This window comes from Dyella humicola (genome assembly GCF_026283945.1).
Classification (GTDB): domain Bacteria; phylum Pseudomonadota; class Gammaproteobacteria; order Xanthomonadales; family Rhodanobacteraceae; genus Dyella; species Dyella humicola.
In genome coordinates this window covers 401,791-449,823 of the sequence record NZ_JAPDPC010000002.1, presented here as the reverse complement: position 1 = coordinate 449,823, position 48,033 = coordinate 401,791, and the positions used below count along the sequence as shown (strand labels likewise).

Genomic DNA, 48,033 nt, shown 5'->3' with positions numbered 1-48,033 from the left:
AGGCGGCGGCGCGTGGCGCAGCGCCTGCCTGGCTGACAGGTCAAGCCGCGCGCCGCCGCCTGGCAACCGCTCAAGCGCAACCCTACGGGCCGAGTCTGTTTGCCCACAGGGCGGCGTCATCGCTCAGTCGTGTACGGACGTACACTTCCTCGCTCTTCCTTGCCCTGCGCGCAAACAGTTCCCGGCGCGAGGCACTTGGAATATGAAACCAGACTCTAACGACAGCCGGCATCCGCTGCTCGCAGGCATCCTGCTCGCCCTGATCGTTGCGGCCATGAACATCGGCCTGTGGTGGTGGAGCAACCTGCCGCATGGTCCCGAGGACTGGAAAGGTCCGATCGGCGGCTTTGCGCTGTCCGCCTTCCAGCGCTATCAGAACCCGCTGAAGAACGATTTCCCCAGCGAAGACGAGATTGCCGGCGATCTCAAGCTGATCAGCCAGTACTCCCCGCGCATCCGCACCTACTCGATGCTGCTGACCCCGCAGGTGTATCGCCTGGCCGAGCAGGAAGGGCTGCAGGTGATGGCCGGCGCCTGGATCGACCGCCGTCTGGACAACAACGAGAAGGAAATCGAGGCGCTGATTGCCCAGTCGCGTCGCTACCCCAACTCGATCAACCGGGTCATCGTCGGCAACGAAGTGTTGTTCCGCAACGATGTGTCACCCGAACAGCTGATGGCCTATGCCGACCGCGTGCGCGCGGCGGTGCACCAGCCGGTCACGATTGCCGAGCCCTGGCACATCTGGGCCAAGTACCCGGAACTGGCCCAGCACGTCGACTTCATCACCGTGCACCTGTTCCCGTACTGGAACGGTATTGCGGCGACGGCTACCGGCAGGGGGCTTGACCGCAATGATCCCCTTGGCCGCTACCCCGCGATCAAGGATGCGCTGGGCAGCTATGAAACGTTACAGAAGATGTTTCCCGGCAAGCTTATCGTGATCGGCGAAATCGGCTGGCCGTCGAACGGCGATCGCTTCAAGTACGCCGACCCGTCGGTGTCGAACCAGGCGATCTTCCTGCGCACCTGGTTCAACGAGGCGAAGAAACGCAACATCGATTACTACGTGATGGAAGCGTTCGACCAGCCCTGGAAGGAGAAGCTCTCAGGCCGCACCGAGGCCTATTGGGGCATGTTCAATGCCGACCGGCAGCTGAAGTTTCCGTTCACCGGCCCGGTGACCGAGGACACCGGCTGGCCGTGGAAGGCGCTGGCGGCGAGCCTGCTCGCCCTGCTGCCGATGATCTGGTTCGCGCGCCATTACAGCCGCTTCAAGCTGATGGGGCGGTTCTTCTTCTGTGCGCTGATCCAGCTGGCCTGCGGCCTGGTCGTGTGGTCGGCCACGCTGCCGTTCAACTTCTACCTGAGCTGGATCGACTGGACCATGCTGGTGCTGCTGTTCCCGGCCCAGATCGCGATCCTCAGCATCCTGCTGATCAACGGCTTCGAGTTCACCGAAGTGCTGTGGCGCCGCGACTGGATTCGCCACGCCGGCCTGCTCAGGCCCGACCCGGTGGAGAAGCAGCCGTTCGTGTCGATCCACCTGGCCTGCTACAACGAGCCGCCGGAGATGGTCATCATCACGCTCGACTCGCTGGCCGCGCTGGAATACGAGAACTACGAAGTCCTGGTGATCGACAACAACACCAAGGACCCGGCGATCTGGAAGCCGGTACAGGACTACTGCGAGAAGTTGGGCAGCAAGTTCCGCTTCTTCCACCTGGAGCCGTGGCCGGGCTTCAAGGCCGGTGCGCTGAACTTCGGCTTGAAGGAAACCGACCCGCGCGCCGACGTGGTGGCAGTGATCGACGCCGACTATGAAGTACGCAAGGACTGGCTGGCCGCGCTGACCGGCCACTTCCACAACCCGAAGGTGGCCGTGGTGCAGTGCCCGCAGGCGCACCGCGAGTTCGAGCACAACCGTTTCCGCCGCATGACCGCGTGGGAATACGACGGCTTCTTCCGCATCGGCATGCACCACCGCAACGAGCGCAATGCCATCATCCAGCACGGCACCATGACCATGGTGCGTCGTTCGGCGCTGGAAGGCACCGGCGGCTGGTCGGAATGGACCATCTGCGAGGACGCCGAGCTGGGCCTGCGCCTGATGCATGCCGGCTATGAGCTGGTCTACGTCGACGAGCTGATGGGCAAGGGCCTGACCCCGGCCGACTTCAAGGCATACAAGAGCCAGCGCTATCGCTGGGCCTTCGGCGCCATGCAGATTCTCAAGGGCCGTTGGGACTGGATGACCAAGAAGGGTCCGCTCTCCGGCGGCCAGCGCTTCCACTTCCTGACCGGCTGGTTCAGCTGGTTTGCCGATGCGCTGCACCTGATCTTCACCATGATGGCGATCTTCTGGACCGCCGGCATGGTGGCCTTCCCCAGCATCTTCAGCCTGCCGATGCAGCTGTTCCTGATCCCCGTGATCGGGTTCTTCTTTGCCAAGGCGATCTTCGGCATCGTGCTGTACCGCGCGCGTGTTCCCTGCAGCTGGTACGACACCTTGATGGCTTCGCTGGCCAGCATGGGCCTGTCCCACGCCATTGCCCGCGGCATCCTGCACGGCCTGACGCGCGAGAAGACCTCGTTCGTGGTCACGGCCAAGAGCCGGCGCCTGGGCGGCAGCAATTTCGCCGCCTTCGCCCCGGTGCGCGAAGAACTGCTGATGGCGGTCGCGCTGTTCCTGTGCATCGCCGGCATGGGCCTGCGCTTCGGCACGCATTACGTCGAGGGCGTGCTGTGGATGTTCATCATGGCTGCACAGTCCATCCCTTATGTCTCGGCCGTGGTGGGTGCGTGGATTGCGCACAAGGCCGGCGACAAGGCCGGCTGACACCCAGGTGACCCATGGAATGGTTCATGGGTCCACCAGTGACGGGTCAGCTAAGCTGCGGGCAGGCGTGTCAAAGCGCCTACCCAACGCTTCCAGGATGGAAACACCGAACGCATGGGCCGAATCCAACGCCTGACGCTGCTGCCGTTGCTGTTTTTCCCGCTGCTTGCGCATGCGGGCGTGCAGCTGGTGGTGGATGGCGTGGAAGACCCGCTCAAGTTCGCCGTCAGCTCGGGCGTGGATGTCGCCCAATACGCCAATCGCAATGTCACCGATGCGCAGATGCAGCGCCTTTATGGCCAGGCCGTCGAGCAGGCAAAGAGCGCGATGGAGCCCTACGGTTACTACGAGGCTGCGGTGGACGGCCGGCTCGAGTCACTGGGCGGTGGCAACTGGCGCGTCACCCTGCACGTGATCCCTGGTGCGCCGGTAACGGTGACCGCCGTCGAGCTTCAGCTCGATCCGAAAGCAGCGGAGATTCCGGGCATCCGTCGCGCCAAACGCGCCATCGAGAACCTCAAGGGCGAAACGCTCAACCACGGCGTGTATGACGCCGCCCGCGACGCGCTCAGCAGCGCACTGACCGCCGACGGCTTTCTGGACGCGCGACTGACCACCCGTCGCGTGGAAGTGCATCGCGGCGAGCGCAGCGCCATCGTCCGCCTGGCCTGGGAAGTCGGTCCCCGCTATCGCTTCGGCGACGTGCATTTCGAAGGATCGCAGTTCCGGCCAGGTTTCCTGCAGCGCTACGTGCCGTTCAAGCACGGCGACTATTTCTCGCAAAGCCAGCTGCTACAGCTGCAACAGGCCTTGAACGGCGCCGATTACTTTTCGGTAGTCAACGTGCAGCCCGATGTCGACGGCAAGAAGCATGGCGTGGTCGACGTCAAGGTGGACCTGGCGCCGGCCAAGCGCACCATCTACACCGGCGGCCCGTTCTTCGGCACCGACACCGGTTTCGGCGTACGCCTGGGCTACGAGCTGCGCTGGACCAACCGGCGCGGTCACAAATGGAAGAACGAGGTGGTGCTGGCGCAGAACCTGAAGACCGTCTCCACCCTGTATGTCGTGCCGCTGCCCGGACCGAATCAGCGCAGTTTCAACTACGGCGCCATCTATCGCGATTCGAATACCGACACGTCCCAGTCGCGCACACTGGAAATCATCGCGAACGAAACGCGCCAGTGGTACGGCTGGACCCGTAGCATCGGCATGCACGTGCTCGACGGCACCTTTACGGTGGGCAAGCGAGGCAATGAACCGGACAACACGCCCGGCCTGGATCATGGCCAGAGCACCCTGGTCTATCCCGAGATGTCGCTGTCACGCAAATCCGGCGACAACCCGATCTTCGTGCGCAATGGCTGGTCGCTGATCCTGACGGCCCGCAGCACCGTCGGCACCCTGCTGTCGGACGCCAGCTTCAGCCAGGTCACCGCCGACGCCAAATGGATCAACTCCTTCGCCGGCAACAATCGCCTGATCCTGCGCGGTTCGGCCGGTGCGACCTGGACCAATGATTTTTCCGACCTGCCACCGCAGCTGCGTTTCTTTGCCGGCGGCGACCGCTCGGTACGCGGCTATGGTTTTCAGAGCATCGGCCCGGAAAACAGCTACGGCCGCGTCATCGGCGGCAAGAATCTGTTGGTCGCCAGCACCGAAGTGGAACACTACTTCACCCGCACCTGGGGCATGGCGACCTTCGTCGATGCCGGCAACGCGTTCAGCGGCACCGATTACAAACCCGAAATCGGCGCAGGCCTCGGTGTCCGCTGGTTGTCACCGGTGGGTATGATCCGGGTTGACCTGGGCGTGCCCGTGCACAACTCGACGGATCACGGCGTGGAGCTTCACGTCGTGATTGGGCCGGATCTGTGAGAAAGACGCGATGACCGCCGCGACGTCCACACCTGCTCCTTCTGCTCCCGCACCGCAAGCGCGTCGTCGCTGGCTGCGCTGGACGGTGCTGTCGCTCGTCACGCTGCTGCTCCTGCTCGCGCTTTTCCTTGGCTGGCTGATCGGCACCGCCCCTGGTCTGCGTTTTGCCCTGGCGCGCGCCGAAGGCTTCACCCATGGCGCACTGACCGTGCAGTCGGCGCAAGGGCGATTGATCGGCCCCTTGGACCTGGTCGGCCTACGTTATGCGGACGGCAAGGGCCTCGATGTGAAGGTTGCAAAGGCGCATCTGGATTTGCGCGCACGCGCGCTATGGCACCAGCGCGTGCATGCGCTCGCGCTCGACGCCGACGGTGTGGATATCGCGTTGCCCAAGAGCAATCCGGAAAGCGAAAGCAGCTTCTCGCTGCAACCGCCGTTCGACATGGTGCTGGATCGCGCGCATGTCGGCGCCTTCCGACTGACCCAGCAGGGTCAGCTGCTGTTTGCTTCGAACAGTCTCGACCTGGTGGGCGCATGGACATCTGAAGGCATCGAGTTACGACAACTCGCCCTGCGTGCACCGGATGGTCATGCCGATCTTGATGGCACCCTGGTGGTGGCGGGCAACTATCGTGGCGACAGCAAGCTCCGTTTCGCGTGGCGCTTCGCCGGCACCGACTACGCCGGCGAGTTGCAGGCACATGGCGATGGCAAGCACGCCCATGCCGATGTGCAACTCAGCCAACCCATGGCAGCGCATCTGCAACTCGACCTGGCGCAAAGCGGCGACTACGCCTGGGCAGCGCGCCTGGACGCGCCGAGTTTCAACCCCAAGCCCCTGCTGGGTGAGAGCTCCCTGACTGCCTTGGCGGTGGCGCTTGAAGGCCACGGCGATCGCCGCAGCGGCAGCTTGACCGGTCAACTGGGGCTCAACGACTACCAGCTGCAACTGCGTCCGTTGGGCGTGCGTTTCAGCGACGACTTCAAGACGCTCACGCTGGATCAAGTCGACCTGGCATCGCCACAGTTCAAGGGCGATGTCACGGCGCGCGGTGTTGTGCAGCTCGGCGAACATCCGGTGTCGGCGAACTTGACCGTCGACTGGGCGGGACTGGAACTTCCCGAGGCCTTGGTCGGACAAGCGTTGTTGAGCCACGGCCAGTTACAGGCCAAGGGCAGCCTTGATCAGTTCCATGCCGAGGGCAAGCTGGCGCTAGGGCCACCTGGCAAGCTCGCCGATATCTCGCTCGGCCTCGACGGCACGCAGCAGTTGATCACCCTGCACTCGCTCACCGTCAAGCAGCCGCAAGGCCAGCTGGATGCCAAGGGCACGCTCACGCTGCAGCCCGCACAGGCCTGGCAGCTTGAGGCCACGGCGGACAAGTTCGATCCCGGTCACGTGCTGGCAAAGTGGCATGGCTCTCTCGATTTCGATATTGCCTCGCAAGGCACGCTGCCGAAGGACCGGCCGGACGTCACCCTGGACATCCGCAAGCTGGTCGGGCAACTGCGCGACCGCACCGTGCGCGGCGAAGGCAAACTGCATTTGCCCCCGGAGGGCGTGTTGAATGGCCAGCTGCATCTGGTCTCCGGCGTCAGCGATGTACGGATCGACGCGCGGCCGGGCAACAGCAACAACGTCACCATCACGCTAGCCATCGCTACCCTGGCGGACTGGTTGCCCGATGCGGCCGGTCGCGTCCAAGGCACGATCCGTGTACTCGGGAAATATCCCGGCTTAGCCGTCGATGCCAACCTGCAAGGCCAGGCGCTCAACTATGTGGGACAGCGGGTGGACAGCCTGCGGCTGCTCGCCAACGTGCCCGACATCCGCCGCCCCGGCGGCAGGCTCGACCTGCAAGCCACGGGCGTGAATGCGGGAGGCCTCGCCTTCACTCAGGTTAACGTGCGCGGTGACGGTACCGCGGAACGGCATAACCTCACGCTGAACGCCCACGGCGCGGCGTTGGCGACTGCCTTGTCCCTCAACGGCAGCCTGCGCGGTTCGGCCTGGAACGGCACGCTGTCCTCGCTCACCATCGATGTGCAGGGCCTCCCCCCCTGGCGCCTGCAGCAGTCCTCCCAGCTTTCGTACAACGACGGGGCGATGAGTGTCTCGGAGCTATGCCTTACTGCTGGCGAGCCGCTGCTGTGCGCCGCTGCCAAACAGGACAAGGCGGGCAACCTGGACGCCAGCTATCGCCTGCACGGCCTGCCCATCGCCCTGGTGTTGAGTGCGGTGAGCACCAGCAAGGTGCCGATGCGCGTGGAAGGCACGTTGCAGGGCAATGGCAGCATCCGGCGCACGAGCGCTGGCGCACTCAATGGCACGGCATCGATCACGTCCGCGCGAGGCGCGATCGCCTACGCCGATCGCGCCGACCAGCCCTTGCTGACCTACGACAATCTCGCACTGAACGCACAGCTGAGCCCGTCCAACCAGCACATCGATCTGCATGCGGGGCTCACCAACAACGGACGTCTGGATGGCCAGGTCACCATCAGCGGTGCCCAGCAGGCGCTTGCCGGTCGCGTCTCCATGCACATGACCAACCTGGCGCTGCTGGAAATTTTCACCAACGCGGTGGTCAAGCCCAAGGGCACCATCAGTGGCGATTTCACCCTGGGCGGCACCGTGGCCCAGCCAGCGATCAACGGGCAGGCGACGGCGAGTGAACTGGCCGCCGAGATTCCCGCCATGGGTCTGAAGCTCAGCCAGGGTCGGATCGTCGTCAGCACACGCGACGCGCGGCACTTCCAGATCGACGGCACGCTGCATTCCGGCAGCGGCAACGTCGCACTTCAAGGGTCCGCCGCCATCGGCGCCGACACGCAAGCGGTACTGTCGGTGAAGGGCAGCAACTTCACGGCTGTCGATATTCCCTCGGCCAAGATCGTGGTCTCGCCCGATCTCGCCCTCCGCCATGGCGCCGAAGGGCTGGACATCAGCGGCTCCATCACGCTCGACAGTGCCGACGTGGATCTTTCCAAATTGCCGGGCGCGGGGGCGACCCGGGCTTCACCCGACGTGGTCGTGGTGGACGATCCGCATCGTGAGGAACAGGCGGCCCGCTTGCCGATCACCACGACGGTCACGGTCAATCTTGGAAAGAAGACCCATCTCGTCGGCATGGGGCTGGACGGCCACCTGCAGGGTCAGGTGGTCGTGAGCGAGCGCCCTGGCCGCAGTGCCCTCGGCCAGGGCCAGATCGACGTCAGCGGCACCTATCGGGCCTATGGGCAGAACCTGGAAATCTCACGCGGCCAGCTGCTGTTCGCCAGCACGCCGATCGACAACCCCGGCCTGAATATCCGCGCTATTCGCCGCCTCAATCCCAACGCGACCATTGATGATGGCCAGCAGGTGGGCCTGATCGTGACCGGCACCGCGCAACGCCCTGTGCTCAACGTCTTCTCGCAGCCGGTCATGCAGCAATCGGACGCCCTCGCCTACCTGATTACCGGCCGCCCGCTGTCCCAGGTCAGGGGCAATGAAGGCAACACGGTGAACGCGGCCGCCCAGGCGTTGGGCTCGGCCGCGGGCAACCTGCTGGCCAAGAGCATCGGCGCGCGTTTGGGCATCGACGATGTGGGCGTCACCAACAACGATGCACTGGGCGGCGGCTCCGCCTTCACGGTAGGCAAGTACCTCTCGCCCCGGCTGTACTTCAGCTATGGCGTCGGGCTGTTCGATCCCGGTCAGGTGATCACGCTGCGCTACCACATCAGCGGTCGCTGGAATTTCGAGGCGCTTACCGCCACCGAATTCAGTCGCGCGAGCATCAACTACCGTTTCGAACGTTGAGCGGCGCTCAACGGCACGCACCGGTCAAACCTTTGCGCGTGAAACGACGGAGCGCTCAAGCTCAGGGTTCTGCTTGCCGCAGGCGCAACAGTTCCTCGGTCAGCCAATCGGCGGACAATTGCTCCTTGCCGTCGCAATTCACCTTGTAAGGCTTGCCGCTGAAACTGCTCGTGCTGGCTGCGCGTGCAATGAACTCTTCGGCGGAGTTGATCTGGTCCCTGTGTTCCAGATATTCCAGCTTGCTCTGCAGGTGCGCTCTCGCCGCGACCCCGCTGTAGGAGCTTCCGTTGCGAATAAAGGTGCAATGGCTGTTACCGACAAAGGTCAGTAGTGCTGCCACTTCCCGTTGCCCCGTGGCATCCAGTGCGGCATACGCGCGCATGGCCGGCCAGCCGCAGCTGCCGATCGCCAACAAGGCCATGCCCAGCCGCTTGAACAGGTCCACGCCAACCTCAATCGCCATCGCCGCATGGGAGTCCCTCCCGAGCACCATTGCCGACGCCTCAGCGGAACTCCCTCGTCGCCCGCGATGTTACGTCAGCACGGCGTCAGCGACCGGTCCCGCTCGCGCGATAATCTTCCGATAGCCCAAAGGTCATACTCACGCGACCGGGCGGTGGGACTATCGTTGGCGTTTTACCTACCCAGGAGTATCGCCCCATGCGGCACTATCGTTGGATTCTCACGGCTGCGGCCCTGACCAGCACCTGCGCCCTGGCTGCGCCCCCCGCAGCGCCTGCGGCGGTACAGGCACCGGCACGCAGCCCCAGCGGCATCGATCTGGCCGGCATCGACCATGGCGTCAAGCCGGGCGACGACTTCGACAACTTCGCCAACGGCAACTGGAAGAAGACCGCGGTGATTCCGGCGGATCGCTCGAGCACGGGCATCTTCCTGCAAGTGTTCCAGAAGGCTGAACAGCGCACCGCCGACCTGATCCGCGACACCGCCAAGGGTAACCCGGCCGCGGGCAGCAACGAGCGCAAGATCGCCGACTACTACGCCGCCTTCATGGACGAGGCCGCCATTGAGAAGCGTGGCCTGACGCCGCTGCAGCCGCAGCTGAAGCAGATTGACGCCATCCACAACCAGACCGACCTCGCTCGCGTGCTGGGCAGTGGCTTGCGCGCCGACGTGGACCCAGTCAACGCCACCAACTTCCACACCGAAAACCTGTTCGGCCTGTTCGTCTCGCACGGCCTGGTGGATGCCAACCGCAACATCCCCTATCTACTGCAAGGTGGCCTGGGCATGCCCACGCGCGACTACTACCTCTCCAGCGACAAGGCGATGGTGGCCACTCGCGACAAGTACCAGGCCTATATCGCCGCCCTGCTCAAGCAGGCCGGCGTGGCCGATGCGGAGGCCAAGGCCAAGTCCATCCTCGACCTGGAAACCAAGATCGCCAAGGCGCATGCGGACATCGTCGACAGCCAGGACGTGCACAAGGCCAACAACCCGTGGCCGGCGGCATCGTTCAGCCAGAAGGCACCGGGCCTGGACTGGAACACCTACTTCAAGGCCGCCGGCCTGGACCAGGCGAAGGTCGTCAACGCGTGGCAACCGCAGGCCATCCAGGGGCTCTCCGCGCTGGTGGCCAGCGAGCCGCTGCAGACCTGGAAGGACTACCTCACCTTCCACGCCCTCAATGAAAGCGCCAGCCTGCTACCGAAGGCCTATGCCGACCTCAGCTTCGGCTTCAACAGCCAGACCCTGCAGGGCACGCCCAAGCAGCGTGATCGCTGGAAACGCGGCGTGGCCAGCACCAATGTCGCGCTCGGCGATGCGGTGGGCCAGATCTATGTGAAGAAGTACTTCCCGGCCTCGTCGAAGCAGGAGGTCGAACAGATGGTGAAGAACATCCTCGCCGCGTTCGACGAGCGTGTGGACCATCTCGACTGGATGACGCCCGCCACGCGCCAGAAGGCCAAGGCCAAGCTTGCCGCCATCAAGGTCAGCGTCGGCTATCCGGAAACGTGGCGTGACTACGGCACGCTGGACATCCACCCCGACGATGCCTTGGGCAACCAGCAGCGCGCGGATAAGTTCGAATACCAGCACCAACTCGCCAAGCTCGGCCAGCCCGTCGATCGCGGCGAATGGTGGATGACACCGCAGACGGTGAATGCGGTGAACCTGCCGCTGCAGAACGCGCTGAACTTCCCGGCGGCCATTCTCGAAGCGCCGTTCTTCGATCCCAAGGTGGACGCGGCAGCGAACTACGGTTCGATCGGCGCCGTGATAGGCCACGAGATCAGCCACAGCTTCGACAATCTCGGCGCCGAGTTCGACGCTCAAGGCAGCCTCGCCAACTGGTGGACGCCAGAAGACCTGGCCCACTTCAAGGCCGCAGGCCAGCAACTGGTCGAGCAGTTCAATGCGTATGAGGCCCTGCCGGGTCTGCACGTCAACGGCCAGCAGACGCTGGGCGAGAACATCGCTGACCTGTCCGGCCTGACCATTGCCTACGCTGCCTACCAGAAGTCACTCGGCGGCAAGCCCGCACCGGTCGTTGATGGCCTCACCGGCGACCAGCGTTTCTTCCTCGCCTTCGCCCAATCCTGGCGCGAGAAGGTTCGCGACGAAGCGATGCGCCAGCGCGTGATCGGCAACGAACACGCACCCGGCCGCTTCCGCGCGCAGACCGTGCGCAATATCGATGCGTGGTACGACGCGTTCGAGCCGAAGCCCGGCCAGACGCTGTACCTGGCACCGCAGGATCGCGTGCGGATCTGGTAACGCATCGACGCAAGTCGAAACAAAAAGCCGCGCCTCTCACGGGGCGCGGCTTTTTTTACTGAAGGTGCTGGGTGTCCGCTCAGAGGTTCTTCGTCATGAAGACGCTATAGGGATCCTCAACATAATCGTCGAACGGGCCGCATGGCTCAAAGCCGAACCGTGCATATAGCTCACGCGCCGGCGCGAATGCCACCGGTGCTCCCGTTTCCAGACTCAGACGCTGGTAGCCGCGTCGCTGCGCCTCTCCGAGGATGTGTCGCAACATGGCCGCCGCCACGCCCTTGCGCCTGTGATGCATCGACGTACGCATCGACTTGATCTCGCCATGCGCCGCATCCAGCTGCTTGATCGCACCACACCCCAAAAGCTCACGGTTATGCCACACCGTCCAGAACGTGATTTCCGGTCGCCGCAAAGCGTCGAGATCGAGTGCGTGAATACTTTCCGGTGGTGAGTGGAGCGCCATGTCCCGCAAATGCTCGTGCAAGAGAGCGGCGATCTCGGGCCCGTGCAGATCATCGATGCGAATTTCCAAGGCCGTGGGCATGGGAGCGCGTTCCCGCATTTATTTGATACCCGTAACAAGCCCAAGTAAGCGTAGTGCTGCCCTAACAGATGCCCAAGCCATCGATGCCGATGATGCCTTGGTTGTCGAAGCCGGCCCATTCGGCGAAACGTCGGCCGCGTTCGGCGTAGTCATGAAACTGGTCGAAGCTAGGGGCGCCCGGAGACAGCAGCACGATGCCACCTGCGGGCGTGAGTGCCTTGGCCATGGTCACCGCCGCGGCAAGGTCGCCCACTTCTTCGATGGTGGTCTCCACGCCGGCCTCATACAAAGCCTGGGCGATGCGGGGGCCGTTAGCGCCTTGCGCAACGATCGCGTGGGGCGCGCGGGCCTGCATGGCCACGCAGAAGTCGGACCAGTCGAGGCCGCGATCATGACCGCCGACAATGACCGTGATTTTCTGCCCGTCAAGGCTGGCGAGTGCGGCAAGCGTCGCCTGCGGCGTGGTGCTGATGGAATCGTTGATCCATACGAGGCCACCCCACTCACCCAATGGCTGCAGGCGGTGCGGCAGCGGCCGGAAGCCGGCCAATGATCCCGCAGCGGCCACGGCGTCCAATCCCATCGCTTCCAATGAAGCGAGTGCAGCACAGGCGTTCAACGCATTGTGTTCGCCCGGGGCGCGGAGTCTGGCGATTTCGAAAACCTGTTGCTTACCTCGACATATAAAGCCACCGGACACATGCCATCCCGCCACATCGCCGAACACGATGCGGTTCGGATGTCGCGCCGTGCGTTCCAGCAGGAACGGCTGAGTGGCATTGACCAGCAATTGCCTGGAGACATCGGCAAGCTTGAGCTTGTCGTCGATATAACGCTCACGCGAGCCGTGCCAGTCCAGATGTTCCTCGTACAGGCTGGTGATCACACCGAGCTCGACCGGGCCGGCCTCGCCAGTCTGAAAGCTCGACAGCTCGATCGCCCAGAGGTCGGCGGACTGATCAAGCAGCTCCAGCATCGGCATGCCGATATTGCCGGCCAGCGCCGTGCGCACGCCGAGTGAGCGCGCGAGATGCGCGATCAACGCCGTGGTCGTGCTTTTACCCTTGGTGCCGGTGACGGCGACGACGCGTGACGAGGCATGTTCGGCGAACCACATCGCGGTACCCGAAGTGACGCGGATACCTGCTTCGCCAGCGGCCAGCAGTGCAGGTTTGTAGGCGGAGACGCCAGGTGACTTCACGATCACGTCGAACGCGGCCAGCGCAATCGCATCCGGCTCGTTGCCATGCACGACCAGGGACGCATCGAATGCCCTCGCCGCCGACACTTCCGACTCGCTGCAGAAAAGCGTCAGCGGTAGTTGCGACAAGCGGGCGCGAATCGCCGTGATGGCGGCGCGTCCTTCGCGACCAAAGCCCCAGACCGCCACCCGCTGGCCGGCGAGATCGGCGATGCGCAAGGGCGTCCGCTGTTGCGTCACGCGAAGATCGCCAAGGCCGGCAGCAAGCGTGCCGGAATCCGGTGTTCACCCGACGGTTGCAGCCACGGCTCAAGCGCCAGCTCACTCACGTCGAGCTGCGGCAGAATCTCGCTACGGAAGCGATCGACCAGGGCATCTTCCTGCCATTCCGGACGCTGACTCAGCGCATACATCGCAGCGCGTGCTTCGGCGCCCTCGCCCACGCACTCGAACGGCTTGTGGTCCTGGTATTCCAGCAGCGCATCGAAACCGGCCGCGAGATTGTCGTCGTCCAGCAAATTGCGGCCAAAAATCGACAACAGTCGCGGCTTGGCCAGGAACGGTGCCAGCGCCAGAAACACGAAATGGCACTTCGGGCACTGACCGCACCAACGGTCGGCCGGCTTGGGACCGAGCAGCTTGAAGTTGCGGTTACAGCTGGAGAACACATCGAAGTACGGCGTGAGCTTGGCAAACGCACGCGTCACCGCCAGTTCGGAATACGGGCGCAGCAGCGAGCAATAGGTGAGATCGGCTGCTACATGCTGATGCAGCCAGTCGCCCAGCAGTTGTTCAAAGACATAGCCTTTGCTCCACTGGTGATTCACCTGCTGACCCTCGTATTCCAGCGTGGCCGCCGAAGCAGAGCGCTCGTTGGCGAACGCGATGCTGTCGTAGCCATACAGAATGGCCGCCACCGCCAGAATCGCGGAATTCACCGCCGTCACCGGAATATGCCCGTTCCACGCGCCAAGGCGGTTGAGCTCGAACAGGCCCGGCGCCAGCTCGCGCTGGATATTGAGCGTAGGCAACCCGGTCCGCTCGGCACAGGCGGCGATGAGCGGCGAGTTGCCCACCCATACCGCGGCCGCTTGGCCGCCAATGGACTTGATAGCTTCCACTGCTACGAGCGAATCCTTGCCGCCACCAATCGGCACCAGGGTACGCTGCGGCAGGCTCAAAGCCTTGGCAGCGGGCTGCGCTGCACCGCCGCGCGGGAACGCGATGCGGCCTCGCAGATCCAGTCCGTTGCGATAGGCAAACTCGGCCAGGCCATGCAGATACAGCGCGTCGAGCAGGTCGGCCGTAGCGTCATCCAGCGGGCTATCGGCCACTTCGATGCGCGGCGGCACACCGGCCTTGTAATAGCTCACGCCGGCAATCAGGTGCAGCATGCGCAGCGCCGCGTCGAACGCCGGCTGATGACTGGCCGGCAAGGCCGGCGCCTGGGGGAAGCGCACGCGCTCGATCAGCTCCTCGCCATGGTCAAAGGCATACACCAGCTCGGCCACGCCGTCGGCGTAGCTGCAGCGCACGAAGCGGAATACCTGGGTCAGGCGGGGTTGGATGTTGGTTGTCACGCTCAAGTCTCCGCGGGCATTACTCCCTCTCCCCTTCGGGGAGAGGGTTGGGGTGAGGGGCCGGGCTTGCCAAAGCCTCCAGGATCACCTCAAGTACGCTGTCCAAGTTCTTCAAGACATCATTGTTCCAGAAACGCAGCACGCGGTAGCCCATGTTTTGGAGCTTTCGCGTACGCGCCTCGTCATATGCCACTTGTTCGCCATGCTGTCCGCCGTCCAGTTCCACTATCAACGCCGCATCCAGACAGGCGAAATCCACGATGTACTGATCGATCTCATGCTGTCGGCGGAATTTCCAGCCTTGCAGGCGGCGATCGCGAATTCGGAACCAGAGCACCTGCTCAGCGTCAGTTACAGTGGTCCGCAATTTTCGCGCCCGGTCTACGTTGAGACGTTTCATCCTGAAGCGTCCTCTCTAAGCGTTCCCGCGAGCACCCGCCCCTCACCCCAGCCCTCTCCCCAGAGGGGAGAGGGCGTGAAAGGCGCGCTACTCGATAATGATTTCCTCAGCCTCGTCACGCATGTTGTAAGGCGACGACATCACCTTGCCGTACGCGCCGGCCTGGGCGATCAGCATCACGTCGCCCTCTTCCGGTTCGGGCAAACGACGGTCGGTGCCGAGCACGTCGCCGCTCTCGCAGATTGGACCCACCACCTGGAATAGCGAGGTAGCTGGCTCGTCGAGCCGGGAAAGGTTGACGATCTCGTGCCAGGCTTCGTACAGCGCCGGACGAATGAGGCTGTTCATGCCGGTATCCACGCCGAGATAGCGTACCGTGCCATGGCCCTTGCCCTTGGTCTGCGTCACACGGGTCAGCAGTACGCCCGCATCGGCCACCAGATAACGGCCGGGTTCCATCCACAGCTTGTAGTGCGGATAGGCCGCCTTCACCTCGCGCAGGACGCGATCAAGCGCCGCGGTATCCAGCCGCGCCTCGCCCGGATGCGACGGCACGCCCAGGCCGCCGCCGATATCCAGGAAGGTGACGCTGCCGATGCGCTCGGCCAGGCTGGCCAGCTGGCCGTAGACCTCGCCCCAGTGCGTGTCATCGAGAATGCCCGAGCCCAGGTGGGCATGCAGGCCGCGCACGATCACGCCGTGCGTGTCGGCCAGACGCAGGAACGCATCGACCTGTTCCACCGGCAAACCGAACTTGCTGCCGCTGCCGCCCGTGCGCACCTTCTCGTGATGACCCAGGCCACGGCCCAGATCGATACGCAGCACCACCTCGCGACCACGGAACAGCTCTCCCCACTGCTCGAGCTGATACAGCGAGTCGAGCGAAATGGTGGCGCGAGTAGTCAGTGCCCAGGCGTAATCCTCGCGCGGAGCGAAGTTCGGTGTGAACAGCAGCGGCGCCGTTTTGGGTACCACCGCCATGACGGCCTTCAACTCGCCTGGCGAGACACATTCAAAGCCGAAACCTTCTTCGGCCAAGGCCTTGAGGATGGCCGGATGCGTGTTCGCCTTCACCGCGTAATGCAGGCGATCGACCGCAGCCAGCGTCTTCAGATCGCGCGCCTGCTGGCGCACCGTGGGCAAGTGGTAGACGTAGCGCGGCGTCGCCTCGGCGCCGAGTTTCAGCAGCGCGTCGCGGCGATCCGTACGCCACCACGCCGCGGCGGGCGGCACGACGTCGCCGCTGCCATACAAAGCCTGCCAGCTGGGGCCGAACAATGCGCTGTCGTCAGTGCGCAAGGCGCCGGCCGTAATCAGCAACTCGTGCAGATGCGGCAGCAGTTCGTCCACCACGTTCTCATCCACCACGAAGGTGAGATTGAGGTTGTTGGAGGACTGCGAAATCATGTGCACGCGCAGCTGGCCGAACTCCGCCAGTACACCCGACAGTGTATGCAGCATGGAGCGCATGCCGCGGCCGACCAGCGTAATTGCCGCACACGGCGCAATCACTTTCACGCGGCAGACTTTGGCCAGATCGCTGGCAAGCGCGGCGAGCGCGTCGGAGTCGAGCAGGTTTTCGGTCGGGTCGAGCGACACGGTGACGTTGGTCTCGGCCGAACCGATCAGGTCCACCGACAGGCCGTGCTGCTTGAACTGCGCAAACACGTCGGCAAGAAAGCCAACCTGCTGCCACATGCCCACCGACTCCATCGAGACGAGGGTGATGCCCTTGCGCGCACTGATCGCCTTGACGCTGGGTGCGTGCTCGCGCACCTCGGGTCCGATCAGGGTGCCTTCGAGTTCGGGACGGTTGGTGTCCTTGATCAGCAGCGGCACCCGCGGTTCGCGCAACGGCGACAGGCAGCGCGGATGCAGCACCTTGGCGCCGGTGGAGGCGATTTCCTGCGCCTCCTCGTAATCGAGACGCTGCAGCAGGCGCGCACTCGGCACCTGGCGCGGGTTGGCGGTGAACATGCCGGCCACGTCGGTCCAGATTTCCACCCGCTGCGCTTTCAGCAAGGCGCCGAAATACGACGCCGAGGTATCCGAACCGCCACGACCGAGCAGCACGGTGCGGCCCTGCGCCTCGCGGGCGATGAAACCCTGGGTGATGAACACCTCGCCCAGCCGTGCCAGGCGCGCGTTCAAGGCGGGGTCGGGCTTGGCCTCGACCATGGCCGAAAGCAGCTTGGTGCGCTCGTTCTGGTTCGGCAGCGCTACCGCGGCCAGGCAGTCGCGCGCATCCAGCCATTGCGTGGGCAAGCCGCTATGGGTGAGAAAGGCTGAGCCAAGCGCGCTCGACATCAACTCGCCATGCCCCTGCACCAAGGCGGCCCATGCCAGCTCGCCGAGTGCCGCGGGACCGTCCTCCGCCAGCGACGCGAGTTCGGCCAATCGTGCACCCAGCGTGTCCGGAACCGCCAGCTGCATGTGATCGAGCAGCTCGTAATGACGCTGTGCGATCGCTTTGGCAGCCTCGATGCGTTTGCCCTTGTCTTCCTGTGCGCACAGTTGTTTGAGTGCGTCGGTGATGCCGGAGAGTGCCGAAACGACCACCAGCACACGTGCGCCTTCGGCACGACGACTGGCGACCAGTTCCAGAATGTTCTGCCAGCGCGGCAGGGTGGCGACACTGGTGCCGCCAAACTTCATCACGATCCAGGATGCGTCGGCAGGAAGCGACGCGGGGGCATTCGAGGTCACGGTTCTCTCAGTTGGGTTGCGGGAAAAATATTCGGCCAGTGTTGCGCCGCAGCAGGCGGAATGCAATGGCAGGACGCCTACAAGCGTTTGGACGGCTAAATGCGAGGCTTGCAGCTCCCTCTCCCCTGCGGGGAGAGGGTTGGGGTGAGGGGTTGGGGTGAGGGGTTGGGGTGAGGGGTCGGCCTGGCCTCGGTGGTAGATAGAGCGAATGCTCGCTCTAGACAAGCTTTCGCGAGCACCCGCCCCTCACCTCGGTCCTCTCCCCGAAGGGGAGAGGAAGCAGAGCCTCAGGCCACCACTACCGGAATCTTGCCAATGCGCGCCTGCCATTCCTTCGGCCCGGTCTGGTGCACCGACGTACCGGCGGAATCGACAGCCACGGTGACCGGCATATCCTGCACCTCGAACTCGTAGATCGCTTCCATACCCAGATCGGCAAAGCCGACCACGCGGGAAGCCTTGATCGCCTTGGACACGAGATACGCCGCGCCACCCACGGCCATCAGGTACACCGACTGGTGCTGCTTGATCGCCTCGATGGCCGCCGGGCCGCGTTCGGCCTTGCCGACCATGCCGAGCAGGCCGGTCTGCGCCAGCACCTGCTCGGTGAATTTATCCATGCGCGTGGCCGTGGTCGGACCGGCGGGACCCACCACTTCGTCACGCACCGGATCGACCGGACCGACGTAGTAGATGAAGCGGCCCTTGAAATCCACCGGTAGCGGCTCGCCCTTGTTGAGCATGTCGACCATGCGCTTGTGCGCGGCATCGCGACCGGTGAGCAGCTTGCCGTTGAGCAGCAGCACTTCGCCCGGCTTGAAGGTGGCGACCTCTTCCTTGGTAATCGTGTCGAGATCGACGCGGCGCGCATTGGTCGGGTTGTAGGTGAGCTGCGGCCAATCCTTCAGCGACGGCGGATCGAGCATCACCGGACCAGAACCGTCCAGGGTGAAGTGCGCGTGGCGTGTGGCAGCGCAATTCGGGATCAAGGCCACCGGCAGGTTGGCAGCGTGGGTCGGATAATCCTTCACCTTGATGTCGAGCACGGTGGTGAGGCCACCCAGGCCTTGTGCGCCGATACCCAGCGCATTGACCTTCTCGTACAGCTCCAGGCGCAGTTCCTCGGCGCGATTGCTCGGGCCGCGCGCGATCAGGTCCTGGATGTCGATCGGCTCCATCAGCGCCTCCTTGGCCAGCAGCATCGCCTTCTCGGCGGTGCCACCGATGCCGATGCCGAGCATGCCCGGTGGGCACCAGCCGGCGCCCATGGTCGGCACGGTCTTGATCACCCAGTCGACGATGGAGTCGGAGGGGTTGAGCATGGCGAACTTCGACTTCGCCTCCGAACCGCCGCCCTTGGCCGCGACGATCACATCGACGGTGTCGCCCGGCACGATCGAGACATTGATCACGGCCGGCGTGTTGTCCTTGGTATTCGTGCGCTTGCCGGCCGGATCGGCCAGCACGCTGGCGCGCAGCTTGTTGTCCGGGTCGTTATAGGCACGGCGTACGCCTTCGTTGACCATGTCTTCCAGCGACAGGGTGGCGTCCCAGCGCACATTCATGCCGACCTTGAGGAAGACGGTGACGATGCCGGTGTCCTGGCACAGCGGGCGATGGCCTTCGGCGGCCATGCGCGAATTGATCAGGATCTGCGCCATCGCGTCCTTCGCGGCCGGAGACTCCTCGCGCTCGTAGGCGGCGGCGAGATTGGTGATGTAGTCGACGGGATGGTAGTAGCTGATGTACTGCAGGGCGTCGGCGACGGACTGGATCAGATCGTCTTGCTTGATGGTGGTCATGGCGGTTGCTTCGACTCCGGGGAATACCGCGTCGAAAACGGCCGTTTGCGACGCACAATCCCACTATTGTGCCGCAAGTTGATCGAAGGGCCGAACGTTCCGCCCTCCAACGTCCAGGCGCGCATGGCCGCCCCAGCCAGCAGGAAATCGTCGGCCGAAAGATATAGGCGCAATATCATGCGATGCGCTTTTCAAGCGCGGCGCGGTTTCGGCAATATTTTGCGAAATATCAGCTACTTCCATGACGCCTTCGATAAGCGTAGGTTCGGCTAGCCGGCGCGGATGATCTTCAGGGGGCCGCCCTGGCTGTTGGGGAAAGAGATTACGAACCACGACCAGCCGGGCGACGGAGTGTCACGTGCGTGACACCGCAGCGCCGCTCAGCGTGACCGTTTCTACCCTTGGAGAAAGCACATGCTCAAGAACTTGCATCGCAAGTCGCTCGCGACCTCGCTGGCGCTGCTGCTCTGTGGCTTCACCACTGCATCCTTCGCCGCTGGCGCCTCGTCGCCTGCCGACCTTGGGGCCAGCAACGCCAATCAGAAGGTCAATGTCACGCTCGTGCTGGGACTGCACAATCAGGCGGCGCTGGAAAAATATATCTACAGCACGGTCACGCAAGGTGACCCTTCCTATCACCGCTTCCTCACCACCGACCAATTCGCGGATCGCTACGGCGCAACCGCCGACGAAATTTCCAAGGTGCAAGCCTTTATCAAGCAGCAGGGGCTAACCCAGGTCCAACTGTTGCCGAATCATCTGGCGATCCAGGTGAGCGGAACGATCGGCCAGTTCAACAAGGCGTTCCAGACGTCCGTTCACGACTTCCGCGCCAGTGATGGCTCGACCTTCCATCGCCCGAGCAAGGCATTGACGATGCCAGCCGCGCTTTCCAGCACCCTGGTGCTGGCTTCTGGCCTGAACAGCGAGCCGCATTTTCGCTCACACCGCGTAACGGCCCTGGAGCCGCCGGCGGCCACCAGCCATGCCAATGCGTTGGCCAAGAGCGCAACAGCCGCACCCGCAGTCACGCCCTGCACGGGCAACCCGACGGCGACCTGCACGCCCGGCGAATTCACCGTGGGCGATGTCGCCAACCGTTACAACGTCAACCCGCTGTACAAGGCTGGCATCAACGGCAAGGGTTCGACCATCGGCATCGCCACCCTGGCTGACTTCGTCGTTGACGACGCGTATGCCTATTGGAGCGACATCGGCCTGCCGGTGAAGCCCAACCGCATCACCAAGGTAGCTGTCGACGGCGGTGGCCCGCTGAGTGGGCCCGATGGCTCGGGCGAGACATCGCTTGACGTCGAGCAGTCCGGTGGCCTGGCGCCGTGGGCCAATATCATCGTCTACCACGCGCCCAACACCGATGCCGGCTTCTTCGACATCTTCAATCAGGCGGTGTCGGACAACAAGGTCGACAGCCTGTCGGTGAGCTGGGGCGAGCCCGAGATCTTCTACATCCTGCAGTTGGACGCCAACGTCGCCTACATGCAGTCCCTGCATCAGGTGTTCCTGGAAGCGGCCGTACAAGGCATCACGATGTTCGCCACCTCGGGCGACTCCGGCGCGTTCGACACGGTGCGCAGTTTCGGAGGCCTGCCCTCTGACCCGGTGCCACCGCCGCTCACTGCAGATTCCCCGGGAGCGGATCCCTTCATCACCACGGCCGGCGGCACCACCGTGCCCTTCACCTACAGCTTCCGCGGTGGCCCGAAGGCATCGATCACCAAGGAAAGTGTCTGGGGCTGGGACTACATCGCCAACTACTTCCAGACCAATCTCGGCATCAATCTCCTCCCTGCGGTGTTCTCGGTCGGTGGCGGTGGCGGCGTCAGCGTGTTCTGGCCAACGCCGCTCTACCAGCAGTTCACCTCGGGCATCCGCAAGACCGAGAAGAACCAGACTTGGCTTGAGCCTGATTTGGGCATCAACTACACGCTGCCGGCGAACTTCCGCGGCCGCAACGAGCCCGATCTCTCGTTGAACGCCGACCCTGAAACCGGCTACAGCTTCGTTTCCTCGACGGACGGCGCGGGCTTGCTGACGTTCGAAGGCGGCACCAGCTTCGTGGCGCCCCAGCTCAACGGCATCGCCGCCCTGCTGAGGCAATCGACGCACGGCCGCACCGGCTTCTGGAACCCGCAGATCTACCCGCTGCAGAATATCTTTGGCTATGGCCCGTTCTCGGCCTTCAACGATATCAAGGCAGGAGACAACTGGTTCTATAACGGTGTCGGCGGCTATGAGCCGGGCGCAGGTATCGGCACGCTCAACGTGACCAACCTGGCCTTGTTCCTCAGCGTGTTCTGACCTTTCGTTGGGCAGAACCATCCGAAAGCCGGTGCCGCGAGGTGCCGGCTTTCGCTTTTTTGCATTTCCCAAAAGTCAGGGCTTGCTGAGGCCGGACTCAACCGCCATGCTCGCTGGCACCTCCCAGCGTGCAAGGTTCCATGAGCGATTCATCGACGTCCGGTGGCTACGTTCGCCGCCTCCGCCCATGGGATGCGGCCATGATCGTGGTCGGCGGCATCATCGGCGGCGGCATCTTCCTCAACCCGTACGTCGTGGCGATGCGCACGTCGTCGGGCTTGTCGCTGCTGCTCATGTGGGTGGGTGCGGGCCTGCTCACCCTGATCGGTGCGCTTTGTTATGCCGAACTGGGCGCGCGGCGCCCGCATGCGGGCGGCAGCTACGTGTACCTGCGCGAGGCATTCGGGCCGCTGGCCGGTTTTCTGTTCGGCTGGAGCATGCTGCTGGTGATCTATTCGGGATCATCGGCCGCGGTGGCCACGATCTTTGCCAGCTACGCGGCGGCCCTGTTCGGCCTGCCCGCCAGTGCCACCACGAGCCTGGCCATCGGCGCGTTGGTTTTCGTAGCGCTGATCAATCTCTTTGGCCTGCGCCTGGGCGCGCAGATCCAGAACTCATTCACCTTGCTCAAGTTGCTGGCCGTGGCCGTGCTGGTGGTATGCGGGTTGTTCCTGGCCGGCGTGAACGGCCACGGCATGCTGGACACCGACCCGCAGACGGCTGACGTAGGCTTCATGGGCGCGGCACTGCCGGTGTTGTTCGCCTATTCCGGCTTCACTTATCTCAACAATCTGGCCGGCGAAGTCAGTGAGCCGCAGCGCACCCTGCCGCGTGCCCTGGTGATCGGCATGTTGCTGGTGATTGCGGCCTATGCGCTGGTCAACCTGGCGTATCTTGCCGTGCTCGGCCACGCCGGCCTCGCCGCCAGCCGGGCGCCGGCGGCCGACGTCATGCAGCGCGTATTCGGCACGGCGGGCGCCAAGCTGATCGCCGTGGGCGTGGCAATTTCTGCGCTGGGCTTCTGCAATATCACCCTGGTGGCCGGAGCCCGCGTGCTGCAGGTGATGGGCGAGGATGGCTTGTTCTTCCGCAGCGTGGCCCGACTGCATCCCAGGCACCGTACGCCGAATGTCGCGCTTTTGCTGCTCTCGGGCTGGGCCATCGTGCTGGTGTGGTCCGGCAGCTACGGTCAGTTGCTCGACTACGCCACGTTTGGTGACTGGCTTGCCTGCGCGGTGGGCGTGGGCACGCTGTTCTGGTATCGCAAACACGAGGGGGCCAAGGTCAGTTTCCGCGTGCCGGGCTATCCGCTGCTGCCGCTGATCTTTATCGCGACGATTGGCCTGGTTATGGTGCAGAGCCTGCGCGCCAGCCCCATGAACACGGGCATCGGCCTGCTCATCATGGTCGCCGGCGTGCCGGTGTACCTGGTGTGGCGACGCCTGTTCAGCCGGGTTACCTCCTAAGCACTGCGCTGCGATGCGACAATGCGCGGATAGAGAAGGAGAGTCTCACCGATGGCGCAAGCGCAAGACCAGATCCTGACGCCCCACCCGACCAACGCCATCGTGCCCGAGAAGGTGCGCGAAGGTATCGATCTGGAGATCAACGGCAGGACGTACCGTCACACCGGCGATGCGCAGATGCCGCTGCTTTGGTATCTACGGGACATCCTGCGGCTCACTGGCACCAAGTACAGCGGTGATCATGGCGAAGGTGGCCACGACCTGGTGCTGGTAGACGGCAAGCTGGCTTCCGCTACCCGCCTTGTTGTCGCCGACCTGGCTGGAAAGCCGATCACCACGGTGGAAGGCCTGGCCGCCGCCGACGGCAAGCTGCATCCGCTGCAACAGGCCTTTGTGGACGAAGACGCCATCGGCTGCGGTTACTGCACCCCGGGCTGGCTCATGGCCTCGGTCGACCTGCTCAATCGCCATTCGCAGCCTAGCGACAACGAGATCGACCAGTTGCCCAATCTTTGCCGCTGCGGCTGCCAGACCCGTGTGCGCCTTGCCATCAAGCGCGTCGCTTCCAGCGGGAGCCACGCATGATCGGTAACTCGAACGACGGCACGCGGCTTTCGCGTCGCCGCTTCCTGCAGGTACTCGCCGGTACGGCCGGCGCGCTCGTGGTCGGTATTCGTCTTGCCAATGCCACCGACGCACCCGTGCCGCCGGCCTTGCTTGGCGACACCTTGTACGGTCTTGGCCCGTTCGTACGCATCGATGCCGACGGCAACGTGATCATCGGCGCACGCGATCCGGACACCGGCACGGGCACCACCACGTCGCTTCCGCGCATCATCGCCGATGAGCTCGACGCCGACTGGACGCGCGTCAGCGTGGTGCCGCTGGGTCTGGGCGTCGAAGACGACAATGGCAAGCCGCACTGGACCTATGGGCACCAGACCAGCGGACTCGGCAATTCGATTCCCTCTGCCTGGGCCGACTTGCGCCAGGTCGGTGCGCTCGCCCGCTGGCTGCTGCTGCAGGCGGCAGCGCAACGCCTCGGCGTGCCGGCCGACCGGCTGCGCTGCGAGGCCGGCAATGTGATCGCTCCCGATGGACGTCGTTTCGGCTACGGCGCGCTGGCCGAGGCTGCCGCCAAGGTCACGCCGCCGACAACGCCGGTGCCACTGAAAACGCCGGATCGTTACACCTTGATCGGTCACCCCGCAGGCACCGTCGACGCACGTGCCGTTGTCACCGGCCAGGCTATCTACACGCTCGACAGCTATGCCGGCGATATGTTGACCGCCGTGCTCAGCCACTGCCCCTGGCCTGACGGCAGCCTGGACCACCTGGACACCACCGACACCCTGGCGGTGAAGGGTGTGGTCAAGGTCGTGCAGCTCAAGCCAGAGGCCGGCCAGCCGCCGGGTCACACGGTACGTTCGCCGGCCGTGGCGGTCCTGGCCGACAGCACCTGGGCGGCACTGGAGGGTCGCGCCAAGCTCAAACTCCAATGGAAGCCAGGCAGCCAGAGTGAAAGCAGTGCCTGGTTTGAGCAGCAGGCCGCCGATCTCGTCAACAACAAGGACGCGGCACCCACCACGCGCGTGCGCAACGATGGCGATGTCGACACCGCCAGCAAGAAAGCGGCGCACCGCATCGACGCAACCTACGTGCAGCCGTGGTTGGCACACGCCACCTCCGAGCCGATGAACTGCGTGGTGCACATCGACAAGGACAGCGCCACGCTGGTGGTGCCGACCCAATCGCCACAAGACGCATGGCACGTCGTGCAGCGGCTCACCGGTCTTTCGCCGGCGCAGATCCAGATCAGCGTGCCGCGTGTCGGCGGTGGTTACGGCCGCCGTTTCGATCACGACTACGTCGCCGAAGCGGTCATGCTCGCCAAGGCAGCGGAAAAGCCGGTCAAGTTGATGTGGACGCGCGATGAGGACATGAGCCAGGATTTCTATCGCTCCGCCTGCGTGCATAAACTCAACGCCACGCTGGATGGCAAGCGCCAGATCGTCAGTTGGAACCAGCGCATGGCGAGTGCTTCGGCATTCGCGCAACGTGGCGTGCCCGACAATCGCTTATGGACGTCCGAGGTGGATGCCCATCAGCTACCTGCCGGACTCGTGCCCCATCTACGCAGCGACTGGTACTCCCTGCCCTCGGTCATGCCGCGTGGGCTTGCCCGTGGCATGCCGCACCTGAGCAATGCATTCGCGGTCGAAAGTTTCGTCGACGAGATCGCGCATAGCCTGAAGGAAGACCCGCTGGTCACGCGCCTGCGCCTGATTGGCGAGCCGCGCCAGATCCCGCTGGGAGAAGGACAGACGCTCGACACCGGTCGTCTGATCAATGTGCTGAAGCTCGTTGCCGATCGTATCGAGTGGAAGAACTGGCTGCGCACCGTCAATGGGCTGGGCATCGCCTGCTGGTACGTCGACGGCGCCTATGTCGCCCATGCCGTCGAAGCGTCCCTGCAGGGTGACCGCCTCAATATCGAGCGTGCCGTCTGCGCGGTCGATGTGGGCCGCGTGATCAACCCGAAAGGACTCGAAGGCCAAGTGGCCGGCGCCACCCTCGATGCGCTGTCCACGGCGCTCAATCTGTCGGTGACCTACAAGGACAGCCAGGTCCAGCAGCGCAACTGGAAGGACTACCCGCTCGCCAGCATGGCGCAACTGCCGGACACCACGGAAGTAATCCTGGTACCCGGCGATGGCGAGCCGACGGGCGCCAGCTTCCTCGCCATGCCGACCGCGGCGCCCGCCCTCGCCAATGCCGTCTTCCGCGTGAGCGCGGTGCGCGTGCGCCGACTGCCGTTGATGAAAGAACTGCTGCGCATGCTTTGATTCGACATCGTGCCCGTCCCATCGGACGGGCACGTGCCTGTGCCCTAAGCGCGCCTCGCATGGGGGCGCCGGCCCGGTCGCGACGCTCCCATGCGCCAAACCGCCAGGTCGCCCCGGCCATCGCGCCGCATAGACGATTGACGCCACACAATGCTGCGCCGGCTGCTGAAGCGGCCCTGAGCCTGGAGTCGATGTCATGAAAGCGCTGCGTCTGTTGCCCATGCTTGCCAGCCTGGCGCTTTGCGCCTGTTCGACCGTGTCCGTCACCAATCAATGGAAGGACCCGGCCTGGCCCGGTCCGCCGGCATCGAGCGTGGTGGTCGTCGGCATCTCGAAAAGCGATCTCATCCGACGCAAGTTCGAGGACACGTTCTCGCAACAGCTGCAGGCGGCGGGCCTGAAGGCCTTCCCCAGCTATACGCAGATACCGCCCGGCAACGGCGGAGCCGTCAAGCTGACTGACCTGGTTCATTCCAGCGGCGCCGAGGTGGTCCTGGTCACGCGCATGCTGCGCGTTGAACAAAAGATCGATGTCACGCCGACGGGTCCTGCCTATGGCGGTTTCTACGGCTGGTACGGCGGCGCGTGGGCATCCACCGCGCAGGTGACGCAATACGATGTGGTCACGTTGGAAACCAGCGTTTGGGACGCCAAGACGCAGAAGCTTGTGTGGTCAGTCACCACCGAGGCCGTCAGTCAGGAAAAGATCGCCAAAGCGACGGAAGAGCTGGCGCAAGCGCTGATTCCGAAGTTGAGGACGGATGGGATTTTGCGCTGAGGTTTGGGTTGGCTGCGATGGCTGGCTGTGTCGTTATCGCGTAAACCATGGATGGTCATACCAGCGGCTCTCAACAGCCGAATGGCTGGTCACGCTGGGGTTCCGAACCAAACAGCACATCACTCCGAGGGACGTACCAACAGGGTCGTCCCATCCACCCCCACGACCTCGACCATGCTGCCCACTGGCAAATCCGGCCCACGGACCAACCACAAGCTATCGCCTACCCTCGCCTTGCCACGCCCGTTGACGATCGCCTCGGCCAACACATAGCGGTGCCCGATCTTCTGCTCACCACGGCGATTGAGCAAAGCATCGCCCGGTTCGTTGCGCATCAGCTTCGGGCGCAAGCCGTACCAGTAGGCTGCGCAGGAAAGAAACGCCAGCACAGCGAACACCAGTGCCTGGCCCAGCAGCGACAGGCCGGGCGCGGCCAGCATGACCAGTCCGGTGACGCCCGCGGCAATGCCGATCCACAGCATGAAATACCCCGGCATGATCACTTCAAGCGCAATCAACACCAGCGCAAGAATCCACCACCAGTAGTGCAAGGCCACCTGTTCCATGTCGTTTCGTCCTCGGCCTGCGGATGATTAGCCCACCGGTGGCGGCATGCGCCGGCCACCTTGGCCCTGCGGCGAATTTTGCTGCTGGCTGAGCGATTCCTTGGCCAGCTCGGCAATGCCGGCCAGCGAACCGAGGATGCCTGTCGCTTCCATCGGCAGCAAGAGCATTTTTTGATTCGGAGAGTTCGCCATTTCCTTCAGCGCCTCGACGTATTTGTTGGCGACAAAATAGTTAAGGGCATTGATGTTGCCGTTGGCGATCGCATCGGAGACCATCGCGGTCGCCTTGGCCTCGGCCTCGGCCGAACGCTCGCGCGCCTCGGCGGCGCGGAATGCCGCTTCCTTCTCACCCTCCGCAGCCAGAATCACCGACTGCTTCTCGCCCTCAGCCTTCAGGATGGCTGCCTGACGGAAACCCTCGGCTTCGAGAATGTTCGCGCGCTTCTCACGCTCGGCTTTCATCTGACGAGCCATCGAATCGATCAGGTCGCGCGGTGGCGCAATGTCCTTGATCTCGATGCGATTGACCTTGACGCCCCAGGGATGGGTCGCCTCGTCAACCACGTTGAGCAACTTGGCATTGATCGCATCGCGCTGGCTGAGCGATTCGTCCAGATCCATCGAGCCAAGTACGGTGCGGATATTGGTCATGATCAGGGCGAGCGCGGCCTGCTCCAGATTGGCTACCTCGTACGCGGCCTTGGCGGCGTCCAGCACCTGGTAGAACACCACACCGTCCACACGTACGACCGCGTTGTCCTTGGTGATCACATCCTGCGACGGAACGTCGAGCACTTGCTCCATCATGTTCATCTTGCGACCGATGCCGTACATGACCGGTATGAGGAAATGCAGGCCGGGGCTAAGCGTGCGCGTGTACATGCCGAAGCGCTCCACCGTCCACTCGTAGCCCTGCGGCACGATGCGCACCAGCTTGGCCAATACGATCACGACGACGATGACTACCACCAACGCGAACAGCTGACCCATCGCCCTACTCCTGCATCCATGAAAGATGCGCCGAGTATAGGTGAGCCGGCCCTTGGCGGTACGAGCGGTTACTTCGGCCCGAGCGGTAACAGAAGGCTGACACGCAAGCCGCCTTCCTCGCGATTGGCCAGTGCGATGCGCCCACCGTGCGCTTCCACGATCTCGCGCGCCAAGGCCAGCCCAAGACCGGTACCGGAGCGCTTGGTCGAATAGAACGGCAACAAGGCCTGCGCCAGCACCGTCTCGCTCATGCCCGGACCACGATCGGCCACTTCGATGCGCAGGTCGCGCGCAATCACCGTCAGAGACAAGCTGACTTGGTCATCGGCGCCTCCCGATTCGTGGGCGTTCTTAATCAGGTTGATCAGCACCTGCTCGATCTGGCCCGCATCGAACCAGCCCGCCTGCTCGGGGATGGGGCCGCTCAGCTTGAATTGACAGTGCAGCGAAAGCCCGTCGAGAAACGCCTTCCACGCAATCGCCACGGGTTGTGGCGCTGGCAACTTGGCAAAGCTGGCATAGCCTGCGATGAAGCCATGCAAGTGACGTGCGCGTTCGCCGATGGTGGCGAATACGCCGGGGAGGCGTGACGTATCGCCACGCCGCGCAAGCTCGGCACCCGAATGCGCGAGCGACGATATCGGCGCCAGCGAGTTGTTCAACTCGTGGCTGATCACGCGGATCACGCGCTTCCAGGTCGCCACTTCCTGTCGTGAGAGCTCTCGCGTCATGCGACGAAACAGCCGTAATCGATGTGGCCGCCCCTGCAGGCGAAAACTGCGCTGCGACAGATGGAAGGTTTCTTCGCCGCCATCCATCTCTACCGTGAGCAAGGCGTCCTCGCCGCCATCGACGGCACGGCGCAGGGCTTCAGGACCATCGCTCAAGAGCTCGACAAAGCTCAAGCCGTGCAGGGTCCGTCCTTCGTTGAACAGGTGACGAGCCGCGATATTGGCGTAGGTTACGCGGTCGCCGGCATCCGTCAGTACCAAGGCCACCGGCGTGTTCTGCACCACCGTATCCAGCAGCAGCTCGCGCTGGGCCAGGTTCTGGCGTTGCTCGCGCAAAGTCTGGCCCAGCGCGTTGTGCATGCGGATCAGCTCGCCGAGTTCGTCGCGACGATCCGCTGCGATCGAGAAGCTGAAGTCGCCATCGCGATAGCTCGCAACGGCACCTTCCAACGCGCGCAGCAGTTTGGTGACCGGCGACATCACACGGTGGCCGAGCCACAGCGCCAAAGGCAGCAGCAGGATGATCGAGATGATCAGGCCGCCGTAGAAACTGAAATGCGCTGGGGCGCCCAGGTCGAGGCCCAGATCCTTGTGCAACCAGACCAGCAGTTGCGGCAGCGGCCATTGCGTGACGCCGGCATAGACCAGCACGCCCGACAAGCCTGCCAGGCTCAGCAATAGGACCATGCGCGATTCAAGCGAACTCAAACCGCGCAGCATCGGGTGCTTCCTTTGAGTCGACTCGTCGTCAATGGCACGCGCCGCCTATCCCCATCGGCACGCAGTTCACATGGGGGCCGCGACCATTGTTGATGATCACGCGAATGGGCGACTGATCCGGTGGCGCGTTGTCCTTGGGATTGCGATCGCTGAACTTGAAGCGCCCAGCGTCGCTGGCGGCGGTGCTCAGCGCATCGCGATAAGTACCTGCGCTGGTGCTCGATGTTGATGGCGCACTCCAGGTGTCGCTTGCCTGTGTAACGGGCGGCTTGGCGTTCTGCGCCATCGCCGGGCTGGCGAGCACGGATGCCACAAGAAACAGGACGCTGCGATATCGCATGGCAGGCTCCATCGGTATCGATATCATCCTCGCCGGCGCCCTTGGCGGCAATCATGATTGATGACGCAACGCGCCATTCACCCCTGATCGACACCATCCTGGATCAAGCCTGCGCCTGGGCCAGGCCGTAACGCTCCATGCGCCGGTACAGCGCCTGGCGCGACAGACCCAGCGCCTGGGCGGCACGGCTGACGACGCCGCCGGCCTTCTCCAGCGCCGCTTCCACCGACTCCCGGCTGGGCTCGTCCAGATTGCGAACGACCGTGGCAGCAACCTGCGGCAAATTCAGTTGCTCCGGCACAATATGGCCATCGCTGACCAAGAGTGCGGCGCGTTCGATGGCGTTCTTCAACTCGCGCACGTTGCCGGGCCAGGGATAGGACAGCAAGGCCTCACGCGCGGCATCGCCCAACTCGGCGCGCCCATCGAGGAAGTGTTCGGCCAACGGCAGAATATCGTCGACGCGCTCGGCAAGCGGCGGCAGATTGACCTCGATGACATTGAGTCGGTAGTAGAGATCTTCGCGGAACGTGCCGGCGCGGATCATCGCCTTGAGATCGGCGTTGGTTGCGCTCAGCACACGCACCTTCACCTGACGCGTGCGCCCGGATCCGAGCCGCTCGAACTGCCCGGTTTCCAGCACGCGCAGCAGCTTCACCTGCCCCGGCAGCGGCAGATTGCCGATTTCATCGAGAAACAAGGTGCCGCCATCAGCCAACTCAAAACGTCCCTCGCGGGCCTTGTTGGCGCCGGTATAGGCGCCGGCGTCCGCGCCAAACAGTTCGGCTTCGATCAACTCGCCAGGCAAGGCACCGCAGTTCACCGCAATGAACGCGCCGCGCTTGGCCGCCGAGTTGGCATGCACGATCGCCGCAATGCGCTCCTTGCCGGCACCGTTGGGGCCGGTGATCAAGACCGGTACGTCCGAGCGCGCCACCTGGCAGGCCAGCTCCAGCGTGCGCGCCATCGCTTCAGAGGCGAAAACCAGTCCGTCGAGCTCGTAACGGCGTTGCAGATCCTCGCGGCGGCGGCGGCGCTCGTTGCGCGTGCGGTTCACCTCGCGGGTGGATTCCGACAGCTCCAGCAGGTTCTCCACCGTGGTCAGCAGCTTGGCGTCATCCCACGGTTTGGCGAGATAGTCCGAGGCGCCGGCCTTGACCAGTTCCACCGCCGTTTCAAGATGGGTCCATGCGGTGAGCAGGATTACCGGCAGGTCGGTATGACGCTGGCGGATGGCCCGGAACAGGGCAATGCCTTCCTCGCCGGACGTGGTGTCGGCGGTGAAGTTCATATCCTGAATGACCACGTCGACGCGTTCGCTTTCCAGCATGGCCAGCCCATGCTCGGGCGTCAGTGCGATCAGCGGACGGATTTCATGGAGGGAAAGCGCCAGCGACAGCGCCTCACCCACGGCCGGGTTGTCGTCAATGATCAGTACGGTTCGCATTCGTCTCTTGCACATGTAGACGTGGATGCAGCTCCACGCCAAAAGGTTGCCATCTTTCGCACGATCCGTCGCGGGTCGGTGGCGGCGGCCATCAACCGCCCGGCGAAACGGCGGGAGCTGGAGGGGCCGGTGGAGGTGGTGGCTCGGTTGGCAGCAAGCCATCGCGGGCCTGCCCGGACAACACCACGCCGTGCTCGACGCCATGGCGCCGCACCGTGAGCGGCATCGGCGACGCGCCGTGCTCGCGCAAGCGACTTAGCAACGCCGCCACATCGTGTACGGGTTGGCCGTCTGCCTCGATGATCACATCACCCTGGGCCAGCCCCCACAGGGAGGCCGGTGTCAGCGCAACCACGTTGACGCCGCCTTCGCTGGCGGTCACCAGGTGCAGGCGCTGGCCGTCGCTACGCCAGCGCAGACTGTTATCGGATTGATAGACGAAGCGGCTGTGGCTTGCAGCGGCCGGCACTGCGGGGGCAGCGAGAGGTGGCTGCGCAAGCGGTGGCTTGGGTGGGGGTGGTGGCGGAGTGGGCACCAGCTCATGCGCCTGGGTCGCCAGTACTACGGTTCGCTCGACGCCCGCCTGTCGCACCTTGAGCGGCATGGGCGAGGCATCGTGAGCGCGGAGGGTGTTCATCAGCTCGGCGACGTCATGAATCGGGTGGCCGTCGGCCTCGAGGATCAGCTCGCCCTCGCTCAGTCCCCAAAGCGATGCGGGCGTGACTCCAAGCACGTTTACGCCGCCATCTTTGGCCGTTGCGAGATGCAAGTAGCGACCCTCGCTATGCCAGCGCAAGGTGTTATCGGACCGATACGAAAACTCGGTACCCGCCCATGCGGTTGCGACGGGCGCCAGCAAAGCCGCGACCAACCACAGTGTCTTGATCGATCGTTGCATCGCCTTCCCCCTTCGAAAAGTGCGCGCCGCCTCATGCGGCGCGCACCTCAGTCTTACCGGATGCTCAACCGGTCACCGGATGAGCCGGCGCCTTGCCCGCCTTCACCGCGGCGATCCACGCATTGATGCGCGTTTCGAGCACGTCCAGGGGCAGCGCGCCGCCACCGAGCACTTCATCGTGGAAGGCGCGAATGTCGAACTTGTCGCCCAGTTCCTTCTTCGCGTGCTCGCGCAGCTCGACGATCTTCAGCTGGCCCATCTTGTAGGCCAGTGCCTGGCCCGGCCAGGTGATGTAACGGTCGGTCTCGGCCTGCACATCCGGCTCGTCTTCGCTGGAATGCTCGTGGAAGAAGTCGACCATCTGCTGGCGCGTCCAGTGCTTGCTGTGCACGCCGGTATCCAGCACGAGGCGGTCGGCACGCAGCAGTTCGTCGGACAGACGGCCGTAGTAGGACAGCGGGTCCTTGTAGAAACCCAGCTCCTTGCCCAGCTGCTCCGCATACAGTGCCCAGCCTTCGATATACGCGTTGTAGCCCGCCTGCTGGCGGAACGGCGGCAGCTTGGGCAGCGACTGCGCGATCGAGATCTGCATGTGATGGCCGGGAATGCCTTCGTGGTAGGCGGTCGACTCGATGGTCAGCACGCTGCGGTTGGCGTAGTCACCGGTGTTGACGAAGATCTGGCCCGGACGCGAACCATCCGGCGTGCCCTGGTGGTATTCGGCAGCGGCAGCTTCCTTCTCGCGGAACGGCTCGACCGGCACCACTTCCACCTTGGTCTTGGGCAGCAGGCCGAACAGCTTCGGCAGTTCCGGCTGCATGCCCGCCAGGTAGTTGCGGTAGCGGTTGAGAATGTCCTCACGCGAAGTGGCATGCGTCTTCGGGTTGGTCTTGAGCGCGGCGCGGAAGCTGGCCAGATCCTTGTAGCCCTGCGACTTGGCGATCTCGGTCATCTCGCCTTCGATGCGCTTCACTTCGGCGAGGCCGATCTCATGAATGCGCTCCGGGCTCTCCTTGGTCGTGGTCATCTGCTCGACGTCGAAGCGGTAGATCGCGTCGCCGTTCGGCAGCTGCCACACGCCAGGTTCAGAGCGACCATGCGGCGCGTAGTCCTTGGCGACGAATTCGCCCAGCTTCTGGTAGGCCGGGCGCACGTCGTGATCGATGGCGGCGAGAATGGCGTCATGCAGGCGCTTCTGGTCTGCCGGCGACACCGACTTGGGGAAGTGCTTGAGCGGTTCGGCGAAGACGCTGTCCATGCCAGCGGGCTTGCCGATGCTGTCGATCTGGGTGACCACCTTCTCCAGCAGGTACTTCGGCGGCATCATGCCGTCCTTCAAGCCCTGCTGCGCCACGCCGGTCACCTGCTCGAGCAAGGTCGGCACGGCCTTCAAGCGCTTCAGGTAGTCGTCGTATTCCTTGGTGCTGTTGAACGGGACGGAGCTGACGAAGCCGGCCAGCGCGAGGTGCGCGCCGTTCATCTGGTCCAGCGGCATCTCGTCGATCTTCAGCTCATGCGCCTTGAGCGCGTCCTGCAGCTGACGCACCATCAGCTGCTGGTTCAGCTTGTCGTCGTCGGAGAAACCGGTGGTGTCGATGGCCTGGAAGCGCTTCAGGAAATCCTGGTTCTTCGCATACTCGGCCTGGACGTGTGCCAGCGAGGCGTCGCTCCAGCGGTCGTTGTAGCGCAGGTCGCCAATGATGGTGGCGAACTCCGGCGCGTTTTCCAGGTTGTGCTGCCACTGCTCGGCCAGCAAGGCATTGAGCGCCTTCACGCGCGTCGCCACGTCCGCCTGTGTCGCCTGCGCCGGCGGCGCCGCGTGTACGCTGGCCACGCCCGCGGCCGACATCAACAAACCCGCCAAGACCATACGCGGTCCGATTTTCATGAGAACACCCTTCCGGTTGAAATAAACCCTATTCTCCATGGCCAGCGCCAGCACAACCCGTGCCGGACCGCATGGTTCGGCGACCGGTTTGCCCCTGTTCAAACTGAACGCGTCGCCACCACCGGCGGCACGGCCGCCGCGCGCATGGCTGGACCAAGCACGGCCAGCTGACCGAGCAGCCACAGCGAGACCGCGCCGAACGGCAGGTAATACAGCGGCAGGCGCGGCAGTTCGTAGAACTTCATCAGCACCAGATTCAGGGCAAACGCCAGCACCATGCCGATGACGATGCCACCGCTGACGATAAGGAAGTTCTCGGTCTGAAAATAGCCCAGGATGTCGCGCCGCGTCGCACCGACGGCACGACGGATGCCGATCTGCTTGCGGCGCTGCTGCACCCAGAAGCTGGCCAGGCCGACGATGCCCAGGGCGGTGACCAGCAGCAAGGCCAGGATCACTCCGATCAGCATGCCAGCCATGGCGCGATCCTGCCGAAAACGTCTGTCACGCAGTTCGACCAGGGTACGGCTGAATTCCTCGTCCAGCACGACATCGGGTGCGATCTTGCCGATCGCCGCACGCGCATCGCGCATGACTCGCGGCAATTGGGTCGGGTCGGCTTTCAGCAAGTAGGTGCCGGCAAGCCTCGGGCTCGACAGGCCTGGAGCGAATACGCTCCATTCGGCCGTACCCTGGGCGAACACCGTGGGATTGGGACGCACCAGATGGTCGAGCACGCCCACGACGCGGAAATGCAGGCGGTCGCACCAGAGCTCCTTGCCCAGCGGATCCAGCCCCGGCCACAGATGCGTCGCCAATGCACGCGTCACCAACACCGAGGCTTCGTCCGGCACGAAACCGCTGAACGCACGATATTCATCCGGCTGCGGCGCCCGACCCGCCACTACGTGCAGCCCCATGGCCTGGAATGCGCCGGGGCCACCCAGGTAGTAGTCGACCGTGGCATGGGTATGGCCAGGCTCCCGCCCGGTAGTCACGCCGGCGGTACCGACCTTCTCGCCAAACGGCGCGGTATTGACGAGGGTGGCCGACTGCACTCCGGCAATGCCTGCCAGGCCCGATTGCACGCGGGCGTTCAAGTCGACGGACTGTGTTTCCTCGAAACCGGTCAGCTTGATGATGGCGAGCGAAGCCTCGTCGACACCACTTTGCACATGCATGGCTCGCAAGCGTCCCGAAATGAGAAAACAGGCGTTGCACAGCACCGCACACGCCAGGGCAATCTCCAGCGCGATCAGTACGGTAGCCAAACGGTGTCGACGCAAGGCGGCAAGTATGGGGCGGATCTGCATGGCCGGGTTCCTTACAACGTCTTCAATTGCAGGCCGGGTGCCACCCGACTCGCGCGATAAGCTGGCAACACGCCGGCCAGCAGGCTTGCCATGATGGCCATCGTGAACGTGGTGAGGAACATCGCTGGATCGAGGTGTACCAAGTCGGCATAGGCCGCTGGCTGACGCCGTACCAGCCAGAGCCCAAGCAGGGTCAGCAGCCAGCCGCCCGCGCCACCGAGCAGACCGATCATGCCTGCCTCGACGAGGCATTGCGCAAACACCGCGCGTCGGCTGGCGCCCAGGGCACGACGCACGCCGATTTCGCCCGAGCGACGCAAAAACTTCGCCAGCAACAGCCCCACGGTGTTGAACAGGCACACCGCCAGAAAGGCGAATGCCAGCCAGGCCTGCAGACGCACGTCGCTGGGCACCACCTGGTTGTAGTCCAGCCACTGCATCAGGCTGGGCAGACGCGTGTCGTCCGCATGCGTGTAGCGGCCAAGTCCTTTCTGCTGTGCCGCGTAGTCGGCCAGGAACTGGGCATAACGGATGGCTTTGGCCGGACTGTCCAGTTGCACCCACATCGAGACCCAGGCGCAGGGCGCGTCCTGCAGATGCGCGAGATCGTCCGGGACACGCCAGCAGTTGAAGACGCCAAAGCTGCCATCACCCACCTCCATGCCGGTGAAGAAGGGGACCATGACATCTTCTGGCTTGCTGTAAAACGCGCCCGTGTTGCCGTTGCTGAAACGACCTCCGGCCACTTGATAGAACTGCGGTGAGGGCCGCCACGGCTTGAGCACACCGACGATACGAACGTCGTTGTCGCGCAAGCGCAGCGTGCGGCCCACGCTGTTGGCTCCCCCGAACAGTTTGTCATTGAGCTGGGCGGAGATCACCGCCACGCGCGTCCGCTGCTCGTCGTCTCCGGGTTGCCAGCTTCCGCCATACTGGAACGGCACATCGAACATCGGGAAGAAGTCAGCCGTGGTCGCGAGCATCTCGATCATCAGCGGCGGCTTGTGGGCGTCGACGGCACGCAACTTGATCTCGCCGCTGGTCACCAGGGTCTGGCGGTCAGCGCGCCGCGAACGCCACAGGTCCACGGCAGAGTGATAATCCATCACGTCGGATGGGTCCTTGCGTTCTCGTAGACTGGTATCCGGATCGACCTGCGGATAGAACAGCGTGCCGCTGCGAGTGGGCACAGGATCACCCGACAGCAGATGCATCACCGTCAAGGTGGTCATGCTGGCGCCGATGCCCACCGCAATCGCCAGCACCATCAGCGCAGTGAGCACACTGTTACGGCGCAGGCTGCGCCAGGCCAAGTCCAGGTAGTAGCCGAACATTCCCACCTCCCTTGGTCGCCGCCCGCGCGGGGCGGCGATCCGTGGTCAAACCGAGCGCGTCGCGACCACCGGTGGTACCGCCGCCGCGCGCATAGCCGGGCCAAGTACCGCCAACTGCCCTATCACCCACAACGACAGCGCGCCGACCGGGAAGTAGATCGCGGGCAGGCGAGGCAACTCGTAATGCAGCATCAGCATCAGGTTGATGCCGTAGGCGAGCACCATGCCCAGCGCGATACCGATGGTGGCGAGCAGGAAGTTCTCGGTCTGGAAGTAATGCAGGATGTTCCTGCGCGTTGCACCGAGTGCACGCCGCACACCGATCTGCCGCCGGCGCTGAGCCACCCAGAAGCTGCCCAGGCCTACGATGCCCAAGGCGGTGACCACCAGCAGGGCGACGCATACGCCTACCAGCAAGCCGGCCATGGCGCGATCATTCTGGAAGAAGTTGCCGCGCACTTCGTCCCACGGCCGCTGCTTCAGGATGACGCGATGCGGATTGATCGCTTTCATCTTTGCTACGGCGGCCTTCAGCACGGCGTCACGATTGTTCGGGTCGGTGCGGATGATGTAGAGACCCTGGGTGATGCGCATCGGCAGCACCATGGTGAACTCCGCGGTGGCACTGTCCGTGAAGGCAGGCCGCACCAGATGCTTCACCACGCCCACCACCGTCATCGGGTAATCGGCGTAGAAGATCACCTTGCCGAGCGGCTGCTGTCCGGGCCACAGGCGCTGCGCCAGGCTCTGGGTGATGACGGTGACCTTGGGAATGCCCTTCGCGTCCTTGACCGATGCGGCCCTCACCACATCGTCGAAATCCATATAGTCGTCAGGCTGCAGGTTGCGCCCTTCCACCAGTTGCGTGCCCAGCGTCTGCAGCACGTTCTCGCCCGTGTACGTCGTGGCATTGAGCGTCGACACGCGCTGGTTGCGGTCGAGCTTGATACCACCGTTCCAGGAGGAATTGCCGAACGGCACCTGGTTCGCCGACGACACCTGGAGAACGCCAGGGATCTGCCGCAATGCGGCGAGATCTTCCTCGGTACGTGCTTTCTGGTTCTTGTTCGGGCCGATGTCGGCAAACAGGATCTCAAGTAATTCGTGCTCGGCCACCCCGCTGCTCATATGCATGCGGTCGAGTCGCTGGTTGATGAGAAACACCGCGTTGCACACGATGGCGCAGGTCAACGCGATCTCGATGATCACCAGGAAGGCGGTGATCTTGTGACGGCGCAGGGTCGAAAGAATCGGCAGGATGTCCATGGCGTTGTCCTTACTGGCTCTTCAGTTGCAGCGCAGGAGTGATCTGGCAGGCGCGCCAGGCGGGCAGCAGGCCGGCCAACAGGCTCGATCCGACGGCCAACAGGAAGGTGATCAACAACATCGACATGTCCAGATGCGCGAGCGCCGCGTAGTCGGAAGGCTGCTTGCGCACCAGCCACAAGCCGAGAAACGCGAGCAGCAGGCCGCCCATGCCACCAGCAAGGCCGATGACACCCGACTCCACCAGCAGCTGGGCAAACACCTCTCGCTTGGACGCACCCAGCGCGCGACGCACGCCCAGTTCGCCCGAACGGCGCAGGAACTTGGCCAGCATCAGGCCAATCGTATTGACCAGGCAGACCAGCAGGAACCCGAATGCCAGCCAGGTTTGCAGGCGCACGTCGCCCGGCACGACCTTGTTGATGTCCAGCCACTCCATCAGGGTGGGCAGGCGCACATTGGGCGGCCTTTGAAAGCGCCCCATCGCCTTCTGCTCCTGCGAGTAATGCACGAGAAATTCCTTGTACGTGGCTGCATCGCTGACACCGCTCAACTGGACCCAGAACTGCAACCAGACGCAAGGAGCCGTCTCCATATGCTCTTCATCGCCACCGCCGGTACCCCAACAATCGGTCGAACCGTTGTGATCGAAGCGCAGCTCGCGCGCCGTGGTAAGCGGTAGGAACACATCTTCCGACGCGACATAGTTGCCCATGTTCATATCGTAGAAATGCGGATTGGGCCGCCAGCTGTCCAGCACACCGATGATGCGGAAGGCCGTATCGCCCATGCGCAAGGTCTGGCCGGTGCTGTCCTTGCCCGCGAACAACTTTTCGTTGAGCGTACGGGTAATGACCACCACGCGCGCCTTGTCATTGTCATCCGCCTCGCTCCAGCCGCGCCCGTAGAGGAACGGCACCTGGAACATGGCGAAGAAGTCGTTCGAGGTGTAGCGCGCATCGCTGTAGAACGGGTCCATGCCCGACTGCGCCGGCTGCACCGGTACCGCACCGCCGGTCATGAGCGCCTGACGCAGGCCTCGCTTGGCATGCAACAGATTCATGCCATCGATCCAGGTGACCTGTTGCATCGGCTCCTTCCCTGGCTCATAACCGTCCATGTCCTGCGGGTCGAGCTGCGGGTAGAACAGCGTCGCGCTCCTGCCAGGCATCGGGTCGCCCGACAGCACATGGAGCACGGTCAGCGTCGTCATGCTGGCGCCGATGCCGAGCGCAATGGCGAGCACCATCAACGCGGTGAGCATCTTGTTGCGCCTGAGGCTGCGCAGCGCCAAATCCAGGTAGTAGCCAAACATACGTTTCCCCTCGCTTGCTAACTTTCCGCGCGGTCACACCGACCGCGTAGCCTCTACCGGAGGCACCCGTGATGCACGCATCGCCGGCGCCAGCACGGCGCCCTGCCCCAACAACAACAGGATCACCACACCCGCCAGCACGTAGACCAGCGAAAGCCGATTCATCTCGAATCGCGTGACCAGCCACAAATTGATGGCAATCGCCAGCAGGACGCCAATCAGCGCACCAGCACTGCTGATCAGCAGGTTCTCGGTCATGAAGTAGTTGAGAATGTCGCGACGCGTGGCACCCAGGGCACGCCGTACGCCGATCTGCTTGCGCCGTTGCCCCACCCAGAAGCTGGTGAGACCCACGATGCCTGCCGCCGTGATGGCCAGTAGCACGACGCAGATCACACCCATCAGGATCGCCATGCCGCGATCGCGCTCGTAGGCACGGCTGCGCACCTGGGCAAAGCTGAGCACGCCGGCCTCGTCGTCCAGGACGCGCCTTGGGTTGTGCTCGAACAGCGCCTTGGGCGCGGTACGCATCGCCGCGTCCAGCTGGCCGGGGCGAGCCCGCACGATATAAAAGACGCCCAGCGACGTGGCGAGTCGCTTGGGCACGATCAGCGAGCGATAGGCAAAATCCGCGGCCCAACGATCGACGCTTTGGGCCTGCAGCATCTGCACCACACCCACGATTGTGGTGGGGCCACCCACCAGGTAAATGGTCTTGCCCACCGCATCGCCCTGGGGAAACAACTTGTCGGCAAGCGCTTTGGTCACCATGACCTGCGCCGGGCCCAACCGATCGCGCCAATCCATGCGACTGATTTCTTCCGCGCGGAAATTGCGGCCGGCGATCAGCTTCAACCCCAACGTGTCGACGAAATGGTCGTCCGCAAAATAGACGGTGGAACCGGTGGTGTCCTGCAGCTGATCGGGCTTGAGCTTGATGCCATCGTCCCAACCACCGCCGCGAAGAGGATAGGAGTTGCTAGAGGTGACGTCCTGCACGCTGGACAGCTCACGCAGCACGCGCAGGTCTTCGAGGATTTTCGCGTCCGCCTGATCGGTCGTGGACGAACCCACCCATTCGTTCTGGATAACAAAGATATCCGGTTCATCGATACCGGTGGGCTCGGACAGGTGTGCCAGCCGCTGATGAATGATGAACAACGCATTGCAGACGATGGCGAGCGTCAATGCGATCTGCATGGCGATGAGAAAGGTGCCGGCCTTGTGACGGCGCAGCGCGGAAAGAATCGGCTTGATTTGCATGGCTCGATCCTCGCCTCAGTTGGATTTCAGCTGCCAGGCGGGCTGTACTTGCGCCGCTCGCCAGGTGGGGTAGAACGCGGCCAGCACGGTGGCGGCGATGGCCACCAGCAAGGTCAGCAGCACCAGGGAAATATCCAGGTGGGCCAGGCGCGCGATTTGCGGCTCGAACACGAGGCCAACACCAAACATGCCCAGGCCGGTCAGCAGCAAGCCGAGCACGCCGCCGGCAAGGCCGACCATGCCGGCTTCGGCCAGGAACTGACGATAGATGTCTGCACGCGAGGCACCCAGCGCGCGGCGGACGCCTATCTCCGGTGCACGGCGCATGAATTTCGCCAGCAACAGGCCAATGGTATTGACCAGACAAATCACCAGGAAGCCAAGCGCAAGCGAGAGCGAAATTCGACTCTCCGGAGGCACCGCATGCTGATAATCCAGCCATTGGTTCACGTTGCGCAGTCGATTGTTCGGCGCCCAGTTGAAGCGACCGGCGCGGCGCTGGTCGTTCGCGTAGCCCTGCAGAAACTGCTTATAGGCATCCACTTTTTCCTGGCTGTCGAGCTCCACCCAGGGACTGATCCAGACGCATTCGCCACGCAACCAGCTGTCACGGTCTTCGCCGCGCTTGCCGTCACTGCCGCAGTTGTTGTTGCCGTAGGTATCGATCTTCTGGTCGATGGCATATGTAAACGGGATATACACCTGGGCCGGCGAGGCATAGGCGTTGTCGTTGAACATGTCGTAGAAGCGTGGCTTGGGATCCCAATCGCTGGTGACGCCCAGGATGCGGTATTCCTTGTCGTCCAGGATGATCCGCCGCCCCACGCTGTTCTCGCCGCCAAAAAGCTTCTGGTTGAGCGCGCGACTGATGACCACGACGGCGCCGCGTGCTTCGTCCTCGCTCGTCCCCCAGGCGTTGCCATACAGGAACGGCACGTCGAACATCGGGAAGAAGTCGCCATACGTGGCATAGCCAATCGCCTTGAAGGGCATCCTGTGCGCATCGCCCGGCATGACGGACATCGCCACCGGGAACAGCACCGTCTGGCGCTCAGCCTTGTGCGCGCGCATCAACGCCACGGCATCAGTGTAGGTAAGCGCGCTCGGCGGTTCGCCCTTGCGGTTGTATTGCGGGCCACGGTTGTCGATGAGCGGCACGAACAGCTGCGATGACTTGTGCGGAATCGGATCACCGGAGACGGCGCGAAAAACCGCAAACGTTATCATCGACGCGGCCACGCCGAAGCCGATCGACATGATCATCAAGGCCGTCAGCAGCGGGTTGCGGCGCAGGCTGAAGGCACCCAATCGCAAGTTGTGGATAAACATGCTGCTCATGACCACCTCGTTCCAAACCAGGCATCCGCCTTTGCCAGCCCATCCATGCAACACTCCCTTGAAAACGCCAACGCCTCAAACCGAGCGGGTCGCCTCAACCGGCGGCACGCGCGCAGCACGCATGGCCGGTGCAAGCACCGCGCCCTGACCCAGCAGCAGCAGCGCCACGACGCCTATCGCCACGTACAACAACGAGAGCCGCGCCATCTCGAACTGCGTCACCAGCCACAGGTTCATGCCCACGGCCAGCAGCGCGCCGATGACCACGCCGGCGATGCCGATAAGCAGGTTCTCGGTCATGAAATAGCTGAGGATGTCGCGTTGCGTGGCACCCAGCGCACGCCGCACGCCGATCTGCTTGCGCCGCTGTCCCACCCAGAAGCTGGTGAGGCCGACGATGCCTGCTGCGGTGATCGCCAGCAGCACCAGGCACACCACGCCCATCAGGATCGCCATGCCGCGATCGCTTTTGTAGGCCTGCGCACGGACCATGTCATACGTGCGCACGCCACGTTCCGAGGGAATCACGCGCATCCGGTTGAGCTTGAACAGCGTCTCCGGCACCGACTTGGTAATCGCCGCCAGTTGACCCGGCTTGCTGCGCACCATGTACGAGGTGTAGCCGCCGGTGAGCTGGTACGGCTCGAGCACGGCATTGTCAAGGAAGGCATCGGACCAGCTGCTGTTCCACGGCACTTCCAGCCGCTCGACGATGCCGATGATCGTGCTCGGCTTGGTGCCGTCGTCCACGAACAGCACCTTCCCCAGCCCTGACCCATCCGGGAACATCTTGTCGGCCAGCGCCTTGGTCACGATGATCTGCGATGCCGACACCACGCCCTGGGGATCGACTTCGGTAACTTCGTCGGCGCGGAAATTTCGCCCCGCGATCAGCTTCAGGCCCATCGTCGCCAAGGCATGATCGTCGACGAAATACTGCGTGGTATGTGCCTCGGATTTCTTGGCATCCGGATTGGTGCGTACGCCGGTCGACCAGCCGCCGCCGCGCAAGGGATACGAGTTGGTCGCGATGGCGTCCTCGACGCCGGGCAGCTGCCGGATCGCCTGCAGGTCCGCGCGTACCAGCGGACCGGTGCTCTTATCGTCCACGCCAACCCAGCCGTTCTGCAAGGTCAGGAGATTCGTCTCGATCAGGCCGGTGGGACGCGCGATGCGGTCCAGGCGTTGCTGGATGATGAACAGCGCATTGCAGACGATGGCGAGGGTCAGCGCGATCTGCAAGGCGATCAGAATCGTGCCTGCCTTATGACGCTTGAGTGCGGCGAGAATGGGCTTGATTTGCAGCATGGTCATCGCCTCAGTTGGATTTCAGCTGCCAGGCAGGCTGTACCTGCGCCGCACGCCAGGTGGGGTAGAACGCCGCGAGCACCGTCGCCAATACCGCCACCAACAGGGTCAGCGCGATCAACGACATATTTAGCGTGGCCAGTCGCGCGATGTCCGGGGCGAACACCAGGGTCACGCCGAACACACCGACGCCCGTCAGCAGCAGGCCCAGCAGGCCACCCGCCAGACCCACCGTGCCCGCCTCGATCAGGAACTGCGCATAGATCTCCTTGCGCGATGCGCCCAGCGCCCGGCGCACGCCGATTTCCGGTGCGCGCTTCATGAATTTCGCCAGCAGCAGGCCGACGGTGTTGACCAGGCAGATCAGCAGGAAGCCGAGCGACACCAGTAGCGATACCTTGGCTTCCTGCGGCACCACCTTCTCGTGCTCCAGCCATTGCGGGACGTTGTATAGCCGCACGTTGGGCGCCCAATGGAAGCGGCCGCTTCGCTGCTGTTCGGCGGCATAGCCGCGCAGATAGTCACGGTAGCTTGCAGCGTCGGCTTGCTCGGGCAGTTCAGCCCAATACTGGATCCACACACACTCGGAGCGGATCCACGCGTCCCAGCCTTCACCCGCGTGCTTGTTGCAGTTGTTGTTGCCGTTGGTGGCCATCTTCAGATCAATGGCCCGCGTGAACGGAATGAACAATTGGATGGGATCACCAAATCCCGAGGTGTTGACGGGATCGAAGAACAGCGGCTGTGGATCCCACGTGTCCATCACGCCGGTAATGCGGTAGCTGCGGCCGTCCAGGTTGATCTCGCGACCGACACTGTTGGCCCCATTGAACAGCTTGTCGTTGAGCTTGCGTCCAATCACCGCCGTCGCCGCATGCGCGTCGTCATCTGCCGGCTGCCAGCCGCCGCCGTACAGGAAGGGGATGTCGAACATGGCGAATGCATCCGCGTACACCGCGTAACTTTCTTCTCGCATCGGCAGCAGACTGGCATCGGCAGGAATCACCGAGGGCCCGACCGGATACAACGCGGTCTGGCGCTTGGCGCGGTGACCGCGCATCAAGCCCATGGCGTCGGTGTAGCTGATGGCTTCGGGCGGCTCGCCCTTGTTCTGCGCGGCATCTTCCGGCCCCCAGTTGTCGATCAAGGGCACGAACAGCTGGGACGATTTGTCGGGTATCGGGTTGTTCGAGGTGGCGCGAAACACCGAATACGTGGTCATCGAGGCGGCCACGCCAAAGCCGATCGCCATCACCATCAGCGCGGTCAGCAAGGGATTGCGGCGCAAGCTGCGCAGGCCAAGCTGGATATAGTAAGCAAACATCGTGTTCCGCCCTGGTGGTGATGACGGCCTCCCGTCGGTGCGGGAGGTCTCATGGGTGTCGTTTGATCAGGCCGGCGTGTTGGCGCGAGCCGCACTGACCGCATGATGGAAGCGCGGGTCCTCCGCCAGATCCACGACCTGGCCATCGATGATGTGCACGTTGCGCTGCGCGCGGGCGGCCAGTTCCGGATCGTGCGTCACCATGACGATGGTGGCGCCTTCGCGATGGATCTCCTCGAGCAGCTCCAGCACGCTGCGCGCCATCTGGGTGTCGAGGTTGCCGGTCGGTTCGTCCGCCAGCAGCAGGCGCGGCGAGCCGGCGAGCGCGCGGGCGATGGCGACACGCTGCTGCTGACCACCGGAAAGCTCAGCCGGGTAATGCTTGGCGCGCGAGGCCAGGCCCACACGCTCGAGTGCATCCATGATGCGCTGCTTGCGCTCGGCCGCCTTCATGCCGCGATATCGCAGCGGCACTTCAACGTTGTCGAACACGTTGAGATCGGGAATCAGGTTGAACGCCTGGAAGATGAAGCCGATCTTCTCGTTGCGGATCTTCGAGCGAGCGTTGTCGTTGAGGTTACTCACCTCGACGCCATCCAGGTGGTACTCACCACCGGTGAAGGTTTCCAGCAGGCCGGCGATGGTGAGGAAGGTCGTCTTACCCGAGCCGGACGGCCCGGTCACAGCGACAAACTCGCCTTCTTTCACGTTGATGTTGAAGTCGCGCAGCGCGTAGGTCTCCACCACTTCGGTGCGGTAGACCTTGGACAGGTGAGTCATCTTGAGCATGTGTGCTTCCTCGGTGGTGGTTTTTGCCCCTCCCCCTGCTGGCAGGGGGAGGCTGGGAGGGGGTGAAGGCGTGCCGCATGGCCCAACCCCACCCCAGCCCTCCCCTGCGTACCCCGAAAAGGGGCTCCCTTCGATCGCAGGGGAGGGAGAATTCACTAGTTGCTGATGGCGATGCGCGCGGCACCCTTGAAGCTGTCGGTACCAGAAATCACGATGTTGTCGCCTTCCTTCAGGCCATCGAGAATTTCCACCTTGTCGATGCTGCTGGCACCCACGCGGATCGGGTGTTTCTCGGCAATGCCGTCGCGCACGACATAGGCATAGCTGCCGCCCGATTCGTCGACGAAGGAACCACGCTGCACGGTCAGCACGTTGTCGCGCTTGTCGAGCAGGATGCGCACGGACAGACGCTGGTTTTGACGCAGCTGCTTGGGCGTCTCGCCATCGAAGCGCAAGCGTGCCGCCACTTCGCCGTTGACGACTTCAGGCGAGATAGCGCTGACCAGGCCCTTCCAGGTGTTGCCGTTGCCGGTGATTTCACCGCCCATGCCGATGCCCAGATCGCGGGCAAAGCTTTCCGGCACCTTCATCTCCACTTCGAGCGCGGACAGGTCGATGACGCTGAGCAGCTGGGCGTCCTTGGCCACCGTGGCGCGTTCGGCAATGAACAGCTGACCGACCTGGCCATCCACCGGCGACTTCACGTTGAGGTCGTCCACTTGGCGTTGCAGGTCCTTCACCAGCAGCAGCTGCCGCTCATGCGCGAGCTTCTTGGACTGGATGTCGAACTCGAGGCTGTTGCTGTCGGTGCCCAGGTCAGCCTTGGCATGGCTCATGGTGATCTTGGCCTTTTGCAGCTCGTCCTTGGCTTTGTCCACGTTCATGCTCGGCACGGCGCCCAGGCCGAAGGCTTTCTCATAACGAGCCAAGTCGCGCTCCGCGCCCTGCTGGTCGATCTGCGCGTTGTCGTAGGCCTTCTGCAGTTCGCCGCGCTTCTTGCGCGCATCGATCTGCGCACGCAGATAGTCCACCTGCATCGCATCGGCCGCGCTCTGCTCCTGCGCCAGCTTGTTGGCGAGTTCGGGGCTGTCGATGGCGGCGAGCACTTGGCCCTTCTTCACGGCATCGCCAGCGTGCACCTTTAACGTCACCGCGCCGCCGTAGGTGGCGTAGAGCGTCGGGCTGACTGCCGCCACGACCTTGCCTTCGGCGGCGATATCGCGCACGAAAGGACCACGCTGCACCGTGGCGAAAGCGAGGCGCGAACCGCTCACCGAGGCATCGGCCGAGAACAGGCGACCGATGCGCGGGGCAAACAGCGCTATCAGCACCAGCACGGCCACGCCGCCGCCGATCCACAGCAGGCGACGTTTGCGATTGGGTTTGACCTCGACCAGTCGGTCTTGAGCGGAGGTGTCGCGAATCATCGATGTGTCCCTGGCCGCGGACAGTGCGGCCCCTGGACCTATGTCAGCAAGCGTCGTGCCAACCTGAAATCGATGTTTTATTTGTGTATTTTCAAGATGTTATTACGTGCCATCCGGACCGGACAGCTGTCCGCGGACAGATCGACGGACAGACGGACAAACGCCCGCGGCCGCCTCACCCCAACGCCGGCTCAAGCTCGACGGCAGACGCCCTGGCCACCCCGCTCGCGATCCCCCTTCCCAAGGCGGACACCTGCGCAAGCGGCACGGTCTCGAGGAGCTGGAGCGCACCCACGCGACGACGGCGAAAATGGACCAGCGTGGCGCTGGCCGCTCGGCACACCAGTCGTTCCGGACGTAGCGGTGCCACGGGTAGCAGCCGGCTCTCGGCCAACAAGGCATCCCAGGCGAGATAGTCCGTGTCCGGCAGCAGGTGCAGCCTCGCACAGGGGCGACCTTGTGCATCCATGCAGTCGATCCATTCCCGTGGCCCTTCTGCGCCAATCATGCAGGCAGCCATGAGTTCCCGCGTATCGAACAGCGGCGCCAGCTCGCGCCGCGCCACCAACCAGCCGGTGAAAACCGGCAGATCCGGCTGTGCCGGACGCGGCGCTGGCAGATACAGCACGCTGCCCAGCAGCGGCAGTCGGGATGCCAGTTCGGCCCCCGACATCGGTACCGAATAGCGGGTGAGGGATTCGGCGTCGGCCGCAGGGCACATCGCGGCGAAGGCGTGAGTGAGCCAGCCAAGCATTGTCATTGCTCCTTGCAGGGAGGCGACCCGGCTGGCGTTCCGCGGGAACGGCGTGGCGATAGGCCTGGAGTGGAGCGCCGGCGGTGGAGCCGGCATGGGGAGAGGACATCCTTGCC

34 protein-coding genes are annotated in these 48,033 nt (G+C 63.8%); 9 read left to right on the top strand and 25 right to left on the bottom strand.

Translation table 11 applies throughout. The features are described from left to right. Positions 1–202 precede the first annotated feature (202 nt). The 3 genes from OUZ30_RS16660 (at position 203) to OUZ30_RS16650 (ending at position 8,522) form a co-directional block, all read left to right on the top strand. Entirely contained in the window at positions 203–2,839 is a 2,637-nt protein-coding gene (locus tag OUZ30_RS16660) for a glycosyltransferase family 2 protein (protein ID WP_266183550.1), read from the top strand. Positions 2,840–2,953: 114 nt separating this feature from the next. Further along, positions 2,954–4,717, top strand: coding sequence for an autotransporter assembly complex protein TamA (locus tag OUZ30_RS16655; protein ID WP_266183549.1), 1,764 nt, complete (start codon positions 2,954–2,956; stop codon positions 4,715–4,717). Positions 4,718–4,727: 10 nt separating this feature from the next. Then, positions 4,728–8,522 carry a translocation/assembly module TamB domain-containing protein gene (locus OUZ30_RS16650; RefSeq protein WP_266183548.1) on the top strand — a complete coding sequence of 1,265 codons (3,795 nt, stop codon included), beginning with the start codon at positions 4,728–4,730 and terminating at the stop codon, positions 8,520–8,522. Between the two features lie 61 nt (positions 8,523–8,583). Here OUZ30_RS16650 and OUZ30_RS16645 read toward each other — a convergent pair whose 3' ends face one another. Continuing rightward, positions 8,584–9,015, bottom strand: a complete 432-nt coding sequence (locus OUZ30_RS16645) for a DUF5329 domain-containing protein (protein WP_266183547.1) — start codon at positions 9,013–9,015, stop codon at positions 8,584–8,586. Between the two features lie 167 nt (positions 9,016–9,182). Here OUZ30_RS16645 and OUZ30_RS16640 point away from each other — a divergent pair, with 167 nt between their 5' ends. Further along, positions 9,183–11,261: a M13 family metallopeptidase gene (locus OUZ30_RS16640; RefSeq protein WP_266183546.1), complete on the top strand. Its 2,079-nt coding sequence runs from the start codon at positions 9,183–9,185 to the stop codon at positions 11,259–11,261. 79 nt (positions 11,262–11,340) lie between these two features. Here the strand turns inward: OUZ30_RS16640 and OUZ30_RS16635 are convergent, their stop codons facing one another. The 6 genes from OUZ30_RS16635 to OUZ30_RS16610 all read right to left on the bottom strand — a co-directional run bounded on the left by OUZ30_RS16635 (position 11,341) and on the right by OUZ30_RS16610 (position 19,497). Further along, positions 11,341–11,808, bottom strand: a complete 468-nt coding sequence (locus OUZ30_RS16635) for a GNAT family N-acetyltransferase (RefSeq protein ID WP_266183545.1) — start codon at positions 11,806–11,808, stop codon at positions 11,341–11,343. Between the two features lie 61 nt (positions 11,809–11,869). Further along, entirely contained in the window at positions 11,870–13,228 is a 1,359-nt protein-coding gene (gene murD, locus OUZ30_RS16630) for a UDP-N-acetylmuramoyl-L-alanine--D-glutamate ligase (RefSeq protein ID WP_266183565.1), read from the bottom strand. A gap of 17 nt (positions 13,229–13,245) precedes the next feature. Continuing rightward, positions 13,246–14,589: a UDP-N-acetyl-alpha-D-muramoyl-L-alanyl-L-glutamate epimerase gene (murL, locus tag OUZ30_RS16625; RefSeq protein ID WP_266183544.1), complete on the bottom strand. Its 1,344-nt coding sequence runs from the start codon at positions 14,587–14,589 to the stop codon at positions 13,246–13,248. A 19-nt stretch (positions 14,590–14,608) separates the two neighbouring features. Next, entirely contained in the window at positions 14,609–14,989 is a 381-nt protein-coding gene (locus OUZ30_RS16620; protein WP_266183543.1) for an endonuclease domain-containing protein, read from the bottom strand. 87 nt (positions 14,990–15,076) lie between these two features. Next, complete coding sequence (locus OUZ30_RS16615; RefSeq protein WP_266183542.1) at positions 15,077–17,695, bottom strand: bifunctional aspartate kinase/diaminopimelate decarboxylase; 2,619 nt, start codon at positions 17,693–17,695, stop codon at positions 15,077–15,079. A gap of 287 nt (positions 17,696–17,982) precedes the next feature. Then, on the bottom strand, positions 17,983–19,497 hold the full coding sequence (locus tag OUZ30_RS16610; protein ID WP_266183541.1) for a fumarate hydratase: 1,515 nt from the start codon (positions 19,495–19,497) through the stop codon (positions 17,983–17,985). Positions 19,498–19,911: 414 nt separating this feature from the next. On the opposite strand from OUZ30_RS16610, the gene OUZ30_RS16605 reads away from it, so the two are divergent. From OUZ30_RS16605 to OUZ30_RS16585, 5 genes are all read left to right on the top strand, one after another. After that, on the top strand, positions 19,912–21,816 hold the full coding sequence (locus tag OUZ30_RS16605; protein WP_266183540.1) for a S53 family peptidase: 1,905 nt from the start codon (positions 19,912–19,914) through the stop codon (positions 21,814–21,816). Between the two features lie 140 nt (positions 21,817–21,956). Further along, a complete protein-coding gene (locus OUZ30_RS16600) occupies positions 21,957–23,282 on the top strand; it encodes an APC family permease (RefSeq protein WP_266183539.1) in 1,326 nt (441 codons plus the stop codon). A gap of 51 nt (positions 23,283–23,333) precedes the next feature. Then, entirely contained in the window at positions 23,334–23,867 is a 534-nt protein-coding gene (locus tag OUZ30_RS16595) for a (2Fe-2S)-binding protein (protein WP_266183538.1), read from the top strand. Then, on the top strand, positions 23,864–26,128 hold the full coding sequence (locus OUZ30_RS16590) for a xanthine dehydrogenase family protein molybdopterin-binding subunit (protein WP_266183537.1): 2,265 nt from the start codon (positions 23,864–23,866) through the stop codon (positions 26,126–26,128). The genes OUZ30_RS16595 and OUZ30_RS16590 overlap by 4 nt, the downstream gene beginning before the upstream one ends. Positions 26,129–26,324: 196 nt before the next feature. Then, a complete protein-coding gene (locus tag OUZ30_RS16585; RefSeq protein ID WP_266183536.1) occupies positions 26,325–26,906 on the top strand; it encodes a DUF4136 domain-containing protein in 582 nt (193 codons plus the stop codon). 119 nt (positions 26,907–27,025) lie between these two features. On the opposite strand, the gene OUZ30_RS16580 is transcribed toward OUZ30_RS16585, so the two are convergent. The 18 genes from OUZ30_RS16580 to OUZ30_RS16495 form a co-directional block, all read right to left on the bottom strand. Then, complete coding sequence (locus OUZ30_RS16580; RefSeq protein WP_266183535.1) at positions 27,026–27,472, bottom strand: NfeD family protein; 447 nt, start codon at positions 27,470–27,472, stop codon at positions 27,026–27,028. 27 nt (positions 27,473–27,499) lie between these two features. Beyond that, positions 27,500–28,462, bottom strand: coding sequence for an SPFH domain-containing protein (locus tag OUZ30_RS16575; protein WP_266183534.1), 963 nt, complete (start codon positions 28,460–28,462; stop codon positions 27,500–27,502). A 68-nt stretch (positions 28,463–28,530) separates the two neighbouring features. Beyond that, positions 28,531–29,913, bottom strand: coding sequence for a sensor histidine kinase (locus OUZ30_RS16570; protein ID WP_266183533.1), 1,383 nt, complete (start codon positions 29,911–29,913; stop codon positions 28,531–28,533). Positions 29,914–29,941: 28 nt separating this feature from the next. Next, entirely contained in the window at positions 29,942–30,253 is a 312-nt protein-coding gene (locus OUZ30_RS16565; RefSeq protein ID WP_266183532.1) for a hypothetical protein, read from the bottom strand. Between the two features lie 103 nt (positions 30,254–30,356). Next, positions 30,357–31,700, bottom strand: a complete 1,344-nt coding sequence (locus OUZ30_RS16560) for a sigma-54-dependent transcriptional regulator (RefSeq protein WP_266183531.1) — start codon at positions 31,698–31,700, stop codon at positions 30,357–30,359. Between the two features lie 91 nt (positions 31,701–31,791). Beyond that, the gene (locus OUZ30_RS16555; RefSeq protein WP_266183530.1) at positions 31,792–32,598 is read right to left on the bottom strand and encodes a PDZ domain-containing protein; all 807 of its coding nucleotides are present in this window, start codon (positions 32,596–32,598) and stop codon (positions 31,792–31,794) included. A gap of 64 nt (positions 32,599–32,662) precedes the next feature. Continuing rightward, complete coding sequence (locus OUZ30_RS16550; RefSeq protein ID WP_266183529.1) at positions 32,663–34,486, bottom strand: DUF885 domain-containing protein; 1,824 nt, start codon at positions 34,484–34,486, stop codon at positions 32,663–32,665. A gap of 98 nt (positions 34,487–34,584) precedes the next feature. Beyond that, positions 34,585–35,799, bottom strand: a complete 1,215-nt coding sequence (locus OUZ30_RS16545) for an ABC transporter permease (protein ID WP_266183528.1) — start codon at positions 35,797–35,799, stop codon at positions 34,585–34,587. 11 nt (positions 35,800–35,810) lie between these two features. Continuing rightward, positions 35,811–37,133 (bottom strand): ABC transporter permease, encoded by a 1,323-nt coding sequence (locus tag OUZ30_RS16540; protein ID WP_266183527.1) that lies wholly within the window; start codon positions 37,131–37,133, stop codon positions 35,811–35,813. A gap of 45 nt (positions 37,134–37,178) precedes the next feature. After that, complete coding sequence (locus OUZ30_RS16535) at positions 37,179–38,399, bottom strand: ABC transporter permease (protein ID WP_266183526.1); 1,221 nt, start codon at positions 38,397–38,399, stop codon at positions 37,179–37,181. Positions 38,400–38,409: 10 nt separating this feature from the next. Continuing rightward, positions 38,410–39,714, bottom strand: coding sequence for an ABC transporter permease (locus OUZ30_RS16530; protein WP_266183525.1), 1,305 nt, complete (start codon positions 39,712–39,714; stop codon positions 38,410–38,412). Positions 39,715–39,747: 33 nt separating this feature from the next. Then, entirely contained in the window at positions 39,748–40,977 is a 1,230-nt protein-coding gene (locus OUZ30_RS16525; protein ID WP_266183524.1) for an ABC transporter permease, read from the bottom strand. Between the two features lie 15 nt (positions 40,978–40,992). After that, positions 40,993–42,306, bottom strand: coding sequence for an ABC transporter permease (locus OUZ30_RS16520; RefSeq protein WP_266183564.1), 1,314 nt, complete (start codon positions 42,304–42,306; stop codon positions 40,993–40,995). Positions 42,307–42,390: 84 nt separating this feature from the next. Beyond that, a complete protein-coding gene (locus tag OUZ30_RS16515) occupies positions 42,391–43,623 on the bottom strand; it encodes an ABC transporter permease (protein ID WP_266183523.1) in 1,233 nt (410 codons plus the stop codon). 10 nt (positions 43,624–43,633) lie between these two features. Next, positions 43,634–44,947: an ABC transporter permease gene (locus tag OUZ30_RS16510; protein ID WP_266183522.1), complete on the bottom strand. Its 1,314-nt coding sequence runs from the start codon at positions 44,945–44,947 to the stop codon at positions 43,634–43,636. A gap of 66 nt (positions 44,948–45,013) precedes the next feature. After that, on the bottom strand, positions 45,014–45,736 hold the full coding sequence (locus OUZ30_RS16505; RefSeq protein ID WP_266183521.1) for an ABC transporter ATP-binding protein: 723 nt from the start codon (positions 45,734–45,736) through the stop codon (positions 45,014–45,016). Positions 45,737–45,891: 155 nt separating this feature from the next. Then, complete coding sequence (locus OUZ30_RS16500) at positions 45,892–47,163, bottom strand: efflux RND transporter periplasmic adaptor subunit (protein ID WP_266183520.1); 1,272 nt, start codon at positions 47,161–47,163, stop codon at positions 45,892–45,894. A gap of 175 nt (positions 47,164–47,338) precedes the next feature. Beyond that, complete coding sequence (locus OUZ30_RS16495; RefSeq protein ID WP_266183519.1) at positions 47,339–47,917, bottom strand: hypothetical protein; 579 nt, start codon at positions 47,915–47,917, stop codon at positions 47,339–47,341. Positions 47,918–48,033 lie beyond the last annotated feature (116 nt).

Coding starts and splice junctions, on each gene's coding strand:
- OUZ30_RS16660 (WP_266183550.1), top strand. CDS start 203: ATGAAACCAGACTCTAACGACAGCCGGCATCCGCTGCTCGCAGGCATC.
- OUZ30_RS16655 (WP_266183549.1), top strand. CDS start 2,954: ATGGGCCGAATCCAACGCCTGACGCTGCTGCCGTTGCTGTTTTTCCCG.
- OUZ30_RS16650 (WP_266183548.1), top strand. CDS start 4,728: ATGACCGCCGCGACGTCCACACCTGCTCCTTCTGCTCCCGCACCGCAA.
- OUZ30_RS16645 (WP_266183547.1), bottom strand. CDS start 9,015: ATGGTGCTCGGGAGGGACTCCCATGCGGCGATGGCGATTGAGGTTGGC.
- OUZ30_RS16640 (WP_266183546.1), top strand. CDS start 9,183: ATGCGGCACTATCGTTGGATTCTCACGGCTGCGGCCCTGACCAGCACC.
- OUZ30_RS16635 (WP_266183545.1), bottom strand. CDS start 11,808: ATGCCCACGGCCTTGGAAATTCGCATCGATGATCTGCACGGGCCCGAG.
- OUZ30_RS16620 (WP_266183543.1), bottom strand. CDS start 14,989: ATGAAACGTCTCAACGTAGACCGGGCGCGAAAATTGCGGACCACTGTA.
- OUZ30_RS16610 (WP_266183541.1), bottom strand. CDS start 19,497: ATGACCACCATCAAGCAAGACGATCTGATCCAGTCCGTCGCCGACGCC.
- OUZ30_RS16605 (WP_266183540.1), top strand. CDS start 19,912: ATGCTCAAGAACTTGCATCGCAAGTCGCTCGCGACCTCGCTGGCGCTG.
- OUZ30_RS16600 (WP_266183539.1), top strand. CDS start 21,957: ATGAGCGATTCATCGACGTCCGGTGGCTACGTTCGCCGCCTCCGCCCA.
- OUZ30_RS16595 (WP_266183538.1), top strand. CDS start 23,334: ATGGCGCAAGCGCAAGACCAGATCCTGACGCCCCACCCGACCAACGCC.
- OUZ30_RS16590 (WP_266183537.1), top strand. CDS start 23,864: ATGATCGGTAACTCGAACGACGGCACGCGGCTTTCGCGTCGCCGCTTC.
- OUZ30_RS16585 (WP_266183536.1), top strand. CDS start 26,325: ATGAAAGCGCTGCGTCTGTTGCCCATGCTTGCCAGCCTGGCGCTTTGC.
- OUZ30_RS16580 (WP_266183535.1), bottom strand. CDS start 27,472: ATGGAACAGGTGGCCTTGCACTACTGGTGGTGGATTCTTGCGCTGGTG.
- OUZ30_RS16575 (WP_266183534.1), bottom strand. CDS start 28,462: ATGGGTCAGCTGTTCGCGTTGGTGGTAGTCATCGTCGTCGTGATCGTA.
- OUZ30_RS16570 (WP_266183533.1), bottom strand. CDS start 29,913: ATGCTGCGCGGTTTGAGTTCGCTTGAATCGCGCATGGTCCTATTGCTG.
- OUZ30_RS16565 (WP_266183532.1), bottom strand. CDS start 30,253: ATGCGATATCGCAGCGTCCTGTTTCTTGTGGCATCCGTGCTCGCCAGC.
- OUZ30_RS16560 (WP_266183531.1), bottom strand. CDS start 31,700: ATGCGAACCGTACTGATCATTGACGACAACCCGGCCGTGGGTGAGGCG.
- OUZ30_RS16555 (WP_266183530.1), bottom strand. CDS start 32,598: ATGCAACGATCGATCAAGACACTGTGGTTGGTCGCGGCTTTGCTGGCG.
- OUZ30_RS16550 (WP_266183529.1), bottom strand. CDS start 34,486: ATGAAAATCGGACCGCGTATGGTCTTGGCGGGTTTGTTGATGTCGGCC.
- OUZ30_RS16545 (WP_266183528.1), bottom strand. CDS start 35,799: ATGCAGATCCGCCCCATACTTGCCGCCTTGCGTCGACACCGTTTGGCT.
- OUZ30_RS16540 (WP_266183527.1), bottom strand. CDS start 37,133: ATGTTCGGCTACTACCTGGACTTGGCCTGGCGCAGCCTGCGCCGTAAC.
- OUZ30_RS16535 (WP_266183526.1), bottom strand. CDS start 38,399: ATGGACATCCTGCCGATTCTTTCGACCCTGCGCCGTCACAAGATCACC.
- OUZ30_RS16530 (WP_266183525.1), bottom strand. CDS start 39,714: ATGTTTGGCTACTACCTGGATTTGGCGCTGCGCAGCCTCAGGCGCAAC.
- OUZ30_RS16525 (WP_266183524.1), bottom strand. CDS start 40,977: ATGCAAATCAAGCCGATTCTTTCCGCGCTGCGCCGTCACAAGGCCGGC.
- OUZ30_RS16520 (WP_266183564.1), bottom strand. CDS start 42,306: ATGTTTATCCACAACTTGCGATTGGGTGCCTTCAGCCTGCGCCGCAAC.
- OUZ30_RS16515 (WP_266183523.1), bottom strand. CDS start 43,623: ATGCTGCAAATCAAGCCCATTCTCGCCGCACTCAAGCGTCATAAGGCA.
- OUZ30_RS16510 (WP_266183522.1), bottom strand. CDS start 44,947: ATGTTTGCTTACTATATCCAGCTTGGCCTGCGCAGCTTGCGCCGCAAT.
- OUZ30_RS16505 (WP_266183521.1), bottom strand. CDS start 45,736: ATGCTCAAGATGACTCACCTGTCCAAGGTCTACCGCACCGAAGTGGTG.
- OUZ30_RS16500 (WP_266183520.1), bottom strand. CDS start 47,163: ATGATTCGCGACACCTCCGCTCAAGACCGACTGGTCGAGGTCAAACCC.
- OUZ30_RS16495 (WP_266183519.1), bottom strand. CDS start 47,917: ATGCTTGGCTGGCTCACTCACGCCTTCGCCGCGATGTGCCCTGCGGCC.